This window comes from Streptomyces sp. NPDC045470, assembly GCF_040646595.1.
Lineage (GTDB): Bacteria > Actinomycetota > Actinomycetes > Streptomycetales > Streptomycetaceae > Streptomyces.
In genome coordinates, this window is sequence record NZ_JBEZAN010000010.1 from 57,672 (window position 1) to 113,882 (window position 56,211).

General features: G+C 73.7%; 48 protein-coding genes, 1 tRNA gene and 1 pseudogene (1 of these 50 cut by a window edge). 22 read left to right on the forward strand and 28 right to left on the reverse strand.

Annotated elements, in window-relative coordinates; all coding sequences use genetic code 11:
* A protein-coding gene (metH, locus tag AB0A97_RS25485) for a methionine synthase (protein WP_361154111.1) crosses the window boundary here: on the reverse strand, positions 1-1,699 show its beginning. The gene continues 1,811 nt to the left of window position 1, outside the view; only the first 1,699 of its 3,510 coding nucleotides appear in the window; it begins with the start codon at positions 1,697-1,699; the stop codon falls past the left edge of the window.
* Between the two features lie 336 nt (positions 1,700-2,035).
* Between metH and AB0A97_RS25490 the strand changes: the two genes are divergently transcribed.
* The 4 genes from AB0A97_RS25490 (at position 2,036) to AB0A97_RS25505 (ending at position 7,019) form a co-directional block, all read left to right on the forward strand.
* Entirely contained in the window at positions 2,036-2,809 is a 774-nt protein-coding gene (locus AB0A97_RS25490; protein WP_030021479.1) for an IclR family transcriptional regulator, read from the forward strand.
* 226 nt (positions 2,810-3,035) lie between these two features.
* Complete coding sequence (locus tag AB0A97_RS25495; RefSeq protein ID WP_361154114.1) at positions 3,036-3,824, forward strand: MIP/aquaporin family protein; 789 nt, start codon at positions 3,036-3,038, stop codon at positions 3,822-3,824.
* Positions 3,825-3,864: 40 nt separating this feature from the next.
* A complete protein-coding gene (gene glpK / locus AB0A97_RS25500; protein ID WP_361154117.1) occupies positions 3,865-5,406 on the forward strand; it encodes a glycerol kinase GlpK in 1,542 nt (513 codons plus the stop codon).
* 2 nt (positions 5,407-5,408) lie between these two features.
* Positions 5,409-7,019: a glycerol-3-phosphate dehydrogenase/oxidase gene (locus tag AB0A97_RS25505; protein ID WP_361154119.1), complete on the forward strand. Its 1,611-nt coding sequence runs from the start codon at positions 5,409-5,411 to the stop codon at positions 7,017-7,019.
* Between the two features lie 68 nt (positions 7,020-7,087).
* Here AB0A97_RS25505 and AB0A97_RS25510 read toward each other — a convergent pair whose 3' ends face one another.
* Entirely contained in the window at positions 7,088-8,584 is a 1,497-nt protein-coding gene (locus tag AB0A97_RS25510) for a GMC family oxidoreductase N-terminal domain-containing protein (RefSeq protein ID WP_361154121.1), read from the reverse strand.
* A 287-nt stretch (positions 8,585-8,871) separates the two neighbouring features.
* Here AB0A97_RS25510 and AB0A97_RS25515 point away from each other — a divergent pair, with 287 nt between their 5' ends.
* From AB0A97_RS25515 to AB0A97_RS25535, 5 genes are all read left to right on the forward strand, one after another.
* Positions 8,872-9,468 carry a cupin gene (locus AB0A97_RS25515; protein ID WP_361154124.1) on the forward strand — a complete coding sequence of 199 codons (597 nt, stop codon included), beginning with the start codon at positions 8,872-8,874 and terminating at the stop codon, positions 9,466-9,468.
* 26 nt (positions 9,469-9,494) lie between these two features.
* Positions 9,495-10,838, forward strand: coding sequence for an acireductone synthase (gene mtnC / locus AB0A97_RS25520; protein ID WP_361154579.1), 1,344 nt, complete (start codon positions 9,495-9,497; stop codon positions 10,836-10,838).
* 110 nt (positions 10,839-10,948) lie between these two features.
* Positions 10,949-11,704 carry a purine-nucleoside phosphorylase gene (locus tag AB0A97_RS25525; protein WP_361154127.1) on the forward strand — a complete coding sequence of 252 codons (756 nt, stop codon included), beginning with the start codon at positions 10,949-10,951 and terminating at the stop codon, positions 11,702-11,704.
* The gene (locus tag AB0A97_RS25530; RefSeq protein ID WP_361154130.1) at positions 11,701-13,044 is read left to right on the forward strand and encodes an amidohydrolase; all 1,344 of its coding nucleotides are present in this window, start codon (positions 11,701-11,703) and stop codon (positions 13,042-13,044) included. The genes AB0A97_RS25525 and AB0A97_RS25530 overlap by 4 nt, the downstream gene beginning before the upstream one ends.
* Positions 13,045-13,230: 186 nt before the next feature.
* Positions 13,231-13,902, forward strand: a complete 672-nt coding sequence (locus AB0A97_RS25535) for a FadR/GntR family transcriptional regulator (protein WP_361154133.1) — start codon at positions 13,231-13,233, stop codon at positions 13,900-13,902.
* 75 nt (positions 13,903-13,977) lie between these two features.
* Here AB0A97_RS25535 and AB0A97_RS25540 read toward each other — a convergent pair whose 3' ends face one another.
* The 7 genes from AB0A97_RS25540 to AB0A97_RS25570 form a co-directional block, all read right to left on the reverse strand.
* Positions 13,978-14,856: an amidohydrolase family protein gene (locus AB0A97_RS25540; protein ID WP_361154581.1), complete on the reverse strand. Its 879-nt coding sequence runs from the start codon at positions 14,854-14,856 to the stop codon at positions 13,978-13,980.
* A 20-nt stretch (positions 14,857-14,876) separates the two neighbouring features.
* Positions 14,877-15,893 (reverse strand): aldo/keto reductase, encoded by a 1,017-nt coding sequence (locus AB0A97_RS25545; protein WP_361154136.1) that lies wholly within the window; start codon positions 15,891-15,893, stop codon positions 14,877-14,879.
* A gap of 87 nt (positions 15,894-15,980) precedes the next feature.
* Positions 15,981-17,015 (reverse strand): ABC transporter permease, encoded by a 1,035-nt coding sequence (locus tag AB0A97_RS25550; protein WP_361154139.1) that lies wholly within the window; start codon positions 17,013-17,015, stop codon positions 15,981-15,983.
* Positions 17,012-18,598 carry a sugar ABC transporter ATP-binding protein gene (locus AB0A97_RS25555; protein WP_361154141.1) on the reverse strand — a complete coding sequence of 529 codons (1,587 nt, stop codon included), beginning with the start codon at positions 18,596-18,598 and terminating at the stop codon, positions 17,012-17,014. Before AB0A97_RS25555 ends, AB0A97_RS25550 begins: the two co-directional genes overlap by 4 nt.
* A 13-nt stretch (positions 18,599-18,611) precedes the next feature.
* Entirely contained in the window at positions 18,612-19,634 is a 1,023-nt protein-coding gene (locus AB0A97_RS25560) for a sugar ABC transporter substrate-binding protein (RefSeq protein WP_361154144.1), read from the reverse strand.
* 66 nt (positions 19,635-19,700) lie between these two features.
* Positions 19,701-20,516 carry an SDR family oxidoreductase gene (locus AB0A97_RS25565; protein WP_361154147.1) on the reverse strand — a complete coding sequence of 272 codons (816 nt, stop codon included), beginning with the start codon at positions 20,514-20,516 and terminating at the stop codon, positions 19,701-19,703.
* Entirely contained in the window at positions 20,513-21,838 is a 1,326-nt protein-coding gene (locus AB0A97_RS25570; protein WP_361154150.1) for an enolase C-terminal domain-like protein, read from the reverse strand. The genes AB0A97_RS25565 and AB0A97_RS25570 overlap by 4 nt, the downstream gene beginning before the upstream one ends.
* Before the next feature lie 327 nt (positions 21,839-22,165).
* Here AB0A97_RS25570 and AB0A97_RS25575 point away from each other — a divergent pair, with 327 nt between their 5' ends.
* Together AB0A97_RS25575 and AB0A97_RS25580 are read left to right on the forward strand one after the other, a co-directional pair.
* Positions 22,166-23,347, forward strand: a complete 1,182-nt coding sequence (locus AB0A97_RS25575) for a PAC2 family protein (protein WP_361154152.1) — start codon at positions 22,166-22,168, stop codon at positions 23,345-23,347.
* A 149-nt stretch (positions 23,348-23,496) separates the two neighbouring features.
* Positions 23,497-24,687, forward strand: a complete 1,191-nt coding sequence (locus AB0A97_RS25580) for a serine hydrolase domain-containing protein (protein ID WP_361154155.1) — start codon at positions 23,497-23,499, stop codon at positions 24,685-24,687.
* Positions 24,688-24,729: 42 nt separating this feature from the next.
* On the opposite strand, the gene AB0A97_RS25585 is transcribed toward AB0A97_RS25580, so the two are convergent.
* The 5 genes from AB0A97_RS25585 to AB0A97_RS25605 all read right to left on the reverse strand — a co-directional run bounded on the left by AB0A97_RS25585 (position 24,730) and on the right by AB0A97_RS25605 (position 29,707).
* Entirely contained in the window at positions 24,730-25,680 is a 951-nt protein-coding gene (locus AB0A97_RS25585; protein WP_361154158.1) for a superoxide dismutase, read from the reverse strand.
* A gap of 174 nt (positions 25,681-25,854) precedes the next feature.
* Positions 25,855-27,084, reverse strand: a complete 1,230-nt coding sequence (mshC, locus tag AB0A97_RS25590; RefSeq protein WP_361154161.1) for a cysteine--1-D-myo-inosityl 2-amino-2-deoxy-alpha-D-glucopyranoside ligase — start codon at positions 27,082-27,084, stop codon at positions 25,855-25,857.
* A 212-nt stretch (positions 27,085-27,296) separates the two neighbouring features.
* Complete coding sequence (locus tag AB0A97_RS25595; RefSeq protein WP_361154584.1) at positions 27,297-28,289, reverse strand: SCO1664 family protein; 993 nt, start codon at positions 28,287-28,289, stop codon at positions 27,297-27,299.
* Positions 28,289-28,879 (reverse strand): DUF3090 domain-containing protein, encoded by a 591-nt coding sequence (locus AB0A97_RS25600; protein WP_078624393.1) that lies wholly within the window; start codon positions 28,877-28,879, stop codon positions 28,289-28,291. Before AB0A97_RS25600 ends, AB0A97_RS25595 begins: the two co-directional genes overlap by 1 nt.
* A gap of 129 nt (positions 28,880-29,008) precedes the next feature.
* Entirely contained in the window at positions 29,009-29,707 is a 699-nt protein-coding gene (locus AB0A97_RS25605) for a histidine phosphatase family protein (protein WP_361154165.1), read from the reverse strand.
* Between the two features lie 130 nt (positions 29,708-29,837).
* Here AB0A97_RS25605 and corA point away from each other — a divergent pair, with 130 nt between their 5' ends.
* Positions 29,838-30,821: a magnesium/cobalt transporter CorA gene (gene corA / locus AB0A97_RS25610; RefSeq protein ID WP_361154167.1), complete on the forward strand. Its 984-nt coding sequence runs from the start codon at positions 29,838-29,840 to the stop codon at positions 30,819-30,821.
* A 13-nt stretch (positions 30,822-30,834) separates the two neighbouring features.
* Here the strand turns inward: corA and AB0A97_RS25615 are convergent.
* Positions 30,835-31,349 (reverse strand): annotated as a pseudogene (locus tag AB0A97_RS25615) (hypothetical protein).
* A gap of 432 nt (positions 31,350-31,781) precedes the next feature.
* On the reverse strand, positions 31,782-32,837 hold the full coding sequence (locus AB0A97_RS25620; protein ID WP_361154170.1) for an LLM class F420-dependent oxidoreductase: 1,056 nt from the start codon (positions 32,835-32,837) through the stop codon (positions 31,782-31,784).
* A 198-nt stretch (positions 32,838-33,035) separates the two neighbouring features.
* On the opposite strand from AB0A97_RS25620, the gene AB0A97_RS25625 reads away from it, so the two are divergent.
* Together AB0A97_RS25625 and AB0A97_RS25630 are read left to right on the forward strand one after the other, a co-directional pair.
* Positions 33,036-34,019 carry an aldo/keto reductase gene (locus AB0A97_RS25625; RefSeq protein ID WP_361154172.1) on the forward strand — a complete coding sequence of 328 codons (984 nt, stop codon included), beginning with the start codon at positions 33,036-33,038 and terminating at the stop codon, positions 34,017-34,019.
* A 125-nt stretch (positions 34,020-34,144) separates the two neighbouring features.
* A complete protein-coding gene (locus AB0A97_RS25630; protein ID WP_361154586.1) occupies positions 34,145-36,586 on the forward strand; it encodes a helix-hairpin-helix domain-containing protein in 2,442 nt (813 codons plus the stop codon).
* Between the two features lie 84 nt (positions 36,587-36,670).
* Here AB0A97_RS25630 and AB0A97_RS25635 read toward each other — a convergent pair whose 3' ends face one another.
* Entirely contained in the window at positions 36,671-37,372 is a 702-nt protein-coding gene (locus AB0A97_RS25635; protein WP_125048006.1) for a hypothetical protein, read from the reverse strand.
* A 47-nt stretch (positions 37,373-37,419) separates the two neighbouring features.
* Here AB0A97_RS25635 and AB0A97_RS25640 point away from each other — a divergent pair, with 47 nt between their 5' ends.
* Positions 37,420-37,608, forward strand: a complete 189-nt coding sequence (locus AB0A97_RS25640) for a DUF5703 family protein (protein ID WP_003986762.1) — start codon at positions 37,420-37,422, stop codon at positions 37,606-37,608.
* Between the two features lie 324 nt (positions 37,609-37,932).
* On the opposite strand, the gene AB0A97_RS25645 is transcribed toward AB0A97_RS25640, so the two are convergent.
* From AB0A97_RS25645 to AB0A97_RS25655, 3 genes are all read right to left on the reverse strand, one after another.
* A complete protein-coding gene (locus AB0A97_RS25645) occupies positions 37,933-38,781 on the reverse strand; it encodes a chaplin (protein ID WP_361154176.1) in 849 nt (282 codons plus the stop codon).
* Between the two features lie 142 nt (positions 38,782-38,923).
* Positions 38,924-39,157, reverse strand: coding sequence for a chaplin (locus tag AB0A97_RS25650; RefSeq protein ID WP_361154179.1), 234 nt, complete (start codon positions 39,155-39,157; stop codon positions 38,924-38,926).
* A gap of 189 nt (positions 39,158-39,346) precedes the next feature.
* The gene (locus AB0A97_RS25655; RefSeq protein WP_031010741.1) at positions 39,347-40,672 is read right to left on the reverse strand and encodes a M20/M25/M40 family metallo-hydrolase; all 1,326 of its coding nucleotides are present in this window, start codon (positions 40,670-40,672) and stop codon (positions 39,347-39,349) included.
* Positions 40,673-40,906: 234 nt separating this feature from the next.
* Here AB0A97_RS25655 and AB0A97_RS25660 point away from each other — a divergent pair.
* From AB0A97_RS25660 to AB0A97_RS25680, 5 genes are all read left to right on the forward strand, one after another.
* A tRNA-Leu gene (locus AB0A97_RS25660) sits at positions 40,907-40,994 on the forward strand.
* Positions 40,995-41,137: 143 nt separating this feature from the next.
* Positions 41,138-42,076, forward strand: coding sequence for an NAD-dependent epimerase/dehydratase family protein (locus AB0A97_RS25665; protein WP_361154181.1), 939 nt, complete (start codon positions 41,138-41,140; stop codon positions 42,074-42,076).
* A gap of 312 nt (positions 42,077-42,388) precedes the next feature.
* Positions 42,389-42,829 carry an XRE family transcriptional regulator gene (locus tag AB0A97_RS25670; protein WP_361154184.1) on the forward strand — a complete coding sequence of 147 codons (441 nt, stop codon included), beginning with the start codon at positions 42,389-42,391 and terminating at the stop codon, positions 42,827-42,829.
* A gap of 53 nt (positions 42,830-42,882) precedes the next feature.
* Positions 42,883-43,401: a toxin gene (locus AB0A97_RS25675; protein ID WP_361154187.1), complete on the forward strand. Its 519-nt coding sequence runs from the start codon at positions 42,883-42,885 to the stop codon at positions 43,399-43,401.
* Complete coding sequence (locus AB0A97_RS25680) at positions 43,398-44,666, forward strand: MAB_1171c family putative transporter (RefSeq protein WP_361154190.1); 1,269 nt, start codon at positions 43,398-43,400, stop codon at positions 44,664-44,666. The genes AB0A97_RS25675 and AB0A97_RS25680 overlap by 4 nt, the downstream gene beginning before the upstream one ends.
* 59 nt (positions 44,667-44,725) lie before the next feature.
* Here AB0A97_RS25680 and AB0A97_RS25685 read toward each other — a convergent pair whose 3' ends face one another.
* The 5 genes from AB0A97_RS25685 to AB0A97_RS25705 form a co-directional block, all read right to left on the reverse strand.
* Positions 44,726-45,568, reverse strand: coding sequence for an SMP-30/gluconolactonase/LRE family protein (locus AB0A97_RS25685; RefSeq protein ID WP_361154193.1), 843 nt, complete (start codon positions 45,566-45,568; stop codon positions 44,726-44,728).
* A gap of 34 nt (positions 45,569-45,602) precedes the next feature.
* A complete protein-coding gene (locus AB0A97_RS25690) occupies positions 45,603-46,676 on the reverse strand; it encodes a DUF1611 domain-containing protein (RefSeq protein ID WP_361154195.1) in 1,074 nt (357 codons plus the stop codon).
* A 221-nt stretch (positions 46,677-46,897) separates the two neighbouring features.
* Positions 46,898-48,409 (reverse strand): aldehyde dehydrogenase family protein, encoded by a 1,512-nt coding sequence (locus AB0A97_RS25695; RefSeq protein WP_361154198.1) that lies wholly within the window; start codon positions 48,407-48,409, stop codon positions 46,898-46,900.
* A gap of 1 nt (position 48,410) precedes the next feature.
* Entirely contained in the window at positions 48,411-49,508 is a 1,098-nt protein-coding gene (locus AB0A97_RS25700) for a phenazine biosynthesis protein (RefSeq protein ID WP_361154200.1), read from the reverse strand.
* A 261-nt stretch (positions 49,509-49,769) separates the two neighbouring features.
* Complete coding sequence (locus AB0A97_RS25705) at positions 49,770-50,594, reverse strand: class I SAM-dependent methyltransferase (protein ID WP_361154589.1); 825 nt, start codon at positions 50,592-50,594, stop codon at positions 49,770-49,772.
* Between the two features lie 269 nt (positions 50,595-50,863).
* Here AB0A97_RS25705 and AB0A97_RS25710 point away from each other — a divergent pair, with 269 nt between their 5' ends.
* On the forward strand, positions 50,864-52,198 hold the full coding sequence (locus AB0A97_RS25710) for a DegT/DnrJ/EryC1/StrS family aminotransferase (protein WP_361154203.1): 1,335 nt from the start codon (positions 50,864-50,866) through the stop codon (positions 52,196-52,198).
* Here AB0A97_RS25710 and AB0A97_RS25715 read toward each other — a convergent pair.
* A complete protein-coding gene (locus AB0A97_RS25715) occupies positions 52,125-52,742 on the reverse strand; it encodes a class I SAM-dependent methyltransferase (protein ID WP_361154205.1) in 618 nt (205 codons plus the stop codon). The genes AB0A97_RS25710 and AB0A97_RS25715 overlap by 74 nt on opposite strands.
* Before the next feature lie 22 nt (positions 52,743-52,764).
* Entirely contained in the window at positions 52,765-53,274 is a 510-nt protein-coding gene (locus AB0A97_RS25720) for a DUF6314 family protein (protein ID WP_361154208.1), read from the reverse strand.
* Positions 53,275-53,453: 179 nt separating this feature from the next.
* On the opposite strand from AB0A97_RS25720, the gene AB0A97_RS25725 reads away from it, so the two are divergent.
* Positions 53,454-54,164 (forward strand): HAD family hydrolase, encoded by a 711-nt coding sequence (locus AB0A97_RS25725; RefSeq protein ID WP_361154591.1) that lies wholly within the window; start codon positions 53,454-53,456, stop codon positions 54,162-54,164.
* Positions 54,165-54,233: 69 nt separating this feature from the next.
* Here the strand turns inward: AB0A97_RS25725 and AB0A97_RS25730 are convergent, their stop codons facing one another.
* A complete protein-coding gene (locus AB0A97_RS25730; protein ID WP_361154210.1) occupies positions 54,234-55,865 on the reverse strand; it encodes an ABC-F family ATP-binding cassette domain-containing protein in 1,632 nt (543 codons plus the stop codon).
* Positions 55,866-56,211: the final 346 nt, after the last annotated feature.

Here is a 56,211-nt window from a genome sequence, read left to right on the forward strand (position 1 = left end):
TACGGGCGGCCGGGTTGAGGCCGAAGGAGATGTTGGACAGGCCCAGCGTGGTCTGCACGTCGGGGTGACGCCGCTTCAGCTCGCGGATCGCCTCGATGGTGTTGACGCCGTCCTTGCGGGACTCCTCCTGGCCGGTGCAGATGGTGAAGGTCAGGCAGTCGATGAGGATGTCCGACTCGCGGATGCCCCAGTTGGACGTCAGGTCCTCGATGATGCGCTCGGCGATGGCGACCTTGTTCTCGACGGTACGGGCCTGGCCCTCCTCGTCGATGGTCAGCGCCATCAGGGCGGCGCCGTGCTCCCGGGCCAGCGCGGCGACCCTGGCGAACCGCGACTCGGGGCCGTCGCCGTCCTCGTAGTTGACGGAGTTGATGACCGCGCGGCCGCCGAGCTTCTCCAGGCCCGCCTGGATCACCGGTACCTCGGTGGAGTCCAGCACGATGGGCAGGGTGGAGGCGGTGGCGAAGCGGCCGGCCAGCTCCCGCATGTCGGCGACGCCGTCCCGGCCGACGTAGTCCACGCACAGGTCGAGCAGGTGGGCGCCCTCGCGGATCTGGTCGCGGGCCATCTCCACGCAGTCGTCCCAGCGGCCGTCCAGCATGGCCTCGCGGAACTTCTTGGAGCCGTTGGCGTTGGTGCGCTCACCGATGGCCAGGTACGAGGTGTCCTGGCGGAACGGGACGGTCTGGTACAGGGAGGCGGCGCCCGGCTCGGGGCGCGGGCTGCGCTCGGTGGGGGCCAGGCCCCGTACCCGCTCGACGACCTGGCGCAGGTGCTCCGGCGTCGTACCGCAGCAGCCGCCGACGAGCGAGAGCCCGTACTCGCCGACGAAGGTCTCCTGGGCGTCGGCCAGCTCGCCCGGGGACAGCGGGTAGTGGGCGCCGTCCTTGCCGAGGACGGGCAGACCGGCGTTCGGCATGCAGGACAGCGGGACGCGGGCGTTGCGCGCGAGGTAGCGCAGGTGCTCGCTCATCTCGGCGGGGCCGGTGGCGCAGTTCAGGCCGATCATGTCGATGCCGAGCGGCTCCAGCGCGGTCAGCGCGGCGCCGATCTCCGAGCCGAGCAGCATGGTGCCGGTGGTCTCGACGGTCACCGAGCAGATCACCGGCAGGTCGGTGCCGGTGGCCTCCAGGGCGCGGCGGGCGCCGAGGACGGCGGCCTTGGTCTGGAGCAGGTCCTGGGTGGTCTCGACGAGCAGCGCGTCGGCGCCGCCGGCGATCATGCCTTCGGCGTTCTGCTGGTAGGCGTCGCGCAGGGTGGCGTAGTCGACGTGGCCGAGGGTGGGCAGCTTGGTGCCGGGGCCCATGGAGCCGAGCACCCAGCGCTGCTGCCCGGTCGAGGCGGTGAACTCGTCGGCGACCTCGCGGGCGATGCGGGCGCCCGACTCGGACAGTTCGTAGACCCGCTCGGGGATGTCGTACTCGGCGAGCGCGGCGTGGTTGGCGCCGAAGGTGTTGGTCTCGACGCAGTCGACACCGACCGCGAAGTACTCCTCGTGGACCGAACGGACGATGTCCGGACGGGTGATGTTCAGGATCTCGTTGCAGCCCTCCAGCTGCTGGAAGTCCTCCATCGACGGGTCCTGTGCCTGGAGCATCGTGCCCATCGCCCCGTCGGCCACCACCACGCGGGAGGCGAGGGCCTCGCGGAGTGCCGTGGTGCGGGATGTGCTGGTGGACGATGGCGTGTACGAGGCCATGGAGGTGCTCCCCTGGTTGCGACGGCTGTCGGCTTTGCGTCTTCCGGTAGAAGGCGCACCCGGTCAGGGTAGCGGGCGTGGCTGCCGGTGGCCCGGGTGTCCCAGGGCTTGGACTCCCGCAAGTCGTACGGGGGCCGCGCGGCAGCCGGGGCCCCCGGGAGCCGTGCGGGAGGCGGTGCGGGACCTGGTCAAGATCATTGACAGGGGTCGGTCGACTGCCACAGGGTCGGCATTCACCGATATCGTTCAGCATTGCCGAACCGCCCTCCTGGGCCGATCGCGCTGCCGTACACCGCACCATGTCACCCGCTTCACCGCTTCACCGGAGGTTGCCCGATGGCACGGAACATCCAGTCACTGGAACGTGCCGCCGCGATGCTGCGCCTGCTGGCCGGCGGTGAGCGGCGGCTGGGCCTCTCCGACATCTCGTCCGCGCTGGGCCTGGCCAAGGGCACCGCGCACGGCATCCTGCGCACCCTCCAGCAGGAGGGCTTCGTCGAGCAGGACCCGGCGTCCGGCCGCTACCAGCTGGGCGCGGAGCTGCTGCGGCTCGGCAACAGCTATCTGGACGTGCACGAGCTGCGCGCCCGGGCGCTCGTGTGGACGGACGACCTGGCGCGCTCCAGCGGCGAGAGCGTCTACCTGGGGGTGCTGCACCAGCAGGGCGTGCTGATCGTGCACCACGTCTTCCGGCCCGACGACAGCCGTCAGGTGCTGGAGGTCGGCGCGATGCACCCGCTGCACAGCACGGCGCTGGGCAAGGTGCTGACGGCGTACGACCCGGTGGCGCACAGTGAGGCGGCGGAGGCCGAGCGGCAGGCGTTCACGCCGCGCACGGTGACCGCGCTGGAGGACCTGGAGGGTGTGCTGGACCTCACCCGGGCCCGCGGCTGGGCGGCCGACGTGGAGGAGACCTGGGAGGGCGTGGCGTCGGTGGCCGCGCCCATCCACGACCGGCGGCGGATGCCGGTGGGCGCGGTGGGCGTGACGGGTGCGGTGGAGCGGGTCTGCCGGGACGGCGAGCCGGGTGAGCTGCGGCCGGAAATCGTCGCCGCCGTGCGGGATTGCGCACGGGCGGTGTCCCGGGACCTCGGCGCAGGGCGATTCTGACCCCTTCCATCCCATATGTTCACCTAAGTTTTCAGTCACAGAACCCTTGACGGGCTGCTACGTGTGAAGAAAACTGCCGTTCGTCGGTCGGCATTGTCGAACACCAAACGACAATATTGGTTATGGTGGACAGTGCCGGAGGCCGACCAACGCCCTCTCGGAGGGCGCGGACCTCGGAGGGACCCGGGGTCCGCCTTCCCCTGGACGAAGGACAAAGGAGTCGCGGGTGTCCAGCTCCGACATCTTCATCAGCGAGACCATCGGTACCGCTGTTCTGATCCTGCTGGGCGGTGGCGTCTGCGCCGCCGTCACGCTGAAGCGCTCGAAGGCATTCGAAGCGGGATGGGTGGCCATCGCCTTCGGGTGGGGTTTCGCCGTACTGACCGGCGCGTACATCGCGTCGAAGTCCGGCGCGCACCTCAACCCGGCGGTCACCGTGGGACTGGCCGTCAAGGGCGGCACGCCGTGGGGCGACGTACCGGTGTACTTCGCCGGACAGCTGCTCGGCGCCATGATCGGCGCGGTGCTCGTGTGGCTCGCTTACTACGGCCACTTCCGGGCCCATCTGACCGACCCGGAGATCGTGGGCGAGCAGAGCGGGCAGGAAGGCATGGTCGACAAGGCGGCGGCCCCCAAGGCCGGCCCGGTTCTCGGGGTCTTCTCCACCGGACCCGAGATCCGCAACGCGGTGCAGAACCTGACCACGGAGGTCATCGCCACCATCGTGCTCGTGCTGGCGATCCTCACGCAGGGCCTCAGTGACGACGGCAAGGGCGTCGGCGTCATCGGCGCACTGCTGACCGCGTTCGTGGTCGTCGGCATCGGTCTGTCGCTGGGCGGCCCGACCGGCTACGCGATCAACCCGGTTCGCGACCTCGGTCCGCGTATCGTCCACTCGCTGCTTCCGCTGCCGAACAAGGGCGGGTCGGACTGGGGATACGCCTGGATCCCGGTCGCCGGTCCGCTGATCGGCGGCGCGATCGCCGGTGGTATCTACAACCTCGCGTTCGCCTGAGCCGCGCCGCCCGACCGAAGATTTTTGGAGCACACACACCATGAGCGACAACCACAGCACCGCCTCGCACGGCCACGGCCCATTCATCGCGGCCATCGACCAGGGCACCACGTCCAGCCGCTGCATCGTGTTCGACAAGGACGGCCGGATCGTCTCGGTCGACCAGAAGGAGCACGAACAGATCTTCCCCAAGCCGGGGTGGGTCGAGCACGACGCCAAGGAGATCTGGGCCAACGTCCAGCAGGTCGTGGCCGGTGCCGTCGACAAGGCCGGCATCACCGCCAAGGACGTCAAGGCCATCGGCATCACCAATCAGCGCGAGACCACGCTGATGTGGGACAAGAACACCGGCGAGCCGGTCCACAACGCCATCGTCTGGCAGGACACCCGTACCGACGGGCTCTGCCGCGAGCTGGGCCGCAACGTCGGCAAGGACCGCTTCCGCCGCGAGACCGGCCTGCCGCTGGCCTCGTACTTCGCCGCCCCGAAGATCCGCTGGCTGCTGGACAACGTCGAGGGCCTGCGCGAGCGCGCCGAGGCCGGGGACATCCTCTTCGGCACCATGGACTCCTGGGTCATCTGGAACCTGACCGGCGGCGCCCAGGGCGGCGTGCACGTCACCGACGTCACCAACGCCTCGCGCACCCTGCTGATGAACCTGCGCCGGCTGGAGTGGGACGAGAAGATCCTGCACTCCATCGACATCCCGGCCGCGGTGCTGCCGGAGATCCGCTCGTCGGCCGAGGTGTACGGCACCGCCGCCGCGGGCGCGCTGGCCGGCGTACCGGTCGCCTCGGCACTGGGCGACCAGCAGGCCGCGCTGTTCGGCCAGACCTGCTACGACAAGGGCGAGGCCAAGTCCACGTACGGCACCGGCACCTTCATGCTGATGAACACCGGTGACGAGCCCGTCAACTCCTACAACGGGCTGCTGACCACGGTCGGCTACCGCATCGGCGACGAGCCGCCGGTGTACGCCCTGGAGGGCTCGATCGCCGTCACCGGTTCGCTGGTGCAGTGGATGCGCGACCAGATGGGCCTGATCAACTCGGCCGCCGAGATCGAGACGCTGGCCAGCACCGTCGAGGACAACGGCGGCGCGTACTTCGTCCCGGCGTTCTCCGGCCTGTTCGCCCCCTACTGGCGCTCGGACGCGCGCGGCGTGATCGCGGGCCTGACCCGCTACGTCACCAAGGCACACATCGCCCGCGCCGTCCTCGAGGCCACCGCCTGGCAGACCCGCGAGATCACCGACGCCATGACCAAGGACTCCGGCGTCGACCTGACCGCGCTGAAGGTCGACGGCGGAATGACCTCCAACAACCTGCTGATGCAGACCATCTCGGACTTCCTGGACGCCCCCGTGGTGCGCCCGATGGTGGCCGAGACGACCTGCCTCGGCGCCGCCTACGCCGCCGGACTGGCCGTCGGCTTCTGGCCGGACACCGACGCGCTGCGCGCCAACTGGCGCCGGGCCGCCGAGTGGACCCCCCGCATGGACGCGGAGACCCGCGACCGCGAGTACAAGAGCTGGCTCAAGGCCGTCGAGCGGACCATGGGCTGGATCGAGGACGAGGAGTAATCATGAGCACCCTGCAGAGCGTCCCGGCCCTCGGGACGCACCCGGCCGACGGTTCCACCCAGAGCCGCGCCGAGACCCGGGAGCAGCTTTCCAAGGCGACGTACGACCTCCTGGTGATCGGCGGCGGCATCCTGGGCATCTCCACCGCCTGGCACGCCGCGCAGTCGGGGCTGCGGGTTGCGCTGGTGGACGCCGGCGACTTCGCCGGCGCCACCTCCTCCGCCTCCTCCAAGCTGCTCCACGGCGGTCTGCGCTACCTGCAGACCGGCGCGGTCAAGCTGGTGGCGGAGAACCACTTCGAGCGCCGTGCGGTCTCGCGTGAGGTGGCCCCCCACCTCGCCAACCCGTTGACCTTCTACCTGCCGGTCTACAAGGGCGGCCCGCACGGCGCGGCCAAGCTCGGCGCGGGCGTCTTCGCCTACTCCGCGCTGTCCGCCTTCGGTGACGGTGTCGGTCACGTCATCAGCCCGTCCAAGGCCCAGCGCGACGTGCCGGAGCTGCGGACGGACAACCTCAAGGCCGTCGCGGTGTACGGCGACGACCAGATGAACGACGCGCGGATGGCCCTGATGACGGTCCGCGCGGCCGTCGAGGCCGGCGCCACGGTCCTCAACCACGCCGAGGTCACCGGCCTGCGCTTCACCCAGGGCCGGGTCACCGGTGCCGAGCTGAAGGACGGCACCGACGGCACCGAGTTCGGTGTCAACGCGCGCCTGGTCCTGAACGCGACCGGTCCGTGGGTCGACCACCTGCGCAAGATGGAGAACCCGAACGCGGCGCCCTCCATCCGCCTGTCCAAGGGCGCGCACCTGGTCCTCAAGCGCACCTCCCCCTGGAAGGCCGCGCTGGCGACCCCGATCGACAAGTACCGCATCACCTTCGCCCTCCCCTGGGAGGACATGCTGCTGCTCGGTACCACCGACGAGGAGTTCGAGGGCGACCCGGCGGACGTCCGCGTCACCGAGAAGGACACCGCGCAGATCCTGGACGAGGCGGCCTTCTCCGTCCGCGACCAGCAGCTCTCGCGTGACCTGATCACGTACTCCTTCGCGGGCCTGCGGGTGCTGCCGGGCGGCCCCGGCGACACCTCCAAGGCCAAGCGCGAGACCGTCGTCACCGAGGGCGCGGGCGGCATGCTCTCCGTCGCGGGCGGCAAGTGGACCACCTTCCGCCACATCGGCCGTACGGTCATGAACAAGCTGGCGGCGCTGCCCGGCCAGCCGCTGGCCGAGGACATGGAGCCGATCGCGCACCTGCCGAAGAAGCTGCCGCTGCCGGGTATCGCCAACCCCAACGCGGTCGCTCACCGCCTGCTGGTCGACGGCTCGGTCCCCGGCCCGCGCATGGCGCCGGAGACCGCCCGCCACCTGGCCACCCACTACGGTTCGCTGTCCTTCGACATCGCGCGGCTGGCCAACGAGGACGCGGCCCTGGCCGAGCGCATCCACCCGGACGCGCCGGAGATCTGGGCCCAGGTCGTCTACGCCCGTGACCACGAGTGGGCGGAGACGGTCGACGACGTGCTGCGCCGCCGCACGACGCTGACCATCCGCGGCCTGGACACGGAGGACGTCCGCGCCCGGACCAAGTCGATACTGGAGCAGCGCGGCTGACCCGCCGGCTCCCCTGTCGTCCTGAGGGCGGTCCCCTTCCGGGGGCCGCCCTTCGGCGTGCCGGAAGCTCAGAGTCCCCGCACGCAGTGCTCGGCGACGGCCATGGCGGTGAGGTTGGTGTTGGCGGCGGGCAGCGTCGGCATCACGGAGGCGTCGATGACGTGCAGGGCTTCGACTCCGTGCACGGCACCGGTCGCGGAGACCACCGCGCCGGGGTCCGCGGCCGGGCCCATCCGGCAGGTCCCGGCAGCGTGCTGGTAGCCGCTGACGGTCTGCCGCAGCGCTTCGGCCAGGTGTGCGTCGGTGGTGACGGCGGGGCCCGGCGCGCGCTCCTCACGGAGCAGCCCGGACAGGGGCGCGGTACGGGTGAGGGAGCGGGCCAGCCGCATACCCGTCAGCATGCGGCGGGTGTCCTCCGGGTCGCGCAGGAAGCCGACGTCGATGCGCGGGGCGTCACGGGGGTCGGTGGAGCGCAGCCACAGCCGGCCGCGGGAGGACGGCCGCAGCAGCGCCACCCAGAAGGTGAGCACCGTCGCCCCGTCCTCGTCCGTCTCGGGGCCCGAGGGGAAGACCTGGAGGTCGGGCGGGCCGTCGCCGCCGCTGAGGTCGCAGGTCAGGAAGGTTTGCAGCACCGGGTCGCGTGGGCCGGGCGGTGCGGCGCCGGTGGCGTACGTGAGGGTGACGGCGGGGTGGTCGCGCAGGTCCTCCCCCACGCCGGGCAGGTCGGCCGTCACGGGGATGCCGAGGTCGTGCAGGTGGTCCGCCGGGCCGATGCCGGAGCGCAGCAGGACCGGCGGGCTGCCGTAGGCGCCGGCGGCGAGCACGACCCGGCGGGCGGGCAGCACCGTACGGGCCGGGTCGGCCAGTTGGACGCCCACCGCCCGGCCGTCGCGCAGGACGACCCGGTCGACGAGGATGTCGCCGCGCACGGTGAGGTTGTCCCGGTCGCGGGCCCGGGCTAGGTAGGTGAGGGCGGTGCTCTGCCGGACGCCGCCGATCCGGTTGACCGGGACCGGGCCGACGCCGCGTGCGCCGGGGGCGTTGTGGTCGGCGACGGGCGGGTGCCCGAGGGCGGTGCAGGCGTGGTGGAAGGCGCGCTGCCACCGGTTCGTCTCGTCCTTGCCGTACCGCCGTACGGGGACGGGGCCGTCGGTGCCGTGCCAGGGCGGCCCGGCGTCCAGGTCGCGTTCGACGCGGCGCAGGCTGGGCAGGAACTCCGCGAACGACCAGCCGTCGTTCCCCTGGGCGGCCCAGGCGTCGTAGTCCTGCGGGTGCCCGCGCAGGGCGATCGCGGAGTTGATCGCCGAGGAACCGCCGACGAGCTTGCCGCGGGGCAGCGCGACGGTGCGGCCGAGGGCGCCGGGCTCGCTCACGTACCCCCAGTCGTGGCTGTGCGTGGCGGCGGGGCTGGTGGCCACGTCGTCGGGCAGGCCGTCGGGCGAGCTGCCGTGGTCGGGGCCCGCCTCCAGCAGCAGTACGGACCGTCCGGGGTCCTCGGTGAGCCGGTCGGCCAGTACGCCTCCGGCCGAGCCCGCGCCGACGACGATCACGTCCCATGCGTCCATGACCTGCGCTCTTCGCCTCCTGTCGGTTTTGTCTTCGCGCTTCCGGCTCCCTGAGGTACCCGCCGGGCGGAGATCGCACACGTGGCGGGCGGGTCGCGCCGGGCAGGGCAACGGCGGCGCCATAGCGACGGGGTCCGGTACGCGGAGGCCCGTACCGGTTCCGTTCGCGGACGGTCGTACCGGTTCCGGTCCCTGACCCCCGCACTAGCATCGCCAGACAGGACCCGGTCGCTCCCGCGCCCCGTGTCCGTGTTTCTCCAGCCCCGTCACCGACCTTGGAGAGCCTCATGACCTTGCTGACCACGTGGCCGGAGAGCGGCCCGGAGACCGTGCTGCGGCGCACCGCCGAGCCCGCGGAGATCGCCGCGGCGCTGGCGCCGATCGGGGTGCGGTACGAGCAGTGGCCGGTGCGTACGGACGTGGCGCCGGACGCGGAGCCCGCGGCCGTCCTCGCGGCGTACCGGGCGGAGATCGGCACGCTGACCGCCGAGGAGGGGTTCGTGACGGTGGACGTGGCGTCCCTGCACCCCTGCGACGACCCGGCGTGGCCGGACAGGGCGAAGGCGGCGCGGGAGAAGTTCCTCGCCGAGCACACCCACGAGGACGACGACGAGGTGCGGTTCTTCGTCGCCGGGTCCGGGGTGTTCTACCTGCACGCGGGCGGCGAGGTGCATGCCGTGCTGTGCGAGGAGGGCGACCTGCTGGGCGTGCCGCGGGGCACCACCCACTGGTTCGACATGGGCACCCGCCCGTCCTTCACGGCCCTCCGCTTCTTCCACGAGGAGGACGGCTGGGTCGGCACGTTCACGGGCGACGACATCGCGCTGCGGTTCCCGGACTTCGACACGCTCACGGCCGGCCGGGCGGAACGGAGTACGGCGTGACCCGCACGTTCGACGTGGACCATGTGGTGCTCGACATCGAGGGCACCACGAGCGCGACGGGTTTCGTCGTCGGCGAGCTGTATCCGTATGCGCGCAAGCGGTTCCGGCGGCTGCTGACCGAGCGGGCCGCGGAACCCGAGGTACGGCGGGCCGTCGGGCAGATACGGGCGCTGCTGGACGAGCCGGCCGCCGACGCGGCCCGGATCGAGCGGGCGCTCGGCGCGTGGCTGGACGAGGACCGCAAGGCCACGCCCCTGAAGACCCTCCAGGGCATCGTGTGGGCCGAGGGCTTCGCGAGCGGGGAGCTGGTCTCGCACTTCTACCCCGACGTGCTGCCCCGGCTGCGCGAGTGGCACGCGGCGGGCGTACGGCTGCACGTGTACTCGTCGGGGTCGGTGGCGGCGCAGCGGGCGTGGTTCGGGCACAGTCCGGAGGGCGATCTGCGGCCGCTGACCGGGCAGTTCTACGACACGGAGAACGCCGGGCCCAAGCTGGTGGCCGCGTCGTACGAGGCGATCACCGCGGACCTGGGGGCCGCGCCGGGGCGGGTGCTGTTCCTGTCCGACCGGCCCGGGGAGCTGGACGCGGCGCAGGCCGCGGGCTGGCACACGGCCGGGGTGCGGCGGCCGGGCGAGCCGTACTACGAGAGCGGGGTGGGCGATCATCCCGAGGTGGCGTCCTTCGCGGAGCTGGAGATCCGTACGGGAGCCGGGGCAGCGGCGGCGGCGCCGGACGTGCCGGTCGTCGGCGCCGACGAGGTGCGACGGGCCGGGGCCCGGCTGGCCGCCGAGGCCGCGCGGTTCGCCGCGTTCGGCTGGATGCGCGGCACGTCCGGCAACCTGTCGGTCGTGCTGGCGCGCGATCCGCTGCGACTCGCGGTGACCGCGAGCGGGCGGGACAAGGGCGAGCTGATCGCGGACGACGTGGTGCTGGTCGACGGCCGGGGCGCCGCCGTCGCGGGGACGGCGGGCACGTCGGCCGGGGCCGGGAAGCCGTCCGCCGAGGCCGGACTGCACGCCCGCGTGGTACGGCTGACCGGGGCGGGCGCGGTCGTGCACGTCCACACGGTCGCCGCCGTGGCGATGGGCCGGCGGCGGCCCGGTGGCATCGTCTTCCGGGACCTGGAGATGCTCAAGGGGCTCGGCCTGCCCGCCGATGGGGCGGCGGTACGGCTGCCGGTCATCGCCAACAGCCAGGACATGGACGTGCTCGGGGACCGTCTGGAGGAGGCCAGGGAGCCGCGGATGCCCGCCGTGGTCGTCGCGGGGCACGGCCTGTACGTGTGGGGAACGGACCTGCTCCAGGCCCGGCACCACGCCGAAGTCGTGCAGTGGCTGCTGGAGTTGGAGGTGGCGGCCGGGCGGGGATGAGGCGGCCGGGCGGGACCGCGTTGCGGGTGCGCCGGGGCGGGCCCGTAGGTTGGGGGGCGACCGCCGTCCCGTGCGCATTGTCCCGTGCGCCGAGCCCTTGGAGCCGACCCGTGTCCCCAGAGTTGTCCCCCATCGCCCGCCTGCCGCGCGGCGGGCTGCCGCCGCAGGCCGTCGTGGTCGGCGACCCGGCCCGTGCCGCCGCTGTCGCCGAGCTGCTCGACGACGCCGCGGAGATCGCGTACCACCGCGAGTACCGGACGTTCACCGGCACCTGGCAGGGGCTGCCGGTGGTCGTCGCCTCGCACGGCGTGGGCGCGCCCGGCGCGGTGCTGCTGTTCCAGGAGCTGGCCGACGCGGGCGTACGGACCTTCGTACGCCTCGGTACGGCGGGCGCGGTCCGGCCGGGGATCGGCGACGGCGACCTGGTGATCGCCGAGGCGGCGGTGCGGGACGACGGGGTGACGCAGCAGTTGGTGCCGCCGGAGTACCCGGCCGTGGCGGCGCCGGAAGCGGTGCTGGCGCTCGCCGGGGCGGCGGCGCGGGCCGGGGCGCCGTACCACCGGGGGGTGGTGTGGACCCGTGCGGCGTTCCAGCCGGGGCTGCTGCCGCTGCCGGTGGCGGCGTACACCGCGGCGGGCGTGGCGGCGATCGAGATGGAGGTGTCCGCGCTGCTGGTGACCGCGGGGCTGCGCGGGCTGACGGCCGGCGCGGTCCTGGTGATCGACGGGGTGAACGCGGACGAGCTGGTGGACGAGGCGGCCACCGGCGGGTACGACCCGCACCGGGACGCCGTCGCCGAGGGCGTGGCGCGCGGCTCCGTCGTCGCGCTGGAGGCCCTGCGGACGCTGGCGGAGGAGGCCCGGTGAGCGCGGTACGGAACACGGAGGCGGCCGGGGGCGTCCCGGCGGCGGCCGATCTGCTGGTGCACGGCGGTACGGTGCTCACCGTCGACGCGGCGGGCACGGTGCTGGCCGACGGCGCGGTGGCCGTACGGGGCGGGGAGATCGTCGCGGTGGGCCCGGCCGCCGAACTGCGCGCCTCGCACCGCGCGGCGGAAGAGATCGACGCCACCGGCTGCCTGGTCCTTCCCGGGCTCGTCAACACCCACACCCACCTGGCGATGACGCTGCTGCGCGGCCACGCCGACGACCTGGACCTCCAGGGCTTCCTGGGGCGGGTGGTGCCGCGGGAGAACGCGCTGCTGTCCCCGGAGGCGGTGACCGCGGGCCTGCGGCTGGCCGTCGCGGAGAGCGTACGGGGCGGGGTGACCACCGCCCTGGACATGTACTGGTTCCACGAGGCGGCCGAACGGGCGGCGCGGGACGCCGGCTGGCGGCTGCTGTCCGGCCCGACGTTCATGGACGTGCCGGGGCCGCCCGACCGGATGCCGTACGGGAACCGGATGGCGTGGGCGCGCGGGCACCTCGACGGCCGCGCCCCCTCCCCCGGCACCCGCCCGGTGGTCTTCGCGCACAGCGCCTACACGCTGGACACCGCGCAGCTCAAGGACATCGCGGCGCTGGCCAGGGAGCACGGCGCGCTGCTGCACCTGCACGCCGCGGAGAACGCCAACGAGGTGGCGACGGTGCGTGAGCGGCACGGCAAACGCCCCGTCGAACTGCTGGAGTCCCTGGGGCTGCTGGGCCCGGACACGCTGCTCGCGCACGCGGTCGAGCTGACCGCCACCGAGATCGCCGCGCTGGCCGCGACCGGTACGGGCGTCGCGCACTGCCCGGTCTCCAACCTCAAGCTGGGCAGTGGTGTCGCCCCGGTCCCGGAGCTGCTGCGGCAGGGCGTCCGGGTCGGACTCGGCACGGACGGCGCGGTCAGCTCCAACTCCCTCGACATGGTGGGCGCGTTGGGGATGGCGGCACTGGTGCACAAGGCGGGCGGCGACCCCACGGCGGTCGGCGCCGAGCAGGCCGTACGCATGGCGACGATCGAGGGGGCGCGGGCCCTGGGGCTGGGCGGGCAGCTCGGCTCGCTGGAGGTGGGCAAGCGCGCGGACCTGGCGGTGCTCGACCTCGGCGGTACGCACCTGGCGCCCCGGCACGACCCGTGGTCGACGCTGGCGTACTCGGCGCGGGCAGGTGACGTCCGGGACACCGTCGTCGACGGCCGGGTGCTGATGCGCGACCGGCGGCTGACGACGCTGGACGAGGCGGCCGTGGCGGCCGAGGCGGAGGCGCTCGTCCGGGCCGCCTGAGTACGACGGTGGCTTCCGGGCCGCGGACCGCACTGTCCTTACGCGGCCCGGGAGTTCACCCGCCACCGGCTTCGGCCGACGGCCCGCCGGGGGGCTCCCGGGGCCGTGCTTCCGTGGCCATAATGACGCAGACATCGGATGTATGCGGGCATCCGGCGGCAGTGGGCGAGCGGGGAGGCTGCGGACATGGCGGTCACGGACGAGGCCATAGAGAAGATCAAGGCGATGATCGTCTCCGGTGCGCTGCGGCCGGGCGACCGGCTGCCCAAGGAGAGTGAACTCGCCGCGGACCTGGGCCTGTCCCGCAACTCGCTGCGCGAGGCGGTACGGGCCCTGTCGCTGATCCGCATCCTGGACGTCCGCCAGGGCGACGGCACCTACGTCACCAGCCTGGACCCGCAGCTCCTCCTCGAAGCGCTGAGCTTCGTGGTGGACTTCCACCGCGACGACACGGTCCTGGAGTTCCTGGCCGTCCGCCGGATCCTGGAGCCGGCCGCCACCGCGATGGCGGCCGGCCGCATCCACCCCGCCGAACTGGACGACCTGGAACGCCAGGTGGACGCGCTCGGCCCGCATCCGCCGGTGGAGGGCCTGGTCGCCTGCGACCTGGAGTTCCACCGGCGGATCGTGGCCACCGCCGGCAACTCGGTGCTGTGCTCCCTGCTCGACGGCCTGTCCGGGCCGACGACCCGGGCCCGGGTCTGGCGCGGGCTGACGCAGAAGGACGCCGTGAGCCGTACGCTCACCGAGCACCGGGCGATCCTCGGCGCCCTCCGCGACCGGGACGCGGAGGCGGCGCGGGCCTGGGCGACGGTGCACATCGCCAGCGTCGAGCAGTGGCTGCGCTCCACGCTGTGAGGAGGGCCGCTCCCCGGGCCCGGCGAGTCGCGTCGGGTGGTGTCCAGCCGCTGAACGGCTCCCGCCGCCGCTCGGTCACGCCCCGTACACCCGGCCCGCGTTCCCCCCGAAGACCGCCGCCCGTTCGTCCGGAGACAGGTGGGCGGTGGCCGTCTCGGCGAGGGTGACGACGTCGGTGTAGCCGGCGGCCAGGGTGCAGACCGGCCAGTCGGAGCCGAACAGGACGCGGTGCGGGCCGAAGGTGTCCAGGACGTGCCGGGCGTACGGGGTGATGTCGACAGGGCGCCAGGTCGACCAGGCGGCTTCGGTGACCAGGCCGGAGAGCTTGCACGTGGTGTTCGGCGACTGGGCCAGTGCTGCCAGGTCGTCGGCCCACGGCTGCCACGACTGCTCCGCGATCGCGGGTTTGGCGGCATGGTCGAGGACCAGGCGGAGGTCGGGGAGCGCGCGGGCGGTGGCGGTCGCGGCGGGCAGTTGGTGCCGGGTGATCAGGAGGTCGTAGACGAGTCCGGCGTCCGCGACGGCGGCCAGCCCGCGTCGTACGGCGGGCCGGGCCAGCCAGTCGGGGTCGGGCTCGTCCTGCACCTGATGGCGGAGGCCGGCCAAGTGCGGGGGCATCGCCGCCAGGAGGTCCGGCAGCCCGGGATCGGTGAGGTCGGCCCAGCCGACGACGCCCCGTACGGCGGGTGAGCGGGCCGCGAGCGCGAGGAGTTCGGCGGTCTCGGCGGCGGAGGCCGAGGACTGGACCAGGACGGTGCCGTCGATACGGTGGGCGGCGAGGTGGGGGGCCAGGTCGTCGAGGGTGTACGTACGGCGGATCGGGTCGGCCCAGGCGCCGGCCATCCAGGGCTGCGGGCGGCGGGACAGGTCCCAGAGGTGGTGGTGCGCGTCGACGCGGCCGGCCGGGGGCGGCCGAACGGGCCGGGCGGCAGGGGCGGTCGCGGGCGGCCCCACGGGCCGGGCGGCGCGGTCCGTCACGGGTGGGCTCCGGGGTCGGTGGTGGGCAGGGGCAGGCCGGGGGCGAGCAGGCCGCGGTCGGTGAGGGCGTGCCAGAGGGCGTCGGGGATGTCGTACGTGAAGAGTTCGGCGTTCTCCCGGGCCTCCTCCGGTGACGCGGCGCCGACCAGGGCTCCTGCCACGGCGGGGTGGCCGAAGGGGAAGCGCAGGGCCGCCGCCTTGAGGGGGACGCCGAACTCCGCGCACACGGCGCCGAGCCGCCGCGCCCGCTCCACCAGCTCGGCGGGGGCCGGCGCGTAGTCGTACGGCGCGCCGGGCGACGGGTCGGCCAGCAGCCCCGAATTGTAGACGCCGCCGACGACGACCGACGTGCCGCGGCGTCCGCAGACCGGCAGCAGGTCGTCGAAGGCCGTGCGGTCGAGCAGGGTCCAGCGCCCGGCGCACAGCACCACGTCCACGTCGAGGTCGGCGACGAACCGGGCCAGCGGACCGCTGTGGTTCATGCCGAAGCCGATGGCGCCGACCACGCCCTGCGCGCGCAGTTCGGCGAGGGCGGGGAAGCCGGACGCGTACACCTCGGCGGCGTGACCTTCGACGTCGTGCAGGTAGACGATGTCGACGGCGGGGACGCCGAGCCGTTCCAGGGAGGCGTCGAGCGTGCGGCGGATGCCGTCGCGGGTGAAGTCCCGTACGCGGGCGCGCGGCGGGGTGGCGGTGTAGCCCTGGCCGTCCACCGCCTCGCCCGGCGCGAGAGGCCGCAGCCGCAGGCCGACCTTGGTGGACAGGACGTACGAGGCGCGGTCCCGCCCGGCCAGCGCGCGGCCGAGGCGCTCCTCGGACAGGCCGAGTCCGTAGTGCGGCGCGGTGTCGAAGTGGCGGACGCCGGTGTCGAGGGCGGCGCGTACGGTCTGCTGGGCGCGGTCCTCGGTGAGGGGCCGGTAGAGATTGCCGAGGGGCGCGCAGCCCAGTCCGAGGGGCGGTACGGTCACGTCCGTACGGCCCAGCCGCCGTCGGCCGTGCGGAATGTACGGCATGTCGGCCTCCTTGGTCCCGGTCGTCGGTCCTGCTCGTCGGTCCTGCTTCTCGTCCTGCGATGCGGTGCTGCGATGCGATTACGCGTCTCAGTCCTGTTGCTCTCCGCCGGTGAAGCGGGAGACGACCAGCGCGATGATGATGATCAGGCCGTTCAGGAACTGCGTCCACAGAGGTGGTACCCCGCCCAGCGTCATGACGTTGATGACGAGCTGGAGGGTCAGTACGCCGGTGAGCGCGCCGAAGAGGGTGCCGCGGCCGCCCTTGAGGCTGATGCCGCCGATGACGGCGGCGGCGAAGACCTGGAAGATCCAGCCGTTGCCCTGACTGGCGGAGACGGCGCCGTAGTGGCCGGTGTAGAGGATGCCCGCGAAGGCGGCCAGCAGTCCGCCGACGGCGAGGACGGCCCAGGTGATCCGGTCGACGCGGATGCCGGCCGAGCGCGCGGCCTCCGGGTTGCCGCCGATCGCGTACAGCGCGCGGCCGTGCCGCAGGTACCCGAGGGCCGCGCCGCCGAGCCCGAACAGCGCCAGGCAGAGCCAGACGGCGGCCGGGACGCCCAGCCAGACGGCCTTGCCGAGGTAGGCGAAGGAGCCCGGGACGTCGCCGATCGACCGGCCTTCGGAGAGGCCGAGGTGCAGGCCGCGCAGCATGGTCAGCATGCCGAGGGTGGCGATGAAGCCGTTGACGCGCAGCTTCAGCACGAGGAATCCGTTGGCCGCGCCGATCGCGGCGCCCACGGCCAGGCAGAGGGGCCCGGCCGTCCAGGCGGGGAGCAGTTCCAGGCCCTGGAAGCGCCCGCCGTGCGCGGGCGTCACGAGCCACAGGGCGGCGACCGGCGCCAGGCCGATGGTCGATTCCAGCGACAGGTCCATCCGGCCGCTGATCAGGATCAGTGCCTCGCCGAGGACGAGCAGGCCGAGTTCGGTGGACTGCTGGACGACGCCGATCAGGTTGTCCCGGGTGAGGAAGGCGGGCGAGACGACGAAGCCGACGACGCCGAGGACGAAGATCACCGGGACCAGGGAGACGTCCCGCCGGCGGGCGAGCGCGGGGAGCGGGCGGCGGGCGGCGGCGAGCGCGCCCGCCCGGCCGGTGGTCCGCCGCTGTGCGGTGCCGGTCATGGTCCGGTGTCTCCTTCCGCGCCGGTGGGCGCGGCCGGGCCCCGCGCGCCGCCCGGGCCCTCCGCGGCCGCCACCCCCTCCATCGCCGCCACCAGCTCCCGCTCCGCCCAGCCGCGCCCGAACCGGGCGACCACCCGCCCGCGGTACAGCGCCAGCACCCGGTCGCAGATCCGCAGGTCGGCCGGTTCGTCCGAGACGATCAGTACGCCGCTGCCCGCCGCGGCCACCTCCCGTACGACGCCCAGCAGCGCTTCCCTGGACTTCACGTCGACCCCGTTGGTGGGCCGGACCGCGACCAGGACGGCGGGGTCGCGGGCCAGCGCCCGGGCGACGACGACCTTCTGCTGGTTGCCTCCGGAGAGTCCGGACACCGGCTGCCCGGGGCCGTCCGTCCGGATGTCCAGGGCGGCGATCATGCGCCGGGCGACGGCGCGGGTCCGGGAGGGCAGCACGGTGCCGAGCGGGCCGAGCCGGTCGGTGACGGCCAGGGTCGTGTTCTCGGCGACGCTGCGGCCGGGGACCAGCCCGTCGCGGTGCCGGTCCTCCGGGACGTACCCGATGCCGGCCTCGACCGCGTGCCGCACGCTGCCGGCCCGTACCGGCCGTCCGCGCACCTCGATCCTTCCGCGGTCCGGTGTCCGCACCCCGGCCAGGGTCTCACCGATGGCGGTGGTGCCGCCGGCCGCCGCCCCGGCCAGTCCGACCACCTCGCCCGCCCGTACGGTCAGGTCCAGGGGCGTGAACGCGCCGCGCAGGGCCAGCCCTTCGGCGCGCAGCACCGGCTGCCCCGCCGCCCGCCGGGCGGAGCGCGCCGGAGGGCCGGGCGGCGCCGCCCGTTCTCCCGTCATCGCCGCCACCAGGTCGTCCTGGGCCAGCCCGGCCACGGGGGCGGTGAGCACCGGGCGGGCGTCGCGCAGGACGGTGACGGTGTCGCACAGGTCGTACACCTCGTGCAGGTGGTGCGAGATGAACAGGAACGCGGCACCGGTGGCGCGCAGGGCGTGCAGCTTGGTGAAGAGGCGCGCGATGCCGCCCGCGTCGAGCCGGGCGGTGGGCTCGTCGAGGATGATCAGGCGGGCGCCGTCGGACAGCGCGCGGGCGATCTCGACGAACTGCCGCTGTTCGACGCCGAGGTCCTGCATCCGGGCCGCGGGGTCGGCGTCGACGCCGTACTCGGCCAGCAGGCGGGCGGCCCGTGCGCGCAGGGCCCGCCACCGGATGACGCGGCCGTGCGGGAACCGGCCGAGGTGGAGGTTCTCTGCGACGGTCAGCTCCGGGACGGTCATCGGCCGCTGGTGGACGCAGGCGGCCCGGCGCCGCCAGGCGGCGGTGTCGCCCCAGCGGGGTGCCGGGGCGCCGTCGAAGGTGATCTGTCCGGCGTCCGGCCGTACCAGGCCGGTGAGGACGGACACCAGGGTGGACTTGCCGGCGCCGTTGCGGCCGACGAGGGCGTGCGCCTCGCCGCGCCGTACGGTCAGTGTGGCGCCGTCGAGGGCCACGGTCGGGCCGTAGCGTTTGACGATGCCCTCGGCGTGTACGGCGGGCGGCCCTCCCGCCGCCGTCTCCTCCGTCGCGTTCCGCACGGCCGCCACCGCCCTACCTCTCTGCCTGCCGATTGGCCCACAGCTTCGGGTCGTCCACATTGGCCCGGGTCACGAGCGGGGCCGGGAGCTGGTCCTCCAGGCCGTTCGGGATCTTGACGATCCGCGAGCCGTGGCCGGTGGGGCCGGGCCGGAACGTCCGGCCTTCCAGGCCGGCGCGGGCGTAGTACAGCGCGTACTTCGCGTAGAGGTCGGCGGGCTGGGAGAGCGTGGCGTCGATCGTCCCCGCCCGGATCGCGGCCAGCTCCTCGGGGATGCCGTCGTTGGAGACGACGGTGATGTGCCCGGCGGTACCGGCCGGTTTCAGCAGTCCCTTCTGTTCGAGGAGGGACAGGACGGGCCGGAGGAAGGCACCGCCGGCCTGGAGGTAGATGCCGTCGGTGTCCGGGTGCTGGGCCAGCAGGCTCTGCAGCTTGGCGGAGGCGACCTCGCCCTTCCAGTCGGTGGGCAGCTCGTGCACGGTGATCCCGGGGTACTTCCGCCGCATGCAGGCCGCGAACGCCTCGGAGCGGTCCCGGCCGTTGACGGAGCCGAGGTCGCCCTGGAGTTCGGCGACCCGGCCCCGGCCGCCCAGTGCCCGGCCCAGGTAGTCGCAGGACTTCTGCCCGTACGCGCGGTTGTCGGCCCGTACGACCATGTGGACGGCGCCCTCGTCCGGCCGGGTGTCGACGCTGACCACCGGGATCTTCTTCGCGGCGAGGCGGTGCAGTTCGGCGGTGATCGCGCCGGTGTCCTGCGGGGCGATCACGACCGCTTCGGCGCCCTGTCCGGTCAGGGCCTGCACGTTGGAGACGACCTTGGCGATGTCGTTCTGGGAGTTGGACAGCGGCAGCGCCCTGATCTTCCCCGCGGCCAGCTCGCGCTCCAGGTGCTCCTGGTAGGAGACCCAGAAGTCGGTGTCCGTGCGCGGCAGGTCGATGCCGATCCGGCCCCGGGCGTCGCTGCCCCGGTTGCAGCCGGTGAGCGCGGCGGCGAGCAGTACGGCACAGGCTGCCGCGCCGGTCGTACGCAGTCTCATGGTCCCGTCCTTGGTCGAGGTGTACGGCCGTACCGCGCGGGCCCGCTCGCGTTCCTCCGCTGCGGCTCAGGGGGAGGGGCGCAGGCGCAGTCCCTGCATCCCGCCGTCCACCGCGAGGGAGGCGCCGGTGATACCGGAGGCGGCCGGGGACGCCAAATGGACGATGGCCGCGGCCACTTCGTCCGCGGTGACCATCCGGCCGGTCGGCTGCCGGGCGTGGAGCGCGGCCCGCTCGGCCGCCGGGTCGGGGGCCTGGTCCAGCAGCCGCCCGATCCAGGGGGTGTCGGCCGTTCCGGGGTTGACGCAGTTGACGCGGATGCCCTCGCGGACGTGGTCGGCGGCCATGGCGAGGGTGAGGGAGAGCACGGCTCCCTTGCTGGCGCCGTACAGGGCGCGCTGCGGCAGTCCGGCCGTGGCGGCGATGGAGCAGGTGTGGGTGATCGAGGCTCGTCCGGGGCGGGCGGCGGCCGTGCGCCGCAGGTGCGGCAGGGCGGCCCGCGCGGTGCGCACCAGCCCCAGGAGGTTGACGTCGAGGACGTGCCGCCACTCCTCGTCGGGGTTGTCCTCCACCGTGCCGACAGCGCCGATGCCCGCGTTGCCGACGAGGGTGTCCAGCGCTCCGCCCAGCGCGTCAACCGCCGCCGCGACGGCTGCCCGCACGGCGGCGTCGTCGGTCACGTCGGCCGTGACGGGCACGGTGCCGGGCGGAGCCCCGGCCGGGTCGCGGTCCAGTACGGCGACGCGGGCGCCGCGGCGCAGCAGCAGGGCGGCGGTGGCGGCGCCGATCCCGGATGCGCCGCCGGTGACGATCGCCGCCATGCCGGCGAAGTCGCGTCCTTCCGTAGGGGCCGGGGATGCGTGCGGTCCGACGGCGCCGCTCATTCCGCGGCCTCCTGTCCCCCGGTCCGCCACACCGGCCCGTCCGGGAAGCGGTGTGCGGCGACCGAGGCGGTTTTCATCCGGGCCGAGAAACCGGGGGCCGTGGGCGCCCGGTAGCGGCCGCCCTCGACGACGGCCGGGTCGGTGAAGTGCTCGTGGAGGTGGTCGACGTACTCGATCGCCCGGTCCTCCAGGCTCCCGGACACCGCCACGTAGTCGAACATCGCCAGGTGCTGCACCAGTTCGCACAGCCCGACCCCGCCCGCGTGCGGGCACACCGGCACGCCGTACTTGGCGGCGAGCAGCAGGATCGCCAGGTTCTCGTTGACGCCCGCCACCCGGGCCGCGTCGATCTGGACGAAGTCCACCGCCCGGGCCTGGAGCAACTGCTTGAAGACGACGCGGTTGGCGGCGTGCTCCCCGGTGGCGACCTTGACCGGCTGGCCGGCCCGCACGGCGGCGTGCCCGAGGATGTCGTCGGGGCTGGTCGGCTCCTCGATCCAGTACGGCCGGTACGGCGCGAGCGCGGTCATCCAGCGCACCGCGTCGGCCACGTCCCAGCGCTGGTTGGCGTCGACCGCGATGCGCACCGCGGGCCCGACGGCCTCCCGCACCAGCCGCAGCCGCCGCAGGTCGTCGTCGAGGTCGGCGCCCACCTTGAGTTTGATCTGCCCGAACCCGTCGGCCACCGCCCGCTCGGCCAGCCGTACGAGCGTGGCGTCGTCGTGGCCGAGCCAGCCGGGCGAGGTGGCGTACGCGGGGTAGCCCTCGGCGCGGAGCCGGGCGGCGCGTTCCTCGCGGCCGGGTGCGGCGGTCCGCAGGACGGCCAGCGCCTCGTCCGGGGTCAGCGCGTCGGTGAGGTAGCGGAAGTCGACGAGGGAGACCAGCTCCTCGGGCGACATGGCGGCCAGGTACGCCCACAGCGGCAGGCCGGCGCGGGTGGCGGCCAGGTCCCAGGCGGCGTTGACGAGCGCCCCGGCCGCCATGTGCGTCACGCCCTTCTCCGGGCCGAGCCAGCGGAGCTGCGAGTCGTGGGTCAGGTCGCGGTGCAGGGCGGCCAGACCGGCGGCTGTCGCGGGGGCCGGGCGGCCGGTCACGGACGGTGCGAGGGCGCGGATCGCGGCGGCGGCGAGGTCGTTGCCGCGGCCGAGGGTGAAGCACAGGCCGTGCCCCCGGCCGCCGTCGGCGGTGTGCAGGAGGACGTAGGCGGCGGAGTAGTCGGGGTCCGGGTTCATGGCGTCCGAGCCCTCGCGCCGCCGCGAGGTGGGGAAGCGGACGTCGTGGACCTCGACCTCCGTGACGGGCGCGGGTGCGGTGACGGCCATGCGTACGCCTCCGGCGAGGTGCGGGCGGACATCGGACCTTTCCCGGACCTCCGATGTATAGCGCCGCTTCCCACCACCGTCCAGAGGGCGCGGCGGAGTTGCCCGCCGCTGTCCGGACCCGGACGCGGGGCGGGGTCCGGCCGGCCGCTGGGGGGGCGGGCGGGAGGCGGGCCGGACGGAATCCGAACACGTCGGATGTATGCACACTCGTTCGTGCACAGGGGCTGCGTCGGGGTCCCACGGACGCCGTAGGCTGGGGGCGCACGCAATGGAACTGCTGCCGGTGGCCGCCCCGAGGAGGCGGCGCCGGTCGGAAGGAGGCGCTGGGTGATCGAGCTCGACGGAGTTCCCGAGCTGATCGACCCGGTCATGGTGGCCGCGTTCGAGGGCTGGAACGACGCCGGCGACGCCGCCTCCGCCGCGGTCGCGCACCTGGACCGGGAGTGGAAGGGGGAGGTGTTCGCCGCGCTGGACGCGGAGGACTACTACGACTTCCAGGTCAACCGTCCGACGGTCTGGCTGGACGGCGGCGTCCGCAAGATCACGTGGCCCACGACGCGGCTCTCCGTCGTGCGGATCGCCGACGCGAACGGCAAGGGCAAGCCGCGCGACCTGGTGCTGGTGCGCGGCATCGAGCCCAGCATGCGCTGGCGCTCGTTCTGCAACGAGATCCTGGGCTTCGCCCACGAGTTGGGCGTGGAGATGCTGGTGGTGCTGGGCGCGCTGCTCGGCGACACCCCGCACACCCGGCCGGTGCCGGTCAGCGGGGTCACCTCCGACCCGGACCTGGCCCGCACGATGGACCTGGAGGAGACCCGGTACGAGGGCCCCACCGGCATCGTCGGCATCCTCCAGGAGGCGTGCACCCACGCGGGCGTCCCGGCGGTCAGCCTGTGGGCGGCGGTGCCGCACTACGTCTCGCAGCCGCCGAACCCGAAGGCGACCCTGGCCCTGCTCAACCGCCTGGAGGACCTGCTCGACCTGCGTATCCCGCTGGGCGAGCTGAGCGAGGACGCGCGCGCCTGGCAACTGGGCGTGGACCAGCTGGCGGCGGAGGACAGCGAGGTCGCCGAGTACGTCCAGTCGCTGGAGGAGGCGCGGGACACCGCCGACCTCCCGGAGGCGTCGGGCGAGGCCATCGCCCGGGAGTTCGAACGCTACCTGCGGCGCCGGGACCCGCAGGCCGGGCCCGGCCTGGCGACCGAGGGCGGGGTGGCCGACGGCCGCGACGGCTCGTACCTGCGCGACACGGCGAGCGGCCGTACCCGCCCGCCGAAACCGGCGCCCAAGGAGCCGAAGGACGCGAAGGAGCCCAAGGACCCGAAGGACACGAGGGGGCCGAACGGCGAGTCGGGCAGCCCGGCGGAGCCCACGGGCCCGGACACCGGGGTCCCGGGCACCGCGGAACCGCAGCCCGGGAAGCCGGACGCCACGGCACCGGAAGACGGCCGAGGGAACGACAAGGCGGACGACCGGGTGGAAGGCCGGGCCGACGACTCCGAGGACTGACGGCGCCGGGGACGGCCTCCGGGTCGTCCCCTAAGGCGCGGCCGGGGCGGGCTCCTCCTCATCGGTGATCTTTGGTGAGCCCGTGCGGGAGAAGCTGCTCTTCGTCTTCGTACGAACGAGCCCCGGCTCGCCCACCCCTTGGAGTCCCCTTGCGCACCCGCATCCGTACGGTAGCCCTGGCCGCCGCCCTGACCACCACGCTCGTCACGGGGGCCACCGCGGTACCGGCGGCCGCGGCGCCCGCACCGGCCGGGGCGTCCTGCACGCACACGACCGCGTCCACCCCGCAGACAAGCCTGGGCACCGAAGCACTCGCGCAGGCCCTGCGCGGGCTGCCGGACCGGGACACCACCGCGGCCCTGGTGCGCGTGGGCGGGCAGGAGACCTGGCACGGCGGCGCCGGGGTCCGCTCCTTGAAGACCGGGCGCGGCCCCCTGGAGAACGCCCGGTTCCGGGCGGGCTCGACCACCAAGGCGGTCACCTCGGCGATCGTGCTCCAGCTCGCCGCCGAGCGGAAGCTCGACCTGGACGGCACCGTGCAGCATTACCTCCCCGGCCTGCTGACCGACGCCTTCGAGCCCATCACCGTACGGCAGTTGCTGACCTTCACCAGCGGGCTGCAGCCGGGGGCGTCCCTCGGCGCGGAGAACGCCGAGGGGTACGTGAACCGCTTCCGGACCCTCACCCCGCGCGCCGTCGTCGCGGCGTCCGTCGCCAAGGGTCCCTACCGGGGGCCGGGCGAGGGGCCGGGCAAGAAGCAGCGCTATGCCAACATCGATTACACCGTGCTGGGCCTGCTGATCGAGAAGGTCACCGGCGACACGTACGCGCACCAGGCGCGGAACCGGATCTTCCGTCCGGCCGGCATGACGCACACCTCGTTCCCTGACGGCCCCGACCCGCGCATCCACGGCCCGCACCACCGGGGCTACCAGCGCCTGGCGGACGGCGAGGTGGTGGACGCCACCGAGTGGAACATGTCGGACCGCTGGGCCGCCGGCGACATGATCTCCACCACCGCCGACCTGGAGAAGTTCCTCGTCGCGCTGTTCCGGGGCAGGCTCGTGCCGCAACCGCTGCTGGACGCGGAGATGTTCACCGTCCCGGACATCGAGGGCGCCCGGCTGAGCGCCGGACTCGAACGCCAGGATCTCGGCGGCGGCCTGATCCTCTGGGGCAAGAGCGGTGCCCGCCCGGGTTACAGCACCCTCTTCGCCGCCGACCGGAACCTGTGCCGGACGCTCGTGTACTCCGTCAACGCCGTCGACGCCAAGGCCGAGACGATGAACCCGGTCGCCCAGCGGCTCGTACAGGCCGTCTTCGCACCGGGCAGGCGCTGAGACGCAGGCGGCCACCGCCTGCCGCCGCGGAACGCCGGTCCTTCACACACGATCCACCGCGACCGCCGTGTACGTCGTGGTCGGCAGCGGCGGGTCCACGTCGAAGCGCGCGTTGGGCAGATAGACGCGGTCCCCCCAGGCGGCAGCGGTGGTCGGTATTTGGAAGCGCGGGTCGGTGATACGGGCGATCGCCCGGCCGTACGACCCGACGCGGTTCAGGCGCAGCACGTCGACGGCGTTCTGGGCCTGCTGCACGACGTACAGGTCCTGGTCCAGGAGCAGCAGCCCGTCCCCGTTCACGAGCCGCGGGCCGGTGTGTGTCACCTTGCGGGCGACGCCGGTGCGCGGATCGACCCGGAAGAGGACACCCGCGTAGGCGTTGACGACGAGCAGCGCCGTGCCGTCCGGGGTGCGTTCGATGCCGTTCGCCGAGAAGTCCCCGCCCTGGACCCATTCGCCGGTCAGCGGCAGGGTGCGGAGGCCGTCGGGGCCGGGCAGTTCGCCGTTCTTGCCGAGGGGCAGGACGTGGAGTTCGGGGCGGAAGCTGTCGGTGAAGTAGGCGGCGTCGCGGGTGAGGACGACGTCGTTGACGAAGTTCTGCCCGTCGCCGGCCCGGTAGGCCGCCAGGACGGCACCGTCGCGGGTGTCGACGACGCGGAGCGCGCCCGGGCCGCCCGCGACGAACAGCCGTCCCCGGGCGTCGGTCCGCATGCCGACGGCCTGCCGTCCCGTCCCGAGGCTGCCGGTGATCAGCCGTCCCCGGCCGGTGGCCAGGTCGGCGCGGTAGACCGAGGCGTCGGCCAGGGAGCCGAAGTACGCGTACGGGCCGGGGCCGATGGCGATGCCCTCGGGCCGGAACCCGTCGGGCAGGGGGATCGTGGTCGGCCACCGGCCGCCCGCGCGGGCCGGTGCGGCCAGGGGCCCGAGTGCGGCGCCGGCGCCCAGTGCGGTGGCGGTGGCGAGCAGTCTTCGGCGGGACAGGGAACGTGACATGGTGCGCGTCCTTCCTGCGGGGTGCCTGGGACCACTCAGCCCAGCACAGCCCGGAGCCCGCCGTACGCCGCACCGGCACGTCTTCACAAGTGAAGCGGGGCGCTCCCTCGTGAGAGGGAACGCCCCGGAAGGAAGGGAGGCGGCGAACCGTTTCGCCGGTGGCTGGTCAGCGCGTCACAGGGCGACGCCGAGCAGTGCGTCCACGGCCCGCGACACGAGGCCGGGCGCGCCCTCGTCGCTGCCGCCGTCCGCGGCCTGCGCGGCGGCCCAGCGGTCGACCGCGGCGAGCGCGGCCGGCGAGTCCAGGTCGTCCGCCAGCGCCGTACGGATCTCCTCCAGCAGCGCGTCGGCCGACGGGCCGTCCGGGCGGGAGACCGCGGCACGCCAGCGCGCCAGCCGCTCCACGGCCTCGTCCAGGACCGCGTCCGTCCACTCCCAGTCGGCCCGGTAGTGGTGCGCGAGCAGGGCCAGGCGGATCGCCGCCGGGTCCGTGCCGTCGCGCCGCACCTGGGAGACGAAGACCAGGTTGCCCTTGGACTTGGACATCTTCTCGCCGTTCAGGGCGACCATGCCGGCGTGCACGTACACCTGGGCGAAGGGGTGCTCGCCGGTCAGGGCCTGGGCGTGCGAGGCGCCCATCTCGTGGTGCGGGAAGGCGAGGTCGGAGCCGCCGCCCTGCACGTCGAAGCCCATGCCGAGGTGTTGCAGGGCGATGGCGACGCACTCGATGTGCCAGCCCGGGCGGCCGCGCCCGAGCGAGGCGCCGTCCCAGCTGGGGTCGCCGTCGCGGGCGGCCATCCACAGCATCGGGTCGAGCGGGTTCTTCTTGCCGGGGCGTTCCGGGTCGCCGCCGCGCTCGGCGGACAGCACCCGCATCGCCTCGGCGTCGAGCCGGGAGACCTCGCCGAAGTGCCGGTCGGCCTCGACGGAGAAGTAGATGTCGCCTTCGAGCTCGTAGGCGGCGCCGCTGTCGCGCAGCCGCTCGACCATCGGGACGATCCACGGTATGGCCTCGACGGCGCCGACGTACTCGCGCGGCGGGAGCATCCGCAGGGCCGTCATGTCCTCGCGGAACAGGGCGGTCTCCCGCTCGGCGAGCGCGGTCCAGTCGTCGCCGGTGGCCAGGGCCCGCTCCAGGAGGGGGTCGTCGACGTCGGTGACGTTCTGCACGTAGTGCACCTGGCGCTTCGTGTCGAGCCACACGCGCTGAACCAGGTCGAACGCGTTGTAGGTCGCCGCGTGCCCCATGTGGGTGGCGTCGTACGGCGTGATGCCGCAGACGTAGATACGGGCGACGGGACCGGGGGCGAGGGTCACCCGTCCGCCGGTCGCTGTGTCGTGGATCTCCAGGTCGCGGCCCTGACCGGGCAGGGCGGGGACCTCAGAAGCGGGCCATGCATGCATGTCTTGAGCGTAACCGGATGCACGTTCCGCATACGAACCGGACCTCGGATCTTGGCCGAGAAGGCTCTCTTGCGCCGAAGGGTGATCTGTGCTTGCCGAGCCGTCGCCAGGGCCTGGGCAAGTCCCCGGGCCTGCTACGACGCACCACGGCAGGCTCCCGGCCGCCCCTCGGGCGCGCCCTGGCGGGCGCCGCGGGCCGCCGCCACCGCGTCTCAGACCGGCGGCCAGGGGATCGGCGGCCAGTCCCCTCCGGGCCGCGGGTGCACACCGGTGCGCAGCAGGTCCGCCACCCGGGCGCGCAGCGCCGCCAGCTCGGCGGCGGTGATCAGTCCGGCGAGCCGGGCGGCGAGCGGAGCGCCCTCCCCCAGTGCCGTGGCGAGCCGCTCCAGCACCTCGCGGGCCTCCTCGGTCAGCGGCTCACCCGCCCAGCCCCACAGGAGCGTACGCAGCTTGTCCTCGGCGTTGAAGGTGACGCCGTGGTCGATGGCGTAGAGCCGGCCCCCGTCGGCGGGCAGCAGATGGCCGCCCTTGCGGTCGCCGTTGTTGATCACGGCGTCCAGGACCGCCAGGCGCCGCAGCCGCTCGTCGTCGGCGTGTACCAGAAGTGCCGTACGCCCTCCGCCGACCTCGGCGAAACCCACCGGTTTCCAGCCGGGCCCCGGCTCCTCCCCCTCGACCAGCGCCAGCAGCTCCGCGCCCTCGGGCGCCGCCTCGATCCACTCCTGGACCATGCCCTGCCCGTACGGGCCGTCGCGCAGCACGGTGGTGGGGACCAGGTCCCAGCCGGTGGCCCGGGACAGCTCGTACGCGGCGACCTCGCGCTGGGCGAGCGTGCCGTCGGGGAAGTCCCAGAGCGGACGCTCGCCGGCGACGGGCTTGTAGACGCAGGTGCCGCTGACGTCCTCGTGGGTGATCGTGCAGTACAGGACGGCGTTGGACGCCTCGCGGACCTGTCCGCGTACGGTCAGCTCGCCGTGGGTGAGGGCGTCGGCGGTCAGCCGTCCCGGGCGGCCCGCGGCGTGGGCGGATATGCCGCCGTTCGCCCCGCCGCTCCCGTCGCCGTTCGCCTGCCCGTCCGGGCCCGTGCCCTGGCCGCCGTCCGGGCTGTCACCCTGGCCGTCACCCGTACGGCCGCCCGCCACATGGTCCGCCGCCGCCCGGCCGGCCGGTCCGCCGCGCGGCGCCACCGTCTCCTCCCCCGGCATCACGCGTCCCGCCGGTATCCGTTCTGACGCGGGCATACGTGTCCCTCCGGGTCGAGCGGCAGGCTGCACAGCGGGCAGGGCGGGCGCCCCGCGTTGACGACTTCCAGGGCCCGCTTGGCGAAGGAGCGGGCCATCGTGCCGGTGAGGCGTACGCGCAGCATCGGCGGCCCGTTCTCGTCGTCCTGGAGCAGCCGCTCCTCGGCCTCGGCGAGATCCTCGTCGGTGTCGGCCTCCAGCTCGACCAGCGCCTGGGCTTCGATGATCATGCGCTGTTCGTCGCCGTCCCAGGCGAGCGCCATCGTGCCGACCCGGAACTCCTCCTCGACCGGCGATTCCAGCGGAGCGGTGTCGGACAGTTCGGCGGGGGCCACCGCGGGGACGGGCGCGTTGCCGCCGCTGCGGCGCACCACCTCGTCCAGCAGCTCGTCGACGCGCTCGGCGAGCGCGGCGACCTGGGTCTTCTCCAGGGCGACACTGGTGGTACGGCCGGAAGCCGTCGCCTGGAGGAAGAAGCTACGGCGGCCAGGCAGCCCGACCGTACCGGCCACGAAGCGGTCCGGCGCGTCGTAGAAGAACACCTGACGGGACAACGTCCTGCTCCGTTTGCTCGACTGCGGGGTCACTGAGGTCGCTGCGGTTCCTGTGGGTGTGGCTTCCGGGTGCGGAACGCAGGAGGTGTGGCGGGCAGCGCCGTCGCACCACCCTACTGCGCCCGCTGATCACGCTCCGCCCGCGCCACCGCCGACGGCCGCGTCCCGGTCGTCCGCCGCCGTACTGCCGTCCGCCCGTGGCGCCAGCCCGCCGAAGTGGCCGGTGTCGCCGAGGCGTACGAGGTAGGGCCGCAGCCGGGTCCAGCGGATCGCGGTCAGCGAACAGGGCTCGACCGAGATCCGCTGGAAGAGGTCGAAGTGCAGACCGAGGGCCTCGGCGACGAGGGACTTGATGATGTCGCCGTGCGAGCACATCGCGTAGACGGCCTCGGGGCCGTGCTCCGCCTCGATCCGGGCGTTCCAGTCGCGCACCGCGTCCACGGCGCGGGCCTGCATGGCGCGCATGGACTCCCCGCCCGGGAAGGCGGCGGCGGACGGGTGCTGCTGGACGACCTCCATCAGCGGCTCGTCGTTGAGTTCGGCCAGTTTGCGGCCCGACCAGTCACCGTAGTCGCACTCGTTGATGCGGTCCTCGACGTGCAGCGGCAGGCCGGGCCGGGCGTCCAGGAGCGGCCGCACGGTCTCCAGACAGCGCTCCAGCGGGCTGCTCACGACGGCGGCGAGCGGCAGGTCCGCGAGGCGGCCGGGGAGCGCGGCGGCCTGGGCGGCGCCCCGCTCGTCGAGGGTCACCCCGGGCATCCGCCCGGCGAGCAGGCCGGACGTGTTGGCGGTGGAGCGGCCGTGCCGCACCAGGATCAGCGTGGGCATGGCAGACAGCCTACGTTCCCGGGGTGGCGGGCCGGACACGGGACCGCCGCACCGGGTACGGGACCGCCGCACCGGGTGCGCGGGCGGGGGCTCCTGGCACGACGCGGCACGACGAGTGACAATTCCCCGTGTGATCGTCGACTGCGCCATCTACCAGGACGGCCGCCGCACCGAAGGGCCGGAGGACTTCTCCGACGCCCTCGAGGCGGCGCGCGCCGAGGGTCACTCCTTCCTGTGGCTCGGGCTGCACGAGCCCACCACGGAGGAGTTCGACCATGTCAGCAGGGAGTTCGGGCTGCACCCGCTCGCCGTGGAGGACGCGCTCAAGGCCCATCAGCGGCCGAAGCTGGAGGTGTACGACGACTCCCTGTTCGTGGTGCTCAAACCGATCGCCTACGACGACGCGGCGGGCTCGGTCTCGGCCAGCGAGCTGATGATCTTTCTCGGGGACTCCTTCGTCGTGGTCGTCCGGCACGGCGCGGCCAGCCCGCTGACCGCCGTACGCCGCCGCCTGGAGCACGAACCGGACGTCCTGCGGCACGGCCCCACCGCGGTGCTGTACGCGGTCAGTGACGCGGTGGTCGACCACTACATCGAGGTGGCCACGGAACTCCAGGTGGACCTGGAGGAGTTGGAGGCGGAGGTGTTCGCGCCGTCCCGGTCGGACAGCGGCAACACCGCCGCCGCGATCTACGCGTTCAAGCGCGAGGTGCTGGAGTTCCGGCGGGCCACCAACCCGCTGGTGGAGCCGATGCTGCGGCTGCAGAACCCCGGTGTGCCCTTCGTGCACGACGAGGCGCGGCCGTTCTTCCGGGACGTCGGTGACCACCTCACCCGCGCCAACGAGTCCGTCGAGGGCCTGGACCGGCTGCTGTCCGACATCCTCAGCGCCCACCTGGCACAGATGGGCGTGCGCCAGAACGACGACATGCGCAAGATTTCCGCCTGGGCGGCCCTGGCGGCCGTACCGACGCTGATCGCGGGCGTCTACGGCATGAACTTCGAGCACATGCCCGAACTGAAATGGTCCTGGGGCTACTACGGCATCCTGCTGCTGATGGTGGTCATCGAGCTGTCGCTGTACCGCCTCTTCAAACGCCGCGACTGGCTCTGAGCGGCCGCCCGTCTCAGACGGGCCCGGGTGCCGCGGCGGCCGGACCGCCCAGCGCGTCGCGCCGCTCCGGGAGGCGCAGCGAGACCGTCCGGCGCCGTCCGGCGAGCCGTTCGTGGACGTGCACCGCGCGGATGCCGGCGGCGAGGAGGGCGGACTTCGGCCGCGGCCGGCCCAGGATGCGTCCCATGTGGTCCAGCACGGCCAGGCTGACGTCCCGGTGGGCCTTGGCCTCGACGCGCGCCGCGTCGCGCAGCGCGCGCCGGACCGCCGGGCCGTGGCCCCGCGCCGCCGGCCGCAGCAGCTCCTCGTGGCAGTAGGCGAGGTGGTTCTCCTGGTCATGGGCAATCATCAGGACCACCGTGCCGGGCGGCCTCGGGGCCGGCTCCCGTAGCGGTGCGGGGATCAGCGCGGCGATCCGCCCGTTCTCCCGGCCGTCCCGGGCCTCGCCGCTGGCCGCGACGGAGCAGAAGAGCCGGTAGGACTCGTCGTGATCGAGAATCTCCGGAACAGGCTTCTGGCCGAGAGCACCGGGGCGCCTCCGATACGCCGCCCGCGCAGAAGAAGAGTGCAGTGCGGTACGGCGAAGGGGGCAACCGTGGCGTCGGCCAACTCCCCCGGACAGGTGACATGACGGACGGCCTGCGGACCGGCTCGAAGCGGGCTCGGGAGGTGGGGCGGAGGACGGTCCGGGAGACGGCCCGGAACCGTTCGGGAAGGCGGTCCGGCGGCCGGACGGAGCACCGTGGCGTAACCACGCGGGCCGTCTCCGCGTTGTGCCGGGTGACGGCCGTGGCGGGGAAGACCCCCGAGCCCCCACCACGGCCGCAGGCTTGCCCCGGGCCGGTGCCCGGCCCGGCGTCCCCGCCGCCCGGGCCCGTCCCCGCGCCGCTGCCGTCCGGGCCGACGCCCGCTCCCCGCCGTCCGGACCCGTCCGGCGCCTCCCGTGGCCCCTTGTGCCGGCTATGCCAGACCCGCGCGCTCCAGTGCCTCGGTGCCCGCCCGCAGCGAGGCGATGCGCTCCTCCAGCGTGAAGCCGGCGGGCGCGAGGGTCAGCGTGGTCACGCCGGCCGCCGCGTACGCCTGCATCCGGTCCGCGATGCGCTCGACGGAGCCCAGCAGCGTGGTCTGGTCGATCAGCTTCTGCGGGATCGCGGCCGCCGCGCCCTCCTTGTCGCCGGAGAGGTACTTGTCCTGGATCTCGGCGGCCTCCTTCTCGTAGCCCATGCGCTGCGCGAGCTGGTTGTAGAAGTTCTGCTTGCGGCTGCCCATGCCGCCCACGTACAGCGCCGTGTACGGGCGGAAGGTGTCGGCGAGCGCGCTGACGTCCTGGTCGGCGCCGACGGCCAGCGGCAGCGTCGGGCAGACGTCGAAGCCCTCCAGGGTCTTGCCCGCCTTCTCCCGGCCGGCCCGGATGTGCGTGATCGCCGTCTCCTCCAGGTGGTCGGCGGACGGGAAGATCAACAGCGCGCCGTCGGCGATCTCACCGGTCTGGGTGAGGTTCTTGGGACCGATCGCGGCGATGTAGAGCGGGATGTGCGCGCGCTGCGGGTGCACCGTCAGCTTCAGCGGCTTGCCCGGGCCGCCGGGCAGCGGCAGCGTCCAGTGCTGACCCTCGTAGGACAGCCGCTCGCGGGTCATCGCCTTACGGACGATCTCGACGTACTCCCGGGTACGGGCCAGCGGCTTGTCGAACTTCACGCCGTACCAGCCCTCGGAGACCTGCGGCCCCGAGACGCCCAGGCCCAGGCGGAAGCGGCCGCCGGACAGCGAGTCGAGGGTGGCGGCCGTCATCGCGGTCATCGCGGGCGTACGGGCCGGGATCTGGAAGATCGCCGAGCCGACGTCGATGCGCTCGGTCTGCGAGGCGACCCAGGAGAGCACGGTGGGGGCGTCGGAGCCGTACGCCTCGGCCGCCCAGCACACCGCGTAGCCGAGCCGGTCGGCCTCCTGCGCGACGGCCAGATTGTCCGCGTCCATCCCGGCGCCCCAGTAGCCGAGGTTGATCCCGAGCTTCATACCGCTCCCCTTACTGATCAGTAACGTCGGTGTTCCGGGGACTCTAGCGCGGGGTGGCGCCGGCCGTCACCGGCCGACCGGCCGCGGGCCTGCGGCGCGGCGGGCCGCCGGAGTTGTCCACAGGCCGGCGGCGCAGCGCACGGCCGGTTGTCCACAGGGTCCCGTGAGCCGGCCGACGGGCCAGTAATCTCAGGGCTCATGGAGCAAAGGCACCTCGGCCGTACGGGCCTGCGCGTGTCCCGTCTCGGCCTCGGCACCCTGACCTGGGCCAGGGACACCGACGAGCACGACGCCGCCGAGCAGCTCAAGGTGTTCTGGGAGGCCGGCGGCACCCTCGTGGACACCGCGGACGTGTACGCCGACGGCGGCGCCGAGTATCTGCTCGGCCGGCTCTGCGAGGGGCTGGTGCCGCGCCGGGACCTGGTCATCGCCACGAAGGCGGGCAGCGTCCTGGACGCGGACCGCCGCGTCGACGGCTCCCGCCGCCACCTCCTGGACGCGCTGGACGCCTCGCTGGAACGTCTCGGCACGGACTACGTGGACCTCTGGCAGTTGCACGCCTTCGACCCGCACACCCCGCTCGAAGAGACCCTCCAGGCGCTCGACATCGCCGTCGCCACCGGCCGCGCGCGCTATGTCGGCGTCTCGAACTTCTCCGGCTGGCAGTTGGCCAAGGCGGCGACCTGGCAGCTCTCCGCCCCGACCCTGCGCACGCGGCTGGCCGGCACCCAGATGGAGTACTCCCTCCTCCAGCGCGGCATCGAACGGGAGCTGCTGCCCGCGGCGCGTGACCTGGGCGTCGGCCTGCTGCCCTCGTCGCCGCTGGGCCGCGGGGTGCTCACCGGCAAGTACCGGCACGCCACCCCGGCCGACTCGCGCGGCGCCTCGGAGCAGCTCGCGCCCTTCGTCGCCCCGTACCTGGACGACACGGCGGGCCGGATCGTCGAGGCGGTCACCACGGCCGCCGACGGGCTCGCCGCCACCGCGCTGCAGGTGGCCCTCGCCTGGGTGCGCGACCGGCCGGGCGTCACCGCCCCGGTCGTCGGCGCACGCACGGCGCAGCAGCTCAGAGCCGCTTTGTCAGTGGAGACCCTTAGTCTTCCTGACGAGATCTGCCGGGCCCTGGACGATGTCTCGGCCCCGGTGCACCACTATCCCGACCACGACTGGAGCACGCTGTGAGTACCGACCGCCTCCCGGACGAGGACGCGCCCGAGCCCACCGCGCCCGGCCCGGAGACCGCTCCCGAGGAGGCCGAGGGCGCGGCGGAAGGCGACGGCGGGCCCGGGGCGGACGGGGACGGTCCGATGGTGGACGCGCCCGCCACCACCGCCTCGGACGCCGCCACCGCTCCGGTCGCCCCGGCAGCCGCCGCCCCCGCCGCGCGGGGTGGCGCGCCCAGTGCCGCCGCGCTGGCGGCGGCCGTGCGGGCCGTGGAGAGCGGGGAGCGGTCGGCGGACTCGTTCTTCACCGAGCGGTCGCCCCGGTCGGGCGGCGCCGGTGCGGCGGCGGGCGCCCGGAAGCCCCAGGGCGCCGTACCGGCCCCCACGACGGGCGCCCCGGAGCGCGGCGGCCCGGCGGGAGCCCCGCCGCAGGCCACCGCCGTTCCCGGCCAGGACGGCTCCCCCGGCCACACCCGTCCGGCCCCGGGCGGTGACGGCGGCGGCCGCCCCGCCCCCGCCACGCACACGACGCCCCATCCGGCCACGACCGCGGACCTGGCCCCCGGTCTCGACGGCGTGCGGCAGGTCCTGACGGCGGGCGGCGCCCCGGAGACCCTGGCCGAGAAGACCGCCGAGACGCTCGGCGAGCGCGCGGCGGAGGCGCTGCGCGAGGACCCGTGGCAGTTGCTCGCCGTACCGGGTGTCCGTCCCGAGCAGGCCGACGGCTTCGCGCGGGCGCTGCTCGGCCCGGCCTGCGGCCCGGACGACGACCGGCGTGCGCAGGCCCTGGTCGGCTGGCTGCTGGAGCAGGCCGCGCTGGCGGGGCACTCGGCGCTGGAGGCGCCCGCGCTGCGCGCCGCGCTCGCCCAGCGCTCCGTACCGGATCCGGACGAGGCCCTGCAGACGGCCATCGCCGAGGGAGCCGTGCTGGTCTTCCAGGACGCCGTCGAGACGCCCGGCGGAGCCCGTCCGTCGGCCGGCGACGAGGACGAGGAACAGCCGGTCCGGGTCCTGCTCGGGCTGGACCGGTTCGCCATGGCCGAGGAGAGCGTCGCGGACGGCCTGGCGCGGCTGCTCAACACCTTCGAGGAGCCCTCCGACGAGGAGCCCGGTGACGCGGAGCCCACCGGCGCGGATGGCGAACCGGCCGCGGTCAGCGCACCGGAGCACGACGGCCCCTCGGAGCCGGGCGACGGCACACCCGAGGACGACACCTCTGGACAGGACCACGCCTCCGCACAGGACGACGCTTCCGTACGGGACCACGCCTCCGCACGGGCCGACGTCCCCGTACAGGACGACATCCCCGTACGGGCCGTACGGCAGCCCTCCGCCGCCGCGTGGGACGCCGCCGCCGCGGCCGCCCCCTCCCCTTCCGCCGCTGAGCTGATCCGTGCCGCGGCCCGCAGCGGCCTGGTCGCGCACACCGGAGCCGAGGCCGCCCGCGCCGAGCCCGCCGCGCTGATCGCCGCGGCCCGCGCGCTCGGTCTGCGGGCGTGCGGTGCCACACACACCCCGGACGGCCGCACCCGCCTGGCCCGGCACCTCGCCGAGGCCGTCGGCACGTACACCGGCCCGGCGGCGGCCCCGGCGCCCGGAGACGCCTCCGAGGCCGCCGTCACGCTCTCCGGGCTGCTGGCCGGCCGCGAAGGCCCCGGCCGGGACGCGGACGGCGCGCTCGCCCTGGACCTGCTCGTCGTCCTGGACGCGCCCCAACTGGACCTGGAGACCGCCGCACTGCTCGTGGAGTCGCTGACCGACGGCGCCCGGCTGGTGCTCAGCGGCGACCCCGGCCTGCTGTGGTCGGCCGGTCCGGGCCGGCTCTTCGCGGACGTGCTGGCCGCCCGCTGCTGCCCCCAGGTCGCCTCCCGCACCCCGGACTTCGGGCCGGTCGGCGAGCTGGTCTCCGGCATCGGCATCGGTGAGCTGCACCAGGTCGAGGCGCCCGGCAAGGAAGTAGTGATCATCCCGGCGCGCGATCCCGGCGAGGCGGTGCACCGTACCGTCCAGCTCGTCGCCGACTCGGTGCCCCGGGCGATCGGCGTGCCCGCCGAGCAGACGCAGGTCGTCACCGTCGGCCACGGCGGTGCCGCGGGCACCCGCGCGCTGAACGCGGCCCTCAAGGAGCGGCTCAACCCCGGCCCCGGCCGGTTCGGCGGCTTCGACCCGGGCGACCGCGTCGCCTACTCCCCCGCCCCCGGCCGTACGGTCACCGGCAGGGTCACCGGAGCCGACGCGGCCGGCCTGCACCTGGACTGCGCCGGCTCCCCCGTGGTCGTACCGCGTGAGCGGGTGGGCCCGGACACGGTCCGGCACGGGTGGGCCGTCACCGCCCACCAGGCGGCCGGGGCGCGCTGGCCCGCCGTGGTGGCCGTCCTGCCGGGCGACGCCGCGAAGGGCCTCACCCGCTCCTGGGTGTACACCGCCTTCAGCCGCGCCGAGCGCCATCTGTCCGTCGTGCAGGGCGTCGACCAGGCGCTGCCGCGCGCGGTCGCGGAGATTCCGGCGAAGGAGCGCACCACCCGTCTGCGGACGCTGCTCCAGTTGCACACGGCGCAGGCCACGGCGGACGCGTCGGCCGGCTGACCGCACCACGCCCGGTGCGGGGGGGGGCGGCGCGTCGGTACGCGCCGCCCTGGCACCGCCACCCGACAGGGCGTCCGTACGCCGTCAGCGGTCCCCGTCGAGTGTCTCCAGTACGTCGTCGTCATCGGCGCCCAGTTCCTCGTCGAAGACGGAGCTGACGTCGAAGCGGCACACCACCCGCTGCGGATCGGTCTGGTCGAACGGCGCGGACAGCCACTCCCCCGGTTCCGGCGTCTCGTCGGCGGCGACGACCCACAGGGTGGAGTCGCCCTCCTCCAGGCCGAACTCCTTGTGCCGGGTGGCGATCTCGTCCGGTTCGAACTCCCCGAAGAGCACGCCCAGCGCCGCGTGCACACTGCTGCCGACCACGCCGGCCACCGATCCCGTACCGCCGTTGACCGCCCTGGCCTCCGCCGCGGCGTCGGCGGCCGACTCCGGATCGAGGTCGGCGATCCGCTGCGCCTGCGAGAGCAGCCGCTGTGGTTCGACCACCGCGTAGTCGCGCCGGATCAGCACGCTGAGCGCGCTGGGTTCCTCCGGGCCCGCGTAGGCGGGCAGGGTGTCGTTGCCGGGGATCTCGAAGGGAGTGACCTCGTCATAGGTGTCGTACAGCAGCTCGTCGTACGCCTCAGCCGCCGCGGCGAGTTCGTCGAACGCGGCGTAGACGGCGGGATCGTCCTGGCCCGAGCGGTGTTCGACCGCGTCGAGGTGACGGTCCAGCGCGGCTTTTACCGCCTCGGCGGCGGCACGTACCTCGGCAGCGGAAGGCTGCGCAGCATCAGACATAGTGCAGACGCTATCCGTACCGGGGCCGGTCCCGCACAATAGATGCGATGCCGGAATACGAATTCTGCGATGTGTATGTGCCGCGAGGGGTCTCCCGCAAGGCCGCCACACGCCTGCTGACCGACCATGCCGAGTACGGACACTGGGAGTTGGACCGTCTGCGCCTCAACCCTGACGGCAGCCGCCGCGTGCGGCTGCGCCGCCGTATCATCCGCCAGATCCGGGCGACCTGGTGAACCGCCACGGCCGCCGCGGCACGGACCGGACCGCGTGATCGCTCCCGGAATCCCCGGTTCCGTACGAGCCGTACGAGCCGGTGCCGGACAGCCCCGCGCACGAAGGGCGCCGGTACGAGAGGCTCGTGCACGACGGGCCGCCGGCCGGCAGCACCCTTCCCGACACCTCCGCATACGTCAGAGCGGGCCCCGCCGGCGCGGGGCCCGCTCTGACGTGCCGGTCTGACGGCGCGGCCGGGCCGGTGCGCGACCGTCCGGCACCGCCGGCGCCCGTTCGGTACGCCCGGCGGCCGGGCCGGTCCCGGGCACGGCGCCCGCGGACGGTCAGGCCCGTGCGGAACGCGCGCGGCGGTACAGCACCGCGCCGCCGATCAGCAGGCCCGCGCTCGCCGGCAGCGCGATGCCGAGCGCTCCCGCACCGGTCTGGGCGAGGAAGTGCTCCTCGTCCCCGGGCGGGGTGACGATCTGCGTACGCGGCGTCGACTCCTCCTTCCGGACCTGCGGGGCCCGTTCCTGTACGGCGCCCGCCGTGTCCGTCGTGTGCGGCCGGTGCCCCGGGGCGGCCGGGCCGGCCGGTTCGCCCGCGCGGTCCTCGGCCGGGGACGTCGAGCCGCCCGGGGCCCGTGGGTCCGGCCGGCCGTCGGACGGCCGCGGGTCCTGTCCGGCCGGGGTGCCCGGCGTCGAGCCGTGGTCGGTGACCGTACCGGTGCCGTCGCCGGTACTGCCGCCCTCGCCCGCGCAGCCGTTGGCGTTGACGGGGTTGCCGACGCCGACGACCGACACCGAGTTGCCGCAGGCGTTGACGGGCGCGTGGATCGGCGCCTGCACCTGGTTGCCCGAGCCGACGCCGGGCGAGCCCTGCGCCGAGCCCTGGGCGCCCGCGCCGCCACCGCCGCGCCCGGCGGCGCCGTCGCTCCGGTCGCCGGACGAGCCGCCGTTGTCACAGCGGTTTCCCATGGCGGGATTCAGCAGCCCGACGACGTTCGCGGAATTCCCGCAGGCTTGCACCGGGATGTCCACGGGAATTTGGGCGGCATTGCCGGCCAACGCCCCCGGGGAATGCGCCGCATTCCCCTGCGCACCGGAATCCGCGTGCGCGTAGCTGCCCGCGACGGCCAGTACACCGCTCGCTGCCGCCATCGTGATCAGGCCCTTTTTCGCGACCTGTCGCATAGGTTCGCTCTCCCCTGCCTCTGACTTCCGAATGGCCCGCGGCGCGTCGCGCGGCGCGGGCCGGAACACCCGTCGGCTCCGGAGTGCATGGCGCGCACTCCGGAGCCGACCGGGTTACAGCCTTACGGATTCAGGCACCGCGTCAGTCGTTGACGCAGGTGTTGCCAAAGGCAGGGTTCAGCAGCCCGATGATGTCAATCGTGTTGCCGCACAGGTTGATCGGCACGTGGATCGGGACCTGGAGGGTGTTGCCCGAAATGACGCCCGGGGAGTTCAGGGCAGCGCCCTGTGTCCCCGCGTCGGCGACGGCGATGCCCGCGCCAGCGAGCACCAGACCGCCGGTGGCAGCCGCGGCAGCGACGACCTTCTTGATCATTATTCCTCCTTGTTGGCAATGCGGTCCCAGCCGCGGACCGCACCCTCTGCAACGAGGAGTAGGTGATGAAGCTACGAGCCTATGACGCCATTCACCCGTTCCGGCTACATGCGTACACCTGGCCGACCGTGCGGGTCGCGCACCACGTCAGAGCCCGGTTTTCCGCGCCGCGCCGCGGCAGTTCACCGGTCAGCTCTGCTCGATGAACCGGTCGAGTACCCGCGTACCGAACTTCAGTCCGTCGACCGGCACCCGCTCGTCCACGCCGTGGAACATCCCGGCGAAGTCCAGCTCCGGCGGCAGCTTGAGCGGCGCGAAACCGAAGCACCGGATACCGAGGTCGTCGAAGGACTTCGCGTCCGTACCGCCGGAGAGCATGTACGGAACGGCCCGCGCGATCGGGTCCTCGGCCTTCAGTGCCGACTGCATGGCCGCCACCAGAGGGCCGTCGAAACCGGTCTCCAGTGCCTTGTCGGCATGAATGTCCTCGCGCTTGACCCGCGGGCCGAGAATCCGGTCCAGATCGGCGAGGAATTCCTCCTCGTGGCCGGGCAGGAACCGGCCGTCGACGGCCGCGGTCGCCTGGCCCGGGATGACGTTGACCTTGTAGCCGGCGCCCAGTTGGGTCGGCGCCGCGGTGTTCTGCAGCGTGGCGCCGATGATCTTCGCGATGCCGCCCAGCTTGGCGAGGGTCTCCTCCATGTCTTCCGGGTCCAGCTCGGTGCCCAGGGCGTCCGACAGCTCGTCGAGGAAGGACCGGACGGTCTTGGTCACCCGTACCGGGAACTTGTGCCGTCCCAGCCGCCCGACCGCCTCGCACAGCTCGGTGATCGCGTTGTCGCTGTTGGTCATCGACCCGTGACCGGCCGTGCCGTCCACGGTCAGCCGCATCCAGTGCATGCCCTTCTGGGCCGTCTCGATCAGGTAGAGCCGCAGGTTCTCGTTGACGGTGAAGGAGAAGCCGCCGACCTCGCCGATGGCCTCCGTGACGCCCTCGAAGACGCCGGGGTGCTTGTCCACGAGGTGCCGGGCCCCGTACACACCGCCCGCCTCCTCGTCGGCGAGGAAGGCCAGCACGATGTCGCGCGGCGGCTTGCGGCCGGAGCGCAGCCGGTCGCGGACGACCGCGAGGGTCATCGCGTCCATGTCCTTCATGTCGACCGCGCCGCGGCCCCACACGCAGCCGTCCGCGATCTCGCCGGAGAACGGGTGGTGGGTCCAGTCCTCCGCGTTGGCGGGCACCACGTCGGTGTGGCCGTGGATCAGCAGCGCGGGCCGCGACGGGTCCGTGCCCTCGATGCGGGCCACCGTCGAGGCGCGCCCCTTGTGCGACTCGATGATCTGCGGCTCCAGGCCGACCTCGGCGAGCTTCTCCGCCACGTACTCGGCGGCCGCGCGCTCACCGGGGCCGGAATGGTCGCCGTAATTGCTCGTGTCGATCCTGATCAGGTCCCGGCACAGGTCGACGACCTCGTCCTCGCCGGTGACCGTACGGGCCGGCTGCGACTCGCTCACACTGCCTCCTCATGGTTCACGGCCGCGCCGTCCTCCCGGTGGGGCACGGACCGCGGCGGGGGTCCACCGCCATCCTCCCTCTCGGCGGCGCTGCGCCCAAGGCCGCAATACTCCCGACATGCGCTGGTCACAGGCGTACCCCTGACGCTGGACGGCCGTGATCGACCACCCCTGAACGTTTGCTATTGTTTTCCATGTCGGAACGGCCCAGCGGGCCGCACCGACAGACACCTGGTCCGGGTGGCGGAATGGCAGACGCGCTAGCTTGAGGTGCTAGTGCCCTTTATCGGGCGTGGGGGTTCAAGTCCCCCCTCGGACACCAACAAGGAACCCCAGCTCGGCTGGGGTTCTTCTGCGTTCTGCGCGGCGTACGTGACCGCTCGTCGGCGGAATGCGACAGGTCCCCGATGGCATACGACCGGAGCCGACGGCGCCCGACCGATCTCCGCTCGCTACCCTGCGCGCATGAGTGTTCACGTCGTCATAGGTCACGGCCCGGCCGGGGCGGCCACCGCGCGGATGCTGGCGGACAAGGGGCGTGCGGTACGGGTCGTCACGCGGTCGGGTGGGCGCGCGGAGCCGGGGATCGAGCATGTCGCGCTGGACGCCGCGGACCCCGGGCGGCTGACGGCGGCCGCGCGGGACGCGGCGGCGATCCACCTCTGTGCCGCGCCGCCCTACCACCGCTGGACGCGCGACTGGCCGCCGTTGGCCGCCGCGGTCGGCCAGGCGGCCGAGGCGACCGGCGCGGTGCTCGTCATGCTGGGAAATCTCTACGGGTACGGCCCGGTTCGGGGGGAGATGAAGGAATCGCTGCCGTTGGCCGCGACCGGTCCCAAAGGGCGTATACGGGCCCGTATCTGGGAGCAGGCGCTCGCGCTGCACGAGAAGGGCCGCGTCCGGGCGGTGGAGGTGCGCGCCTCGGACTTCTTCGGCCCGGGGGTGACCGACGGCGGTCACCTGGCCGCCCGGGTCGTGCCGCGGCTGCTGCGCGGCAAACCGGTGTCCGTCCTCGGTGATCCGGACGCGCCGCACAGCTGGACCTATCTCCCCGATGTGGCGCGGACCCTGGTCGAGGTCGCGGAGGAGGAGCAGGCGTGGGGGCGGGCCTGGCACGTGCCGACCCTGCCGCCTCTGTCGGTACGGGAGATGACCGGCAAGCTCGCGGCGCAGGCGGGGGTGCCGCCGGTCCCGGTGCGCCGGCTGCCGTCCGCGGTGCTGCGTGCCGCGTCGGTCGTCTCGCCCCTGCTGCGGGAACTTCGGGAAGTCCGCTACCAGTTCGACCGGCCGTTCGTGGTGGACTCCGGTGCGTACCGTGCCGCGTTCGCCGCCGACGCCACGCCTCTCGACCGTCAGCTCGAAGCGACGGTGGACTGGTGGCGCGGCCGGACGGCTGAAGGGTGACAGCGGGCCGAAGGGTCCGTGGGCGGCCGTGGCCACGGACGAGCGTCATGTGGGGGGCGGCTGAACGGCAGTCCCCGCCACCACGTGGCAGCGGCTCATCGCGCCGGCGCCGCGCGACCGTGGCAACCGGTCGCCGTCGCGACGAGCTCTCCCTCAGGCGGACACCCCCGTCGTCCGCGTGAGTGGACATCGGAACTGCTCTGTTCATCTCCGCTAACGCGATCCGACGGTAAGTGCACGCAAGAGTCCTGTCAACTAGGATGAGTTGGCACTCCCAGGCAGCTCACCCCGGCACACCACAAAGGAGACCTGATGTCGTCACTGGCCGGGAAGGTCGACAAGCTGTTCACCACGATTCGCGCGAACGGCCGTGAGTACACCTACGAGGAAGTCGCGCGCGGGTGCAGCGAGCTGAGTGGCGGCACGTTCTCCAAGACCTACGTCTGGCAACTGCGCACCGGCCAGCGCACCAACCCCACCAAGCGCCATCTGGAGGCGCTCGCCGCGTTCTTCCGGGTTCCGGCGGCCTACTTCTTCGACGACGACACCGCCGACCGCGTCGACTCCCAGCTCGCCCTCGCCTCGGCGATGGGCAACGCGGAGGTCCGCGACATCGCGCTGCGCGCCATGAGCATGGACGACTCCGGCCGCAAGTCGCTGGCCCGCATCATCCGCGAGGTCAGCATGATGCACGCCACCACCGGCGCGGCGCGGGGCCGGCAGCCGAACCGTCCGGCCGACGGCGAGGAGTAGTGCTCCGGGTGCCTTTCCGCCGGCGTGACCGCCCCGGCAGAGGGTCTTCCGGGATGAAGGCCATGCGCCGGCAGTGCCGGGACAAGCTGGCGTCGTTCGGGCTCCCCGCCTGCTACGACCTCCCGCAGCTCTGCGACCACCTGGCCCGGGTACGGGGCCGGGAACTCGAACTGGTGGCCATGCCGATGGAGACCTCGGGGCCGTGCGGCCTGTGGCTGTCCTTCCCCGGTACGGACTACGTCGTCTACGAGGCGCACACCAGCCGCCACCACCAGGAACACATCGTCGCCCACGAACTGGCCCACATGATCTGCGGTCACCACGGAGTCGGCGTCCCCGGGACCGACCCCGGCAGTCTGCTCTTCCCCGACCTCGACCCCTCCCTCGTGCAGGACCTGCTGTACCGCGAGAACTACTCGGACGCCCAGGAACAGGAAGCGGAGGTCATGGCTTTTCTCCTCGGGGAGGCGTTGCGCGCCGGTCCACGCGGGGGCGCCGCGGCGCCGGACCCGGACAGCGCGCTGGGCCGGATCCACGGCTCGCTGAACTGGCGCCGTGAGGACGGTTCATGACCGGCATCACCCACATCCGCTATCCGATCGCCGCGCTCGCCTGCTGGATCGCGTTCGCCTACACCCTGGTACCGCTGCTCCGCGGGCACCGCCGCAACGCGGGGCTGACGGCGCTGTGCGTCTCCTTCGGGTGCCAGGGCATGTATCTGGCGATGTCCACCCCCGCCCGCTGGACGGGCACCCTGTTCGGCACCATCACCTGGTACAACGTCTCGGTCCAACTGTGGATCATCGCGGTGCTCGCCAGCCAGCAGATCCTGCTGATCCACTGGATGTACCCGAGGGACGAGGCCCGGGTGCGGGCCAGGCGGCGGCTGCTGCTGCTCGCGGTGGTGCCGGTGACGATGGTGGTGCTGTTCTTCCTGGCGACCCTCCAGGGCCCGCCGCGCAACGTCTTCAAGAACCTGGGCGACCAGCCGTTCTTCGTCGCCTACCAGGCCGCGTACCTCACCGCGTTCGTGGTCGGCAAGATCCTGGTGGCCCGCGCCTGCTGGCACTTCGCCAAGCTCACCGACCACGCGTGGGTGCGCCGCGGACTGCGCATCGCTGCGGCCGGCGCGGCCGTCGAGCTGGTCTATCCGGCCGGCCGGTACGCCGACGTCTTCCTGACGCAGTACGGCTGGAATCCACTGCAGTGGTCCGACGTGTCCCGTACGACGCTGACGATCGGCATGGTCCTCAACATCGTCGGCTGGACCGCCCCGTTGTGGGGGCCGCGGGTCTCCGCCGTCCGCGGCTGGCTGGCGGACTACCGCAGTTACCGGCTGCTGCGCCCGCTGTGGCTGGCCCTGCACCGGGCCCACCCGGAGATCTCCCTGCCGTCCAGCACCGGCAGCGACCTGTCGGCCCTGTACGACCTGCGGTTCCATCTGCACCGCCGGGTGATCGAGATCCGGGACGGCTGTCTGGCGCTGCGCGGGCACCACGGTGATCCGGGCGCGGTGCTCTCGCCGGGGCAGGGGGCCGCCGAGGCGGAGGCGGCGCACATCGCGGCGGCGCTGGCGGCCGGGCCCCGGGCGCCGGGGCAGGTGCCGGACGGCCTGGCGGCGGGCGGTGCGGCACCGGCGACCGGCAGCCCGGCGGCGGGCGGTGCGGACGGTACCGCGCCGGACTCCGCGGGTACGGGCGAGGTGCCCGCGTCCGCAGCGGCCGGCGGGCCGGACTTCTCCGCCGATGTCGCGTGGCTGGTCCAGGTGTCCCGCGCGTTCGCCCGCCTCCGGCCCGCGGTGACGCGGCCGGACGGTGAGCCCGTACGGACCCTGTAGGTGCCCGTACAGGCCCTATAGGGACCCGTACGGACCCTGTGCGGCCCGTACGGACCGGATCACCCGGCGAACGCCACACCCTCCAGCCCCTGGGCCACGCCGGGTACGACGAACAGGTTCCCGGCCTCCGGCTCGACGTCCCCGAGATCGCGGCGGGCCGAGGTGACGTAGAGGTCGGTCAGGTCCGGGCCGCCGAAGCCGCAGGACGTGGTCAGCGAGGCGGGCAGGGTGATCTCGCGGTCCAGCCGCCCGTCCGGGGTGTAGCGGCGGACCGCGCCGCCGCGGAAGAGGGCCACCCAGATGCCGCCCGCGGTGTCGGTGCACATGCCGTCCGGGAGGCCGTCGGTGTCCGTGATGCCGGTGAGGACGCGGCGGTTGGCCGCCTTGCCGGTGTCGAGGTCGTAGTCGAAGACGTCGATCCGGCGGGTGCGGGTGTCCACGTAGTACATCCGGGTCGCGTCGGGGCTCCAGGTGATGCCGTTGCTCAGCTGTATGCCGGTGGCGGCGGTGTGCGTGGTGCCGTCGGCGTCGATGCGCGCCAGCCAGCCCGGGGAGGTCTCGCCGGCGATGGTGCCCACCCACAGGCGGCCCCGGCCATCGATGCCCGCGTCGTTGCCGCGCACGCCCTCCTGCGCCCATGCGGTGAGCCACCGGCGCGATCCGTCCGGTCCGGTCACCGCGACGCCGTCGCGCAGGCTCAGCACCAGGCCGCCGCCCGCCCGGGGCAGCGCCGCCGCCACCGGCTGGTCCACGACGGTGACCGTGTCGCCGCCGTCGGAGGGGCGGTAGCGGTGCACTCCGCCTTCGTTCATGTCGACCCACAGCAGGGTGCCGTCGGCGGCGTCCCAGGTGGGGCATTCGGCAAAGTGCGCCCGTACGGCCAGGGCCACTTCAACACTCACGGTGCACAGTCTCCTCGTCACGGGGATGTCGGGGTCACGGGGTCAGTACGGGGCCGAGCACGTCCAGCAGTGCGGCGGTGCCGTCGCCGTCGAGCACGTCGACGACCGGCAGCCCCAGTGGGCGCAGTCTCGCCACGCTGTCCCGGCCGCGGGTGGCGACGGCGACGACGGGGGCGCCGCCCAGTTCCTCCACCGTACGGATCTCGCTGCGCGGGTCCCCCACCGGGAGGTGCTCCCAGTGGTAACGACGGGTGCGGTGCGGGTCGTGCACGAAGACGACGGCGTCGGGCTGCGAGCCCTGGAGGATCGCGGTGGCCAGGCCGCCGAAGGCGGGGTGCAGCACGGACGCCTGGCCCTTGATGATCAGCAGGTCGTGCCGGGGGTCGGCCCGCAGCATCAGGTGTTCGACCAGCCCGGCCGCCTGGAAGACGGGGGTGCGGTCGATGATCGCGCCTTCCGTGCAGCCGGCCAGCAGACAGGTCTGGCCGGTGCCGATGTATCCGGCGTCGATGCCGCGGGCCCGGGCTTCCCGGTGCAGTTGCAGGGCGACGGTGCGCTTTCCCACCACGCAGTCGCTGCCCGCCACGTGGACGAGCCGGGCGCGGGAGCGCCGCAGCCGGCCCGAGTACTTCGGCAGTTCGTCGTGCGGGCGCCGGACGTCGACCAGTTGCTGGCCGTGCGCGGTCTTGCCGGCGAACTCCGAGTGGCGCAGTTGGAGGTGGAGGCAGGAGATGACGTGCAGCCCGTTGCGTACGGCGGTCGCGATCTGCTCCCACCAGAACACCGGGAGGTCGCCCGGCGGACGCGGCGCGTGCCGCACCGCGCCGTCCACGACCTCCACGTGATCGGACTCGGTCATCGCCACGACCAGCGCCTCCGGCCCGTACGGCAGTGCCTCCTCCAGCGAGGCGACGACCGGGACGTCGGTGCCGGGCACCACGGACGCCGTGCTGCCGGACGGGTGGAGACGGTCGACGACCGCCACGGATTCGAGGACGGTGCTGTGCCGCAGCACCCCTTGGGCCGTCTTGCCTTCGAGACGGGCGAACACACCGTCGGCGAAGAGCACGGCGCGGAGCGGAAGCCGCGGAAATCCGGAGAGGACCATGCCCGGAACCCTACTCACCCGACGATTTCCGGGGAACGACGGTGCCGGACCCCGCGAGGTCCCGGACACCACCCGGCATCCGGTGTCCGGGGCACGGCGTCCGGTGCGGGGCCCCGGGCGTTCCGCTGCCCGGGCTCCCCCGACGGCGGTACGGCGAGGGCGGAGCCGTACCGCCGGGCGACGGAAGCCGGGCCGTGCCGCCGGGCGACGGTGACCGCCCGTCATACGGACGGTCCCCGGACGGCCGCCGCCCCGGGCCCTCCGGCGAAGGTCTTCGACTCCATCAGGAACTCGGCGAGTGAACCGTCGTGCGGCAGCCCGGGACGGGTCCAGTGGGTGGGGACGTCGCCCTGGTGGACGTTGCGGATCCGCGGGCTCGCGACGCACTCACGTACCAGGGAGGCGTCCTCGCTCAGCACCGTGAGGGACAGGGTCCGGCCGAACGCGGACGGGCACAGGTCCGGCTGCCAGGGCGCCACGGCCGCGTACGGGAAGGGCAGTTCGGCGCCGAAGTGCGGGTCCTGTGGGCTGTCGAGGGCGACGACGAGCGGCCGGAGGACGGCGCTGCCGTCGCCCAGGTCGGCGAAGAACCGTTCGGCCGGGTCGGTGTCCGGGGCGGCCGCCGGCTGTGTACCGACCGTGCCGACGGTGTCGTGCAACTGCCGCGCGAGGCGCCGGACCTCGTCCAGCGGCCGTACGGGCAGTGCCGCGTCCGGGTGGTCCGGGGGCAGCAGCGGAAGGCGCCCGAGCCGCTCGGCCAGCGCCCGCGCGAGGCTGTGCGGGTCGTCCTCGCACAGGACGGCACTGGCGTTGAGGCACTGCACCCCGGCGTCGGCGGCCACCGAATCGGCGACGGTGTCCAGGTGGTCCCGCCAGGACACGTCCCGGGTGATCAGGACCTTGGAGCGGCCGGGGCCCTGCGCGAGCACCCGCCGGCTGTCGGCATACCGGGCGACGACGCCGTCACCGCCGTAGACCAGACCGAGGTCGGCCTGCTCGACGAGGGCCTCCGCGTGCTCGTGGGTGGTCGGCAGCAGCGCCGTGTACGCCGGTGCCAGCCCGGCCTCGCGCAGCGCGCGGACCAGCCGCCGCGGGGTGAACGGGTCGCGCTGGGAGGGGCGGACGGCGACGCGGTAGCCGAGGGCGAGGGCGCCCAGCCACTCCAGATGGGTGGCGGGGTGATTGCCGGGCGCCAGCACGCCGAGGACGTCGCCCTTGCGTACCCAGACCGCCGTCGTGTCACCGGCGGACAGGTCGTCGAGGGGCAGGGCCCCCGTGGGGCGCTGCGCGGCCAGGGTGTCCGCCGCGGCGCGGCCGGTCCGCGCCACCTTGTCGAGGGTGCGGCGGGCGACGGACACGGGCAGTCCGGAGACGAGGGCCTGGCGGCGGCAGTACGCGTCGGGTGTCTCCCCGTCCAGGGTGGCGGTGGCGAACAGCTCGCCCGCCCTGGCGAGGGCCGCGAGGCGTTCGGCGGCGGTCTGCTCCGGGGCCGCGCGCATCTCGTTGATGACCTGGCGGATCAGCAGCGGCGGCGCGAGCGACAGTTCGCCCGCCGGGTTGCCGGTGGCGTCGGTGAAGGTGGTGCGGGCGGCGGAGCGGTACGGGCCCGAGGGGCGTTCGACGGTGATGTCGTCGGGGGAGCTGCCGGTGCCCGTACGGGAAGCGGCGTGGCCGGTGCCGGTGTCCGCGGCGACTCGGCCGGTCCCGGCGGCCGTTTCCGGACGGCCCGCCATGTCAGTACACCCCCTCGATGATCTTCTTGCCGCCGTCGGTGAACGGCTGGACGTCGGCCACCCCGTCGCCCCCGAAGCCCGGCACCGGCGCGACGCGGATCGCGGTGTCCCGTTCGAGCACGTGCGGCAGCAGCACCTCCGGGCTCAGTTGCCGCATGCACACCCGGCCGCGCTCGCCGTACGCCACCTCGCGGGAGAGGTCGTCCGGGTCGAGCAGGGACAGGTGCACGTACGGGTGGAAGCTCTGGAAGACACAGGGTTCGGTGTCGCCGGGCACGGCCGGCCGCTGGGGTGCCGCGCCCATCATCGTGTTCCCGTACAGGCCGCTGACGGCCACGCCGGGGAAGACCTCGGTGGACAGCAGCCGCAGCGTCTCGGGGTCGATGGAGGTGCTGCCCCACAGGATGCCGCGCACCTTGTCGCGGACCAGCCCGGCGAGCCGCGGGCGTTCGGCGATCGCCTCCAGGAGGGGCGGGGTCGCGTACAGCAGGGAGATGTTCTGGGAGGTGAGCACCCATTCGGCCTGGTCGAGGAGGTGGTCGACGTAGTGCCGGGCGATGTCGCTCTGGCCGTCCTGGAGGCAGCGCCGCACCCAGCGCGGGTCGAGGTCGACCGGGAAGAACACCGCGCCGCGCAGCCGGGCGAGGCCGCGCAGCGCGTCGGCGACGACGTGCGGGCCGCTGGGGCCGAGGAAGAGCAGGTTGCCGTCGCCGGACGGGAAGCCGTGCTGGTCGAGGACCTCGGACCACCAGCGGGTGTTGCGTTCCCACTGGCCGAGGTCGACGATCCGCTTCGGGGCGCCGGTGGTGCCGCCGCTCTCCCAGACGGAGGGCAGCCTGCCCAGGCCGCGCAGGCCGACGGGCAGCAGGTCCTCGACCGGTACGTCCCGCCACTCGGCGCTGACGTCGGGGAAGCGGTTCAGGTCGGCGAGGGTGGTGATGTCCTTGCGCGGGTCGAAGGGCAGCGACGCGGCGCGCTCCACCCAGAACCGGGAGCCGGTGGCCGGGTCGAAGTGCCATTCCATGGCCGCGGCCACGACGGCGTCGGCGGAGGGCAGTTCGTGCCAGGGCGTGCCGAGTACGGCATCCACGTCGCGCATCTGGTTCACCTCTCTGCTGGGGTGGGGCTGTCGGCCGGGCCCTGCGGGGACGGGGCGACCCCGGGGTGGGGGGCCGTCCCGCGCCGGGACCGTCCGGTGGATCCACCGGATCATGGGATGTTTGGCCGTGCAATGCGACCGCGGGCATTCCGGCTTGAAGCGGACGGGGGCTGGCCTGAACCGTGTCCCCGCTGGTGGTCGGGGCGGTGCCGGGGTGTGTCCGGTCCCGGTCCGCGAGTTCCGGAAGGCCCGCCGGACGGCTCAGGGCCGGACGGCCCGCAGCGCGAACAGCAGCGGAATGCGCGGTTCCGCCGGGGGCAGCCGCCACCAGCCGTGGTCCGCCTGCTCCATCGTCGCGAAGCGCTTCCAGGGCAGCAGGTCCGTCTCGCGCAGCCGGTCGACGGTCAGCCCCGCGCCGACGAGCGCGTTGACGGTCTCCCCGAGGCCGTGCCGCCACTCGTAACTGGTCGTCGCGCCCTCCACCGGCGGCCCGTCGGTGTACGTGTGCGGCGTGTCGCTGCGGAGCGCGCCCCGGCCTTCCAGGTAGTCGTGGGCCAGCAGCAGCCGCGCGTCGTCCGGGTCCTGGCCGGGGTCGGGAGCGGCGCCCAGGGAGTTGAGCAGCGGGTGGAACTCGACCACGTACAGCATGCCGCCCGGCCGCAGCAGCCCGGCGATCACCCGGGCCCAGCGGGTCAGGTCGGGCAGGTAACAGAGCGCGCCCTTGCCCGTGTAGACCACGTCGAAGCGGCGGCCGCCCAGCGCTTCGGCGGCCTGGTGCACATCGGCCTGGACGAACTCGATGTCCCGCCCGCCGCGGGCCGCCAGACGGCGCGCCTGGTCCAGAGCGGCGCCGGAGAAGTCCAGGCCGACGGTGTGCGCCGCGCCCCGCTCGGCGAACGCCTGCGTCTCGGTGCCGAGATGGCACTGGAGGTGCAGGACGTCCCGGCCGGCCAGCGGGCCGAGGTCGTCCCATTCGAAGGGCGCGAACCAGTCGTCGGCAGTCCGCGTACCGTCCAGTCCGTAGAAGTCGCTGGCCACGTGCACCGGGGTGCGGGCGTCCCAGTTCTCCCGGTTGGCACGCAGCATGGCGTCGGTCGTGGGGGCACTGTCCTGGTCGGACGTGCTGTCCTGGTCAGACGTGCCGGCCTGGCGCGGCGTGCTGTCCTGGCTTGGCGCGTTCTTCCGATGAGGCGTGCTGTCCTGAGTAGTCACGACGGCGTCCCTACCCGGCGGCCCACGGCCGGATGCCCGGCAGCGGGCCCGGCAGTGCCCCGGCAGCGGTCCCGCGGTGCCCCGGCCGGTCAGGTGCGCGGCAGTGTCCTGCGTCTGCCCCGGTGAGGAGGAGGTGGTGCGGGATGTACCCACCGAAGGACTTCGACATCGGCTGGCCGGATCTCGCGTACGGGATGGCGGCCTGCGGGCGGGGCGGAGACGCCGAGCGGTGGGCGGCCACCGTGGAACGGCGGTTCGGGGACGGTGGTACGGGCGGGAGCGCGCAGGACGCGGGCGGGAGCGGGAACCGGTGCCTGGCGACGCTGTCGGTACGCAGTGCGCTGGACCTGGCGCTGCGTGCCGCCGCGCTGCCCCGTGGCAGTGAGGTGCTGATGTCCGCCGTCACGATTCCCGACATGTGGCGGATCGTGACGGAACACGGGCTGGTGCCGGTCCCGGTGGACCTGGACGCGAGCACCCTGCTGCCCACCGCCGGGCAGTGGGAGGCGGCCGCCACCCCGCGCACGAAGGCCGTCGTCGTCGCTCATCTCCTCGGCACCCAGGCGCCGCTGGGGACCCTGACGGAACTGGCCGCGCGGCGCGGCTGGCTGCTGGTCGAGGACTGCGCCCAGGCGTACAGCGGCCCGGACTTCCGGGGCGATCCGGGCGCGGACGTGTCCCTGTTCAGCTTCGGCCCGATCAAGACCGCCACCGCGCTGGGCGGCGCGGTGGCGGTGGTCCGCGACCCCGGTCTGCTGACGGCCATGCGCGCGCTGCACCAGGAGTGGCCGGTACAGCGACAGGACGCGCAGGCCCGCCGGGTCGCCAAGTACGCCCTGCTGGCGCTGCTCACCACGCGGCCGGTCTACACCGGGGTCCTGGCGGCAGCCGGAGCGCTGGGCCGCGACCACACGAGCGGCCTCCAGGACACAGTGGGCGCCTTCGCCGGTACGGACCTCATGCCCGCGATCCGGCACCGCCCGAGCGCCGCGCTGCTCGCCCTGCTGGACCGGCGGCTGTGCACCACGGACACCACGCGGGCGGTGGACCAGCGGGCGGCGACGGCACGGCGGCTGGTGGCGCGGCTGCGCGATCCGTCGCTGGTGTACGGCGCGGGCGCGCCCGTACACACGTACTGGCTGTGTGCCGTGCCCACCCCGGACCCCACTGCGACGACGGCCCGTCTGCGGTCCGCGGGCTTCGACGCGGCACGGCCGACCTCTCTGGGCGCGGTGCCGGCACCGCCCGGCCGCCAGCAGGGCGCGCGAACGGCGGCGCACCTCGTACGCCAAGCCGTGTGCCTGCCGCTGCGTACCGGTATGCCGGAGCGCGCGCTGGACCGGATGGCGGCCGTGCTCGAACCGGAGGCGTGGGGGCATGCCCAGCAGGACCGAAGCCGGTCCCTTACGGGCGCCGGGCCCAGAACAGCGCATGGCCTCCGGTGCCTTCCGGTACGAACGCCTCGCCGTCCACGGTGAGCCCGGCCGCGGTGATCCACGCCCGGTAGGTGTCCGCGCCGGGATGGCTCCACCACATGGTGGCTCCGGCGCCGAGCCAGTTCTCCTCGGTGCCCGTCCAGGCCCCGTGACCGGCGACGGCGAGCAGGGTGCCGCCGGGCCGCAGCCAGCCGGCGATGCGGGAGAGCAGGGCCGGCTGCTCGTCGAGCGGCAGGTGGATGAGCAGGTAGAGGCAGACGACGGCGTCGAAGGAAGCGTCGGGGAGGTCCAGGCCGGCCGCGTCGGCACGGTGGAAGGTGGCGTGCGGCACGAGGCCACGGGCCCGCCGGACCTGCACCTCGCTCAGGTCCACTCCGGTCACCGCATGGCCGGCGGCGCTCAGGGACCGCGCGACGGGGACTCCGCACCCGCACCCGAGGTCGAGCACGTCGGCCCGGCCGGGCAGCCGGTCGAGCAGGGCGGCGATCCAGGGGACGTACGTGTCGGGTCCGGCGTCGTCGGCACGGTAGGCGTACGAGACGGCGTCGTAACCGCGCCGGACCATGTCTTTGGGGGTTTCGGTCACGGGGACGGACGGTAGGGCACGGTCAGGGCCGCGGACGAACGCTTTTCCGGTACACCGAGCACAGCAGCTGGGTCTTGGCCGGGCCACCCACCCGCCAGCGCAGGTGCCACTCCCCCGGCGAGACGACGGTGAACTCGCCGTCGTAGAGGTCGGCGGCGCAGGGGTGGCGGGTGGTCCAGTGGCCGGTGCGCAGGTCGAGGTCGTGGAAGGGCCGTCCGTCGGCGAACGTGACGTCGGCGGTGCCGTCCGGGCGCGGGCACAGGCGCAGGGTGCGGGTGGCGGGGGCGGTGGTGCCGTTCCAGGTCAGCTCGCCCTCCTCCACGTGCAGCAGCGCACCGGGCGCGGTCCCGTCCGCGGTGCCTTCCGGGCCTTCCGGCCGGAAGTGCGCCGTGCCGCGGTAGGTCCCCTGCGTACCGGTACGGACGTCCAGCACCGTACGGTCGACCGTCCACCGGCCGGCGAGGTACGCGGCGGCGTCGGGGACCGGGTACGGGCCGCCGGGTACGGTCGCGGCGTCGGGCTCTGTGGGCATGCGGCCATTGTCCCCGGCGGCGCCCGGCCCCCAGCTTCCGGGCCGCTCCGGGCCGCGCGGAGCCGCGCGGAATGGCGGTGCGTGCGCGCGTACCCGGTCAGTAGGGTGCCGCGGGGCCGGGGGTGCCTTCCGGCCCGGACGACGGCGACGTGCACGAACGAGGAGACGGTGTGAGCACAGTGGACGGCGGGCCCGGGACGCGCCGCGCGCGGCAGGTGCTGATCTTTGACGCCGACGACACGTTGTGGGAGAACAACGTGATCTTCGAGCGGGTCATCGAGGAGTTCCTGACCTGGCTGGACCACCCGGAGCTGGGCCGGGACGGCGTACGGGCCCTGCTGGACGAGATCGAGGCCGCCAACGCCGTGGTGCACGGCTACGGCAGCAAGGTGTTCCTGCGCAGCCTCGGCGAGTGTGTGCGGCGGGTACGGCTGCGGGAGGCCGGCGAGGCGGAGTTGGCGCGGATCGCGGGCTGGGCGCGGGCCTTCGAGGCGGACGAGGTGGAGCTGATCCCCGGCGTGGCCGAGACCCTGGCGGAGCTGGCCGGGCGGCACGAACTGCTGATGCTGACGAAGGGGGACGCGGCGGAGCAGCGTGCGAAGGTGACGGCGTCCCGGCTGGCCCACCACTTCCGCGGGGTGCACATCGTGCCGGAGAAGAACACCGGCACGTACGAGGAACTGGTCCGGACGTGCGCGCTGTCGCCGACGGACACCTGGATGATCGGCAACTCCCCCAAGTCGGACATCCTGCCGGCCCGGCAGGCCGGCCTGAACGCGGTGTTCATCCCGAACGACCACACCTGGGTGCTGGAGCACGGCGTCCTCGACCCGGCCGACGAACAGGTGCTCCACCTGAAGACGTTCACCGAGCTGCTGCGGCACTTCTGAGCGGCAAGGCCGGGGACCGTACCGTCCCGGACGGCGCGCGGCGACGATGCCGCACGCCGCCCGTGGCGGTCACATCGGGCCGGTGTCCTTCAGCTCGCCGTCCAGGGCGAGCCAGCGGGTGATGCCGATCTCGCGGAGGAACGCCATGTCGTGGCTGACCACGATCAGGGCGCCCCGGTACGACTCCAGCGCCGTGACGAGCCGGCGCACCGAGGCGATGTCCAGGTTGTTCGTCGGCTCGTCGAGCATCAGCAACTGGGGCGCGGGCTCGGCCAGCATCAGGGCCGCGAGGGCCGCACGGAAGCGTTCGCCGCCGGAGAGGGTGCCGGCCTGCTGGTCGGCGCGGGCGCCCTTGAACAGGAAGCGCGCCAGGCGGGCCCGTACCTGGTTGGCGGTGGCGTCCGGGGCGAACCGGGCGACGTTCTCGGCGACGGTCAGCCCGTCGTCGAGGATGTCCAGCCGCTGCGGCAGGAAGCGGTGCGGCACGTGGATCTCCGCCTCGCCCTCCTCCGGCGGGATCTCGCCCGCCAGGGTCCGCAGCAGCGTGGTCTTGCCGGAGCCGTTGCGGCCGGTGAGCGCCACCCGTTCCGGGCCGCGCAGCTCGATGTCGGCGGACGCGCCGTAGCGGACACGCAGGCCCCGAAGGGTCAGCACGGCGCGCCCCGGCGGCACTTCGGTGTGCGGCAGGTCGACCCGGATCATGTCGTCGTCCCGTACCGCGTCGGCGGCCTCGTCCAGCTTCTCCCTGGCCTCCTTGAGTTTCTCGGTGTGCAGGATGCGGTGCTTGCCGGCCGAGACCTGGGCCGCGGCCTTGCGCTGGTTCATGATGATCTTCGGCTCGCGCTTCTGGACGTACATCTTGTGGGCGTACCGGGCCCGGCGGGCCAGTTTGACGTGCGCGTCGGCCAGTTCGCGTTTCTGGCGGGCCACATCGGCCTCGGCGACCCGCAGCATGCGCCCGGCCGCCTCCTGTTCGACGGCGAGGGCCTGTTCGTAGGCGCTGTAGTTGCCGCCGTACCAGTGGACTTCGCCGCCGCGCAGATCGGCGATCCGGTCCACGAGGCCGAGCAGTTCCCGGTCGTGGCTGACCACGATCATGACGCCGGGCCAGCCCGCCACCGCGGCGTACAGTCTGCGGCGGGCGGCCAGGTCGAGATTGTTGGTCGGCTCGTCCAGCAGCAGCACGTCGGGGCGGCGCAGCAGCAGCGCGGCCAGCCGCAGCAGGACCGACTCGCCGCCGGACACCTCGCCGATGGTGCGGTCGAGGTCGATGGAGTGCAGGCCGAGCTGATCGAGGGTGGCGCGGGCGCGCTCCTCCACGTCCCAGTCGTCGCCCACGGCGGTGAAGTTGGCCTCGTCGGCGTCTCCGTTCTCGATGGCGTGCAGGGCGGCGCGGGTCTCGGCGATGCCGAGGGCCGCGTCCACCCGCAGGCCGGTGTCCAGGGCGGCGTTCTGCGGCAGGTAGCCGACCTCGCCGGCCACTTTCACGGAGCCTTCGGACGGCTGGAGCCGGCCGGCGAGGAGTTCCAGCAGGGTGGACTTGCCGGACCCGTTCAGGCCGATCAGGCCGGTACGGCCGGGGCCGACGGTCAACTGGAAGTCCTCCAGGACGGAAGTGCCGTCGGGCCAGGCGAAGCCGAGGCCGGAGCAGACGACGGAGGCGGCGGCCGGAGTGCCGGAAGAGGCAGAAGAGGTGGTCATACAGGTCTCCTCGGTGCGCGGCGAAGGTACGGGGACGGCGCGGGAGACACCACGGGACGGTCCACGAGAGCCGGGCGGCGGCACCGAGCGGTGCGCCGGGGCGGAGGGGGCGGGCCGGTGACACGGATCGCCGAGGTCGCGGACAGGGGCGCACGGCGGGTGCCGGGCGCGCTCTGCGCGCGCTGTCGCACCTCGCGCCGTGGGCGCGGTGTCTCAGGACCTCAGACGAGCAACGGCCTTCTCCTGTCGACGGCAGTGGGAACGGGAAGAACGGTACGAGGGGCGCCGCCGAGACGGCAACGCAATTTTCGATGCGTTCGGCGGCGCGGCGCGCTCACACCGCAGC

Bases quoted from the DNA above. Each gene is read 5' to 3' on its own strand.
- AB0A97_RS25490 (WP_030021479.1), top strand. From the start codon at position 2,036: ATGGCACGGAACATCCAGTCACTGGAACGTGCCGCCGCGATGCTGCGC.
- glpK (WP_361154117.1), top strand. From the start codon at position 3,865: ATGAGCGACAACCACAGCACCGCCTCGCACGGCCACGGCCCATTCATC.
- AB0A97_RS25505 (WP_361154119.1), top strand. From the start codon at position 5,409: ATGAGCACCCTGCAGAGCGTCCCGGCCCTCGGGACGCACCCGGCCGAC.
- AB0A97_RS25510 (WP_361154121.1), bottom strand. From the start codon at position 8,584: ATGGACGCATGGGACGTGATCGTCGTCGGCGCGGGCTCGGCCGGAGGC.
- AB0A97_RS25515 (WP_361154124.1), top strand. From the start codon at position 8,872: ATGACCTTGCTGACCACGTGGCCGGAGAGCGGCCCGGAGACCGTGCTG.
- AB0A97_RS25535 (WP_361154133.1), top strand. From the start codon at position 13,231: ATGGCGGTCACGGACGAGGCCATAGAGAAGATCAAGGCGATGATCGTC.
- AB0A97_RS25545 (WP_361154136.1), bottom strand. From the start codon at position 15,893: ATGCCGTACATTCCGCACGGCCGACGGCGGCTGGGCCGTACGGACGTG.
- AB0A97_RS25550 (WP_361154139.1), bottom strand. From the start codon at position 17,015: ATGACCGGCACCGCACAGCGGCGGACCACCGGCCGGGCGGGCGCGCTC.
- AB0A97_RS25560 (WP_361154144.1), bottom strand. From the start codon at position 19,634: ATGAGACTGCGTACGACCGGCGCGGCAGCCTGTGCCGTACTGCTCGCC.
- AB0A97_RS25565 (WP_361154147.1), bottom strand. From the start codon at position 20,516: ATGAGCGGCGCCGTCGGACCGCACGCATCCCCGGCCCCTACGGAAGGA.
- AB0A97_RS25570 (WP_361154150.1), bottom strand. From the start codon at position 21,838: ATGGCCGTCACCGCACCCGCGCCCGTCACGGAGGTCGAGGTCCACGAC.
- AB0A97_RS25585 (WP_361154158.1), bottom strand. From the start codon at position 25,680: ATGTCACGTTCCCTGTCCCGCCGAAGACTGCTCGCCACCGCCACCGCA.
- mshC (WP_361154161.1), bottom strand. From the start codon at position 27,084: ATGCATGCATGGCCCGCTTCTGAGGTCCCCGCCCTGCCCGGTCAGGGC.
- AB0A97_RS25595 (WP_361154584.1), bottom strand. From the start codon at position 28,289: ATGCCGGGGGAGGAGACGGTGGCGCCGCGCGGCGGACCGGCCGGCCGG.
- AB0A97_RS25605 (WP_361154165.1), bottom strand. From the start codon at position 29,707: ATGCCCACGCTGATCCTGGTGCGGCACGGCCGCTCCACCGCCAACACG.
- AB0A97_RS25620 (WP_361154170.1), bottom strand. From the start codon at position 32,837: ATGAAGCTCGGGATCAACCTCGGCTACTGGGGCGCCGGGATGGACGCG.
- AB0A97_RS25625 (WP_361154172.1), top strand. From the start codon at position 33,036: ATGGAGCAAAGGCACCTCGGCCGTACGGGCCTGCGCGTGTCCCGTCTC.
- AB0A97_RS25630 (WP_361154586.1), top strand. From the start codon at position 34,145: ATGGTGGACGCGCCCGCCACCACCGCCTCGGACGCCGCCACCGCTCCG.
- AB0A97_RS25635 (WP_125048006.1), bottom strand. From the start codon at position 37,372: ATGTCTGATGCTGCGCAGCCTTCCGCTGCCGAGGTACGTGCCGCCGCC.
- AB0A97_RS25640 (WP_003986762.1), top strand. From the start codon at position 37,420: ATGCCGGAATACGAATTCTGCGATGTGTATGTGCCGCGAGGGGTCTCC.
- AB0A97_RS25645 (WP_361154176.1), bottom strand. From the start codon at position 38,781: ATGCGACAGGTCGCGAAAAAGGGCCTGATCACGATGGCGGCAGCGAGC.
- AB0A97_RS25650 (WP_361154179.1), bottom strand. From the start codon at position 39,157: ATGATCAAGAAGGTCGTCGCTGCCGCGGCTGCCACCGGCGGTCTGGTG.
- AB0A97_RS25665 (WP_361154181.1), top strand. From the start codon at position 41,138: ATGAGTGTTCACGTCGTCATAGGTCACGGCCCGGCCGGGGCGGCCACC.
- AB0A97_RS25670 (WP_361154184.1), top strand. From the start codon at position 42,389: ATGTCGTCACTGGCCGGGAAGGTCGACAAGCTGTTCACCACGATTCGC.
- AB0A97_RS25675 (WP_361154187.1), top strand. From the start codon at position 42,883: ATGAAGGCCATGCGCCGGCAGTGCCGGGACAAGCTGGCGTCGTTCGGG.
- AB0A97_RS25680 (WP_361154190.1), top strand. From the start codon at position 43,398: ATGACCGGCATCACCCACATCCGCTATCCGATCGCCGCGCTCGCCTGC.
- AB0A97_RS25690 (WP_361154195.1), bottom strand. From the start codon at position 46,676: ATGGTCCTCTCCGGATTTCCGCGGCTTCCGCTCCGCGCCGTGCTCTTC.
- AB0A97_RS25695 (WP_361154198.1), bottom strand. From the start codon at position 48,409: ATGGCGGGCCGTCCGGAAACGGCCGCCGGGACCGGCCGAGTCGCCGCG.
- AB0A97_RS25700 (WP_361154200.1), bottom strand. From the start codon at position 49,508: ATGCGCGACGTGGATGCCGTACTCGGCACGCCCTGGCACGAACTGCCC.
- AB0A97_RS25705 (WP_361154589.1), bottom strand. From the start codon at position 50,594: ATGCTGCGTGCCAACCGGGAGAACTGGGACGCCCGCACCCCGGTGCAC.
- AB0A97_RS25710 (WP_361154203.1), top strand. From the start codon at position 50,864: ATGTACCCACCGAAGGACTTCGACATCGGCTGGCCGGATCTCGCGTAC.
- AB0A97_RS25720 (WP_361154208.1), bottom strand. From the start codon at position 53,274: ATGCCCACAGAGCCCGACGCCGCGACCGTACCCGGCGGCCCGTACCCG.
- AB0A97_RS25730 (WP_361154210.1), bottom strand. From the start codon at position 55,865: ATGACCACCTCTTCTGCCTCTTCCGGCACTCCGGCCGCCGCCTCCGTC.